At 47.3% G+C, this 56,922-nt stretch carries 49 protein-coding genes, 2 pseudogenes, 1 CRISPR repeat array and 1 riboswitch; of the genes and pseudogenes, 17 read left to right on the top strand and 34 right to left on the bottom strand.

Going from position 1 to position 56,922, the window contains the following annotated elements; genetic code table 11:
- Positions 1-60 precede the first annotated feature (60 nt).
- A CRISPR array of direct repeats spans positions 61-754; the repeat unit is 30 nt; unit sequence GTTTCAATTCCTCATAGGTAAAATACTAAC.
- A 210-nt stretch (positions 755-964) separates the two neighbouring features.
- The 14 genes and pseudogenes from IC21_RS13515 to IC21_RS13450 all read right to left on the bottom strand — a co-directional run bounded on the left by IC21_RS13515 (position 965) and on the right by IC21_RS13450 (position 15,894).
- Positions 965-2,269: an IS1380 family transposase gene (locus IC21_RS13515; RefSeq protein ID WP_029142579.1), complete on the bottom strand. Its 1,305-nt coding sequence runs from the start codon at positions 2,267-2,269 to the stop codon at positions 965-967.
- 430 nt (positions 2,270-2,699) lie between these two features.
- Positions 2,700-3,758 carry a phosphotransferase family protein gene (locus tag IC21_RS13510; protein ID WP_014096364.1) on the bottom strand — a complete coding sequence of 353 codons (1,059 nt, stop codon included), beginning with the start codon at positions 3,756-3,758 and terminating at the stop codon, positions 2,700-2,702.
- Positions 3,759-3,800: 42 nt separating this feature from the next.
- A complete protein-coding gene (locus IC21_RS13505) occupies positions 3,801-4,205 on the bottom strand; it encodes an acyl-CoA thioesterase (RefSeq protein ID WP_029142578.1) in 405 nt (134 codons plus the stop codon).
- Between the two features lie 215 nt (positions 4,206-4,420).
- On the bottom strand, positions 4,421-4,984 hold the full coding sequence (locus IC21_RS13500) for a TetR/AcrR family transcriptional regulator (protein WP_029142577.1): 564 nt from the start codon (positions 4,982-4,984) through the stop codon (positions 4,421-4,423).
- Positions 4,985-5,052: 68 nt separating this feature from the next.
- Positions 5,053-6,666, bottom strand: a pseudogene (locus IC21_RS13495) (long-chain-fatty-acid--CoA ligase).
- 70 nt (positions 6,667-6,736) lie between these two features.
- A complete protein-coding gene (locus IC21_RS13490) occupies positions 6,737-7,510 on the bottom strand; it encodes an SDR family oxidoreductase (RefSeq protein WP_029142576.1) in 774 nt (257 codons plus the stop codon).
- Complete coding sequence (locus IC21_RS13485; protein ID WP_029142575.1) at positions 7,488-8,732, bottom strand: acyl-CoA dehydrogenase; 1,245 nt, start codon at positions 8,730-8,732, stop codon at positions 7,488-7,490. Before IC21_RS13485 ends, IC21_RS13490 begins: the two co-directional genes overlap by 23 nt.
- Before the next feature lie 314 nt (positions 8,733-9,046).
- Positions 9,047-10,066 carry an STAS domain-containing protein gene (locus tag IC21_RS13480; RefSeq protein WP_029142574.1) on the bottom strand — a complete coding sequence of 340 codons (1,020 nt, stop codon included), beginning with the start codon at positions 10,064-10,066 and terminating at the stop codon, positions 9,047-9,049.
- Between the two features lie 182 nt (positions 10,067-10,248).
- On the bottom strand, positions 10,249-10,968 hold the full coding sequence (locus IC21_RS13475; RefSeq protein ID WP_029142573.1) for a YebC/PmpR family DNA-binding transcriptional regulator: 720 nt from the start codon (positions 10,966-10,968) through the stop codon (positions 10,249-10,251).
- A 107-nt stretch (positions 10,969-11,075) separates the two neighbouring features.
- Complete coding sequence (locus tag IC21_RS13470) at positions 11,076-11,666, bottom strand: DUF2238 domain-containing protein (RefSeq protein ID WP_029713849.1); 591 nt, start codon at positions 11,664-11,666, stop codon at positions 11,076-11,078.
- Positions 11,659-12,225, bottom strand: coding sequence for a DUF2238 domain-containing protein (locus IC21_RS13465; RefSeq protein WP_029142571.1), 567 nt, complete (start codon positions 12,223-12,225; stop codon positions 11,659-11,661). Before IC21_RS13465 ends, IC21_RS13470 begins: the two co-directional genes overlap by 8 nt.
- Before the next feature lie 493 nt (positions 12,226-12,718).
- Positions 12,719-13,756, bottom strand: a complete 1,038-nt coding sequence (locus tag IC21_RS13460; protein ID WP_029142570.1) for an NAD(P)/FAD-dependent oxidoreductase — start codon at positions 13,754-13,756, stop codon at positions 12,719-12,721.
- Between the two features lie 31 nt (positions 13,757-13,787).
- Entirely contained in the window at positions 13,788-14,603 is an 816-nt protein-coding gene (locus IC21_RS13455; protein ID WP_029142569.1) for an ABC transporter ATP-binding protein, read from the bottom strand.
- Positions 14,604-14,931: 328 nt separating this feature from the next.
- Positions 14,932-15,894 (bottom strand): ABC transporter substrate-binding protein, encoded by a 963-nt coding sequence (locus IC21_RS13450; RefSeq protein WP_029142568.1) that lies wholly within the window; start codon positions 15,892-15,894, stop codon positions 14,932-14,934.
- A 157-nt stretch (positions 15,895-16,051) separates the two neighbouring features.
- Here IC21_RS13450 and IC21_RS13445 point away from each other — a divergent pair, with 157 nt between their 5' ends.
- From IC21_RS13445 to IC21_RS13425, 5 genes are all read left to right on the top strand, one after another.
- Positions 16,052-17,098 carry a FecCD family ABC transporter permease gene (locus tag IC21_RS13445; RefSeq protein ID WP_029142567.1) on the top strand — a complete coding sequence of 349 codons (1,047 nt, stop codon included), beginning with the start codon at positions 16,052-16,054 and terminating at the stop codon, positions 17,096-17,098.
- A complete protein-coding gene (locus IC21_RS13440) occupies positions 17,098-18,120 on the top strand; it encodes a FecCD family ABC transporter permease (RefSeq protein ID WP_019720443.1) in 1,023 nt (340 codons plus the stop codon). Before IC21_RS13445 ends, IC21_RS13440 begins: the two co-directional genes overlap by 1 nt.
- Before the next feature lie 133 nt (positions 18,121-18,253).
- Positions 18,254-19,036, top strand: a complete 783-nt coding sequence (locus tag IC21_RS13435; RefSeq protein ID WP_017554321.1) for a TSUP family transporter — start codon at positions 18,254-18,256, stop codon at positions 19,034-19,036.
- 101 nt (positions 19,037-19,137) lie between these two features.
- On the top strand, positions 19,138-19,479 hold the full coding sequence (locus tag IC21_RS13430; protein WP_013858186.1) for a DMT family transporter: 342 nt from the start codon (positions 19,138-19,140) through the stop codon (positions 19,477-19,479).
- Positions 19,479-19,793 (top strand): DMT family transporter, encoded by a 315-nt coding sequence (locus tag IC21_RS13425; RefSeq protein ID WP_029142566.1) that lies wholly within the window; start codon positions 19,479-19,481, stop codon positions 19,791-19,793. Before IC21_RS13430 ends, IC21_RS13425 begins: the two co-directional genes overlap by 1 nt.
- Positions 19,794-19,848: 55 nt before the next feature.
- Here the strand turns inward: IC21_RS13425 and IC21_RS13420 are convergent, their stop codons facing one another.
- Both IC21_RS13420 and IC21_RS13415 read right to left on the bottom strand, forming a co-directional pair.
- The gene (locus tag IC21_RS13420; protein ID WP_029142565.1) at positions 19,849-20,346 is read right to left on the bottom strand and encodes a PaaI family thioesterase; all 498 of its coding nucleotides are present in this window, start codon (positions 20,344-20,346) and stop codon (positions 19,849-19,851) included.
- Between the two features lie 129 nt (positions 20,347-20,475).
- A pseudogene (locus tag IC21_RS13415) lies at positions 20,476-20,838 on the bottom strand (DUF4351 domain-containing protein); the annotation flags it as partial.
- 269 nt (positions 20,839-21,107) lie between these two features.
- On the opposite strand from IC21_RS13415, the gene IC21_RS13410 reads away from it, so the two are divergent.
- Both IC21_RS13410 and IC21_RS13405 read left to right on the top strand, forming a co-directional pair.
- Complete coding sequence (locus IC21_RS13410) at positions 21,108-22,193, top strand: glycosyltransferase family 2 protein (protein ID WP_029142231.1); 1,086 nt, start codon at positions 21,108-21,110, stop codon at positions 22,191-22,193.
- Positions 22,190-22,804: a glycerol-3-phosphate acyltransferase gene (locus tag IC21_RS13405; RefSeq protein ID WP_019721073.1), complete on the top strand. Its 615-nt coding sequence runs from the start codon at positions 22,190-22,192 to the stop codon at positions 22,802-22,804. The genes IC21_RS13410 and IC21_RS13405 overlap by 4 nt, the downstream gene beginning before the upstream one ends.
- A 173-nt stretch (positions 22,805-22,977) precedes the next feature.
- On the opposite strand, the gene IC21_RS13400 is transcribed toward IC21_RS13405, so the two are convergent.
- From IC21_RS13400 to IC21_RS13390, 3 genes are read right to left on the bottom strand one after another with little or no spacing between them, the layout of a single operon-like run.
- A complete protein-coding gene (locus IC21_RS13400; RefSeq protein ID WP_029142232.1) occupies positions 22,978-24,021 on the bottom strand; it encodes a ribonucleotide-diphosphate reductase subunit beta in 1,044 nt (347 codons plus the stop codon).
- A complete protein-coding gene (locus IC21_RS13395) occupies positions 23,966-24,448 on the bottom strand; it encodes a flavodoxin (RefSeq protein ID WP_019721070.1) in 483 nt (160 codons plus the stop codon). The genes IC21_RS13400 and IC21_RS13395 overlap by 56 nt, the downstream gene beginning before the upstream one ends.
- A complete protein-coding gene (locus IC21_RS13390) occupies positions 24,433-26,637 on the bottom strand; it encodes a ribonucleoside-diphosphate reductase subunit alpha (RefSeq protein WP_013858177.1) in 2,205 nt (734 codons plus the stop codon). The genes IC21_RS13395 and IC21_RS13390 overlap by 16 nt, the downstream gene beginning before the upstream one ends.
- Before the next feature lie 156 nt (positions 26,638-26,793).
- Positions 26,794-26,990: riboswitch (cobalamin riboswitch) on the bottom strand.
- 371 nt (positions 26,991-27,361) lie between these two features.
- On the opposite strand from IC21_RS13390, the gene IC21_RS13385 reads away from it, so the two are divergent.
- Positions 27,362-27,715, top strand: a complete 354-nt coding sequence (locus IC21_RS13385; protein ID WP_234969474.1) for a hypothetical protein — start codon at positions 27,362-27,364, stop codon at positions 27,713-27,715.
- Positions 27,716-27,877: 162 nt separating this feature from the next.
- Here IC21_RS13385 and IC21_RS13380 read toward each other — a convergent pair whose 3' ends face one another.
- From IC21_RS13380 to IC21_RS13355, 5 genes are all read right to left on the bottom strand, one after another.
- On the bottom strand, positions 27,878-28,099 hold the full coding sequence (locus IC21_RS13380) for a heavy-metal-associated domain-containing protein (RefSeq protein ID WP_017553182.1): 222 nt from the start codon (positions 28,097-28,099) through the stop codon (positions 27,878-27,880).
- A gap of 21 nt (positions 28,100-28,120) precedes the next feature.
- Positions 28,121-30,064, bottom strand: a complete 1,944-nt coding sequence (locus tag IC21_RS13375; protein WP_029142235.1) for a heavy metal translocating P-type ATPase — start codon at positions 30,062-30,064, stop codon at positions 28,121-28,123.
- Between the two features lie 203 nt (positions 30,065-30,267).
- Positions 30,268-31,020 (bottom strand): Crp/Fnr family transcriptional regulator, encoded by a 753-nt coding sequence (locus IC21_RS13365; RefSeq protein ID WP_029142236.1) that lies wholly within the window; start codon positions 31,018-31,020, stop codon positions 30,268-30,270.
- Positions 31,021-31,276: 256 nt separating this feature from the next.
- Positions 31,277-32,362 carry an excinuclease ABC subunit UvrC gene (gene uvrC, locus IC21_RS13360; protein ID WP_029713800.1) on the bottom strand — a complete coding sequence of 362 codons (1,086 nt, stop codon included), beginning with the start codon at positions 32,360-32,362 and terminating at the stop codon, positions 31,277-31,279.
- On the bottom strand, positions 32,359-32,820 hold the full coding sequence (locus IC21_RS13355) for a flavodoxin (protein ID WP_019721063.1): 462 nt from the start codon (positions 32,818-32,820) through the stop codon (positions 32,359-32,361). Before IC21_RS13355 ends, uvrC begins: the two co-directional genes overlap by 4 nt.
- 740 nt (positions 32,821-33,560) lie before the next feature.
- On the opposite strand from IC21_RS13355, the gene gnd reads away from it, so the two are divergent.
- The 4 genes from gnd (at position 33,561) to IC21_RS13330 (ending at position 38,684) form a co-directional block, all read left to right on the top strand.
- Positions 33,561-34,469, top strand: coding sequence for a phosphogluconate dehydrogenase (NAD(+)-dependent, decarboxylating) (gene gnd / locus IC21_RS13350; protein ID WP_013858169.1), 909 nt, complete (start codon positions 33,561-33,563; stop codon positions 34,467-34,469).
- Positions 34,470-34,529: 60 nt separating this feature from the next.
- Positions 34,530-35,222 (top strand): GntR family transcriptional regulator, encoded by a 693-nt coding sequence (locus IC21_RS13345; RefSeq protein ID WP_029142237.1) that lies wholly within the window; start codon positions 34,530-34,532, stop codon positions 35,220-35,222.
- Between the two features lie 151 nt (positions 35,223-35,373).
- Positions 35,374-36,930, top strand: coding sequence for a gluconokinase (gene gntK, locus IC21_RS13340; RefSeq protein ID WP_029142238.1), 1,557 nt, complete (start codon positions 35,374-35,376; stop codon positions 36,928-36,930).
- A gap of 425 nt (positions 36,931-37,355) precedes the next feature.
- Positions 37,356-38,684 carry a GntT/GntP/DsdX family permease gene (locus IC21_RS13330; protein ID WP_013858166.1) on the top strand — a complete coding sequence of 443 codons (1,329 nt, stop codon included), beginning with the start codon at positions 37,356-37,358 and terminating at the stop codon, positions 38,682-38,684.
- Positions 38,685-38,776: 92 nt separating this feature from the next.
- Here IC21_RS13330 and treR read toward each other — a convergent pair whose 3' ends face one another.
- From treR to IC21_RS13295, 7 genes are all read right to left on the bottom strand, one after another.
- Positions 38,777-39,496 carry a trehalose operon repressor gene (treR, locus tag IC21_RS13325; protein ID WP_013858165.1) on the bottom strand — a complete coding sequence of 240 codons (720 nt, stop codon included), beginning with the start codon at positions 39,494-39,496 and terminating at the stop codon, positions 38,777-38,779.
- Positions 39,493-41,214 (bottom strand): alpha,alpha-phosphotrehalase, encoded by a 1,722-nt coding sequence (gene treC, locus IC21_RS13320; protein ID WP_029142240.1) that lies wholly within the window; start codon positions 41,212-41,214, stop codon positions 39,493-39,495. Before treC ends, treR begins: the two co-directional genes overlap by 4 nt.
- 120 nt (positions 41,215-41,334) lie before the next feature.
- The gene (gene treP, locus IC21_RS13315; RefSeq protein ID WP_029142241.1) at positions 41,335-42,753 is read right to left on the bottom strand and encodes a PTS system trehalose-specific EIIBC component; all 1,419 of its coding nucleotides are present in this window, start codon (positions 42,751-42,753) and stop codon (positions 41,335-41,337) included.
- Positions 42,754-42,783: 30 nt separating this feature from the next.
- Positions 42,784-43,266, bottom strand: coding sequence for a PTS sugar transporter subunit IIA (locus IC21_RS13310; RefSeq protein WP_029142242.1), 483 nt, complete (start codon positions 43,264-43,266; stop codon positions 42,784-42,786).
- A 532-nt stretch (positions 43,267-43,798) separates the two neighbouring features.
- Complete coding sequence (opuFB, locus tag IC21_RS13305; protein ID WP_029142243.1) at positions 43,799-45,328, bottom strand: osmoprotectant update ABC transporter permease/substrate-binding subunit OpuFB; 1,530 nt, start codon at positions 45,326-45,328, stop codon at positions 43,799-43,801.
- Entirely contained in the window at positions 45,321-46,277 is a 957-nt protein-coding gene (gene opuFA / locus IC21_RS13300; RefSeq protein WP_029142244.1) for an osmoprotectant update ABC transporter ATP-binding subunit OpuFA, read from the bottom strand. The genes opuFB and opuFA overlap by 8 nt, the downstream gene beginning before the upstream one ends.
- Positions 46,278-46,844: 567 nt before the next feature.
- The gene (locus IC21_RS13295) at positions 46,845-47,822 is read right to left on the bottom strand and encodes a 2-hydroxyacid dehydrogenase (RefSeq protein WP_029142245.1); all 978 of its coding nucleotides are present in this window, start codon (positions 47,820-47,822) and stop codon (positions 46,845-46,847) included.
- Positions 47,823-48,036: 214 nt separating this feature from the next.
- Between IC21_RS13295 and IC21_RS13290 the strand changes: the two genes are divergently transcribed.
- Positions 48,037-48,444, top strand: a complete 408-nt coding sequence (locus IC21_RS13290) for a CBO0543 family protein (RefSeq protein WP_234969476.1) — start codon at positions 48,037-48,039, stop codon at positions 48,442-48,444.
- 131 nt (positions 48,445-48,575) lie between these two features.
- Entirely contained in the window at positions 48,576-48,914 is a 339-nt protein-coding gene (locus IC21_RS13285) for a DsrE family protein (protein WP_013858157.1), read from the top strand.
- 91 nt (positions 48,915-49,005) lie between these two features.
- On the opposite strand, the gene IC21_RS13280 is transcribed toward IC21_RS13285, so the two are convergent.
- Positions 49,006-50,184 carry an acetyl-CoA C-acetyltransferase gene (locus IC21_RS13280; protein ID WP_029142247.1) on the bottom strand — a complete coding sequence of 393 codons (1,179 nt, stop codon included), beginning with the start codon at positions 50,182-50,184 and terminating at the stop codon, positions 49,006-49,008.
- Positions 50,185-50,358: 174 nt separating this feature from the next.
- Between IC21_RS13280 and IC21_RS13275 the strand changes: the two genes are divergently transcribed.
- Entirely contained in the window at positions 50,359-51,531 is a 1,173-nt protein-coding gene (locus tag IC21_RS13275) for a hydroxymethylglutaryl-CoA synthase (RefSeq protein ID WP_029142248.1), read from the top strand.
- Positions 51,532-51,835: 304 nt separating this feature from the next.
- Here the strand turns inward: IC21_RS13275 and IC21_RS13270 are convergent, their stop codons facing one another.
- Positions 51,836-53,125 (bottom strand): hydroxymethylglutaryl-CoA reductase, degradative, encoded by a 1,290-nt coding sequence (locus tag IC21_RS13270; protein WP_029142249.1) that lies wholly within the window; start codon positions 53,123-53,125, stop codon positions 51,836-51,838.
- Positions 53,126-54,088: 963 nt separating this feature from the next.
- Entirely contained in the window at positions 54,089-54,481 is a 393-nt protein-coding gene (locus IC21_RS16405) for a CPBP family intramembrane glutamic endopeptidase (RefSeq protein WP_073193837.1), read from the bottom strand.
- Between the two features lie 356 nt (positions 54,482-54,837).
- Here IC21_RS16405 and IC21_RS15870 point away from each other — a divergent pair, with 356 nt between their 5' ends.
- Both IC21_RS15870 and IC21_RS13255 read left to right on the top strand, forming a co-directional pair.
- On the top strand, positions 54,838-55,287 hold the full coding sequence (locus tag IC21_RS15870) for a glycine-rich domain-containing protein (RefSeq protein ID WP_029143140.1): 450 nt from the start codon (positions 54,838-54,840) through the stop codon (positions 55,285-55,287).
- Positions 55,288-55,379: 92 nt separating this feature from the next.
- Positions 55,380-56,591 carry an MFS transporter gene (locus IC21_RS13255; RefSeq protein WP_029143141.1) on the top strand — a complete coding sequence of 404 codons (1,212 nt, stop codon included), beginning with the start codon at positions 55,380-55,382 and terminating at the stop codon, positions 56,589-56,591.
- Positions 56,592-56,922: the final 331 nt, after the last annotated feature.

Here is a 56,922-nt window from a genome sequence, read left to right as displayed (position 1 = left end):
AATTCCTCATAGGTAAAATACTAACATACTCGAGGAAAGGCCTAGCAATTTATACGCGGTGTTTCAATTCCTCATAGGTAAAATACTAACACAAATGCAGTTTGACTGGTACGTGGCTACCACTCCTGTTTCAATTCCTCATAGGTAAAATACTAACTTTATACCGTTTTACAACTAAATGTACAGTATCTGGGGTTTCAATTCCTCATAGGTAAAATACTAACGGCGAGGAGGCAAAGGATCTGATCGCGGCCGGATATGTTTCAATTCCTCATAGGTAAAATACTAACGCAAACGGTAATTTGCCCATACTGTGGCAAAAAAAGGTTTCAATTCCTCATAGGTAAAATACTAACGGTGCACATTTTTGATTTGGTATAAAAAGCTATAGGTAGTTTCAATTCCTCATAGGTAAAATACTAACTTAGCACCTACCCGTTTTAAAACCCAGTTTACACCCTGTTTCAATTCCTCATAGGTAAAATACTAACTAATACCGGACAGAGCTTTCTGAACGCCTGTCCATGGTTTCAATTCCTCATAGGTAAAATACTAACCTAAATGTTCCTTGCAACGGTGCATGGGTAAAAATGTTTCAATTCCTCATAGGTAAAATACTAACTAGGCAAGTGAAGACAGACCAATGGGTTATGCCAAAGTTTCAATTCCTCATAGGTAAAATACTAACCAGAGGCGATTGAGAGTTTAACTTTGGATCAAGCCTGTTTCAATTCCTCATAGGTAAAATACTAACTCCAAAAACTCACTGATATTATCCCAAATTAAGAAAGTGCAAAACTTTACTAGATTGATGCAGGTAATTGGAATCATATGGAAAATAAATGGATAATATTATCAAAAATGGAATCACAACTGCCTATTTTTGGGTTATTAAGGCCACAGTTGCCCCCTCCCCACATTTGCGGGCGTTTCAATTTCCAGTATTCTGTTTCAGCCTTCACACTCAGTCAATCAGCCGTACACTTTGAATCATTTGCCGGAATGCCTTTTTATGGGCGTATGTTTCACAAATATTTAAAATGACACTTCGGCTGTGATAGACCAGCACGCCAGCCGCGTAGATGAATTCCCTCCGGAATCGCCTGATCGTATAAGAGCGATACGCTGGCGGACAGTGTTCTTTTTTAAAGATCTCGAATAAATTGTATGCCAGCAGTTTAATCAGCAGATCCATTTGGTTGGCGTCAAATGAATGCGTTGAAATCTTGCCCATCGAGAATCCATATTTTGACTCTTTGATGTAGTTTTCCATGCAAGCCCTTTGATTATAGAATCTCCAAATATCAATGGGTTCCCAGTCCATGTTCGTCACAATCGCTTCATACTTCCATAAAAAATCACAAGCTTGAAGCTGACTTTCCTCATATTTGTCAGCTTTACGAATTACCGCAACTCTTCTTGGCTTCTTCCAGGAACTTGCCTGGTAATCAACGGCTTTTCCCTCTATCACGGTCAATTCGTCGTCAACATAGCGGATCCACGGTGAATCATCGTTTTCAACCCTTTTTTTAAGTCTCGAAGTCCACCTCAGTTTGCCGGTATAGCCAATCCCACCGTTTTCCCAGTAACTGTAGAAATCTTCTCCACCAAATCCTTTGTCAAAACGGGCATAACGAATAGGGTAATGGGGAGAAAGCAGCTGATAGGTCTCTTCTGCAAAACCGAGTACCCCTTGAGAAGAATGGGAATTTCCCTCCCTCAGCCTGGCGTTTAAACAAAGACGGGATTTCCCTTCAAATACAAGAAGAGGGTGATAACTTTTTCTTCCCGGCTTGTAGGGATTTACTCCGACCCCTGCTTTTTCCTGGCCCCCATAGACGGTTTCCACGGTTGAATCAAAATCCAGAATGAGCTCCTTGTCAAGCCAGGGTTCAATCAAATCCATCATGCGTTCTTTGAATTCAAGATCAGCGCCCTCCAACTTTTCCAGCCTTAGCAGGTCTTTATTTAAAAGGGTATAGTGCGGGCATTTCTCGCCCATAAATGCCAAGATTAAAGGATCATCCTGCAAAGTCCGGAAATGAGATAGCCGGGAACAATTGGACAGCCAGCCAATCACCAGGTATATAAAGATTTTGCTTAAAGGATATTTGGCATTGTATTTTTTCAAGCAGTCAAAATCCCGGAAGGTCTGTTCAATCTTCATTCTTTCCAGAAACTGCAAAATCGGGAGCAGCCCGCTAAAATTCGTACTCTTCTTTAAACGAAACGCATATTTGATTTTCGAGACAGAAGTGATATAATTCACCTTAAAGGTGCCCTCCTTTCTGGTTTGGTAGTTCTATACAAACCCAATTATACCAGAGATTCGGGGCACCTTTTTATTTTAAGCTTCTGCTTTACTCTCGTAATTCAGGATTATAACATTTCTCCATGACCGCTGGAATTTCCTGCTTGCGCAAAAAAATCTCTTCAACATCTAATGGAATCCAGGCAATACCAATAGTGTCAAAGACTTGCCCGTTTTAACAATTTGTCGTCGATCCCCCGGGTTTTCTACGCTAATGGAGGTCGACGACATTTTTGACGAGCATCTTATTTAGGGCTTACTGAACGAATCAGATTTTGGCTTGTATCCGATTTGCCAGTAAATGCTGTTTCAATATTATAGAAGAATCCATCTGCGAAAATGCTAGATTCGCCTTCTTTTACGTTAAATCAGCTATGGAGCGCTTGCGTTAAACCCTCTCCGCCACTTCCACCGCGTGCCGGATCAGGCTGCGGACGACGTTGCCGAAATGGGCGAAACGCCGGTCTTGTGTCTGGCCGCGCTTGTAACGGTAGTAGATTTGCTGGCAAATGCCGGCAAGCTTAAAGTAACCGAAAATCAAGTAGTAATCGATGTTCGAGACGTCGCGCCCGCTTTTTTTCGCATAAGCTTCGACAAACTCGCGGCGCGTCATGAAGCCGTCCAGCGTCGTGACGGACGGTTCGCCGAGCCCATTTTTGATCAAATCCGGGTCATCTTTTTCCGTCCAGTAGCTGAGAGCAGCGCCGAGATCTGCGAGCGGGTCGCCGATGGTTGCCATTTCCCAGTCGAACAGGCCGGTCATTTCCGAAAAATCTTCATTAAACATCGCGTTATTCAGCTTATAATCATAATGAATCACGGCTGCACCTTGTTGCGGCGGAATATGGTCACGCAAATAATGGATGAGCGGCTCCGCTTCCGGAATTTCATCCGTCTTCGCACGCAGATAGCGCTCAATCCAGCCGTTCACCTGGCGTTCGAGAAAACCGGCCGGCTTTGACATGGAAAGGAGCTCTGTCTCTTCATACGGGATCGCATGCAGCTCCACAAGCCTGTCAACCATGATACTGGAAATCCGCCGGCACGTTTCCTTTTTCGGCTCCACTCCCGGCGGAAAAGCGGTATCGAGCACAATGCCATGCTTTCTTTCCATAAGAAAAAACGGAGCGCCGATCACAAACGGGTCCTCTTCGAAAAGCAACACTTCCGGAGCCGGTGCGAAAAACGGCCGGAGCGCCTTCAGCACACGGAATTCACGCCCCATGTCATGCGCTTTCGGGGCAACCGGGCCAAGCGGCGGGCGCCGAAGCACCGCTTCCCACGAACTTGCTTTTAATTGATAGGTCAAATTCGAACGGCCTGCTGAAAATTGTGCAACTTCAAGCGGTGCATCCGGCATTTGCGGAAGCTTCTCGCGCAAATATTGCTGCAGTCTGGTTAAGTCCAGTTCTTCCCCTTTGCGGACCGGAATAGTGTCTGAATTCATTTTCCTCTCCCCCTTGTGTCCCGTAATAGGCAGGCCGTTTTTTCACATCACCGGCTGCAAATGCTTTTCCAGGATGCCCCTTATATCATCCGGAATCGGGCGTGATTGCTGCTTATCAAAGTCAAAAAAGACGACAACTGCTTTCCCCTTTGCGATCAAACGGCCGGTTTCTGCATCCAGCATTTCATGGGCCAGTTCACAGCTCGTATTGCCGAGCTTTGCCACGCCGGTCCGGATCGTGAGTTCTTCATTATAGAACGCCTGGCTGATAAAATCGCATTTTACTGAAGCTAGAATAATATTGAAATCTTTTATTTCCACGCTTGCACCGATGCTTTCAAAAAATTTCAACCGGGCGTCTTCCAGGTAGATGAAGTAACTGGTGTTGTTAATATGGCCGATTGCATCTGTTTCGCAAAAGCGTGTCCGCAATTTCAATTCATGCAAACAAATCCCTCCCTTTCGCTTGAACACCATTACCGCAGCTGTATGGTTTTGCACCTTGCAAGGCCCTGACCATGAATGATCCGCTGCTGCCACCCCTTCTTTTCACAAGGCTATTTCCTGACGCAGCCGCCGTAACGTATGCACTTTTCATGCAGCCCTGCTGCCACCCACCCGGCTTGATCTACAAACATCCCCATTTCGGCAGCCATATGGCTCTACGCTTTTTCAATCCCGTGCAGGACGATGTCCATGAACAGTTCTGCCACTTCTGCCGCTGATTTCCGGCCTTCCGGTTTAAACCACTGGTAGCTCCAGTTCACCATGCCGAGAATGGCAAAGGAAGTAAGATTCGCGTCCAGATGCCCCGCAAACTCGCCGATCTCAATGCCTTCCCGGATCAGCTTTTCAACCCCGAAGCGGAAAGCTTCGCGTTTTTGTAAAATCAGTTCGAGCTTTTCACCGCTTAAATTTTTGATCTCACGGAAAAAGATAAGGGCTTTTGCTTTTTCCGTTTTGATGCTTTCAAGTAGCATCAGGACAAGCGCATGCAGTTTTGCCTTGCACGATCCGTTTTCCGAAAGGATGGCCTTCTGCTTTTCCAAAAGTTTCGTAATATAGTCCATATGAATGTCCATCAAAAGTTGTTCTTTGCTGGAAAAATAATAGTAAAACGTGCCTTTTGTCGCGCCGATGCTGTCAACGATATCCTGAATGGATGTTTCCGTGAAGCCTTTTTGTTCAAACAAGCGTATGCTGTGTTCCGTAATCTTCGCTTTCATGTCGGTCCTCTCCATCTATTACTATATTAAGAAAATTATATCACATACCCGGCTTCACGTTCCTGCTTTTACTCGCGCACTTTCCTTTCTTCATCGCGCAGCTTGCGGCGCAAAATTTTCCCGACATTTGTTTTCGGCAACGCATCACGGAATTCTATGATCTTCGGGCGTTTATACGGGGCGAGATGGGCGCTTGCATATTCGATCAGTGCTTCTTCCGTCATTTTCTGCCCTTCTTTTAACACGACAAATGCCTTGACCGTCTCACCCCGGTATGGATCCGGCACACCGATTACCACTGCTTCCTGGACGGCGGGATGCGCATACAGCACCTCCTCGACATCGCGCGGATATACGTTATAGCCGCTTGCAATGATCATATCTTTTTTGCGGTCAACAATATAAGCGTACCCTTCCTCATCCATCGTCGCGATATCGCCGGTGTACAGCCAGCCGTCCCGGAGTGCTTCCGCCGTTTCTTCCGGCATGTTCCAGTACCCCTTCATTACTTGCGGACCTTTTACAATCAGCTCCCCCGTCTCGCCCGGCTTCAGTTCTTCCGTGCCGGTTGCAACATCGACGATTTTATAATCTGTTGATGGAATCGCGATCCCGATGCTGCCCGGCTTGCGTTTACCGAAAACCGGATTGCAGTGTGTCACCGGGGAAGCTTCCGAAAGGCCGTACCCCTCGACAATGACGCTCCCCGTTTTTTCTTCAAACTAACGCAAAAGCCCGAGCGGCATCGGTGCACTCCCGCTGTTGCAGGTCTTAATGGAATCCAGCCCGTACTCCATCGCTTTCGGGTGGTTCGTGATGGCGACATACATCGTCGGCACACCCGGAAAATAGGTCGGCTGCGTTTCCTTGATGGTCTTGAGTACTTCTTCAAGATCAAAACGCGGCACCATGACCGATTCCGAACCGGTGTAGATCGCATAATTCATGGCGCATGTCATGCCAAATACGTGAAAAAGCGGGATAACGGTCAAAATCCGTTCTTTTCCCGGCCCCATGACCGGTTTGAAAAATTCATATGTTTGCACCAGATTGGCAAGAAGGTTCCGGTGGGTCAGCATCGCCCCTTTTGACCGGCCGGTGGTACCGCCCGTGTACTGGAGCACGGCAATATCCTCCCGGGGGTCGAGCGCAGGAGGGTTGTAATCCGTTCCTGCCTGTAACAAGGCATCAAAGGGTTCGGCCTCATCCAAGGGGCCGGCCGCCGGTTTAAAACCGGCTATGACTACATTTTTCAGCGATGTTTCCGGGCGGACGGCCTGCACTTTCGGGTACAAATCATCCAGGACAATGATCGTTTCGGCGCCCGAGTCATTTAATATATGCCTGATTTCCGGTTCAACGAGCATCGGATTGATCTGGACAACCACCGCACCTGCCATAAGCGCACCGTAATAGCACACGACATACTGCGGGCAGTTCGGCAGCATGACCGCCACCCTGCTGCCTTTTTGCACGCCTCTTTACTGAAGGGAGGAGGCAAAGGCAAGCGATGCTTTGTAAAGTTCCGCATAGGCCGTCTTTCTGCCGTAAAAAGAGAGGGCAGTCCGGTCCGGGTACTTTTCGGCTGCAGTTGCAAGTATTTGATACAGCGGAATATCCAGCACTTCAATTTCTTTGGGAATCTCATCGGTATAGACAGCATGCCACACTTTGTTTTCCATTCCAAATCCCCCTTGTTTTTATTGCCAAATGGACTGCTTAACCATCATCCACCCGCCCGGCTTGCCGGTTTTAAAGCACGTGCATGCCGCCATCAACGAGCAGCACATCCCCCGTCACGTAGTCCGAGGCTGCCGATGCCAAAAAAACAGCTGCACCTTTTAAATCCTGGTCATTGCCGAACCGGCCGAGCGGCGTTGCTTCCAATATTGGGTTTTTGCCGCGTTCGATGATCACTTTGGCCATTTTTGTCGGGAAAAAGCCCGGCGCAATCGCGTTCACATGGATGCCGTATCTGCCCCATTTGGCAGCGAGATCTTTTGTAAACGTGATGACCGCCCCTTTGCTTGTGTTGTAACCGATCGTATCCATGATGCGCGGATCGACGCCGCCAAGCCCGGCAATGGAAGCAATATTGATAATCTTGCCGTGCCCCTGCTTGATCATGGCTTTTCCGGCTGCCTGGCTCATATGGAAAGTGCCGGTCACATTCGTGCTGATCACTTTTTCCCACGCCTCAACCGGCATATCCTCGGCAGGCGCCCCCCAGGTCGCGCCGGAATTATTGACGAGGATGTCGATTTTGCCAAACTGTTTTACGGTTTCCGCAACCACTTCATCAACCCGGGCGCGGTTTGTAATGTCACACTCCAATGCGAGCGCTTTCACGCCGAGCGATTCGATGCGTGCAGCCGCTTCTTCGCATGCCGCTTTTTTTCTGGAGCAGAGCACGACATCCGCCCCCGCTTCTGCAAAAGCCCGCGCAATTTGTTCACCGAGCCCCCTGCCGCCGCCTGTCACGATGGCGGTTTTTCCTTTTAAACTAAACAGTTCTAACACGTTCATCGGCTAATCCCCTTTCCTGGTACGGTTTCATCTCAAGCCTTGCAATCTGGTCGAGATGGACTTCATCTGGGCCGTCTGCAAGCCGCAATGTGCGCGCATTGGCCCACAGCCGGGCGAGCGGAAAATCGTCCGAAACGCCGGCTGCACCGAACGCTTGGATGGCGCGGTCGATCACATTGAGCGCCATCCGCGGGGCCACTGCTTTAATCATCGCAATTTCCTTTCTCGCCACTTTATTGCCAACCGTGTCCATCATAAACGCTGCTTTCAATGTCAGAAGCCGCGCCTGCTCGATTTCAATGCGCGACTCAGCCACCCACTGGCGGATGACGCCCTGTTCTGCGAGCGGCTTTCCAAACGGCACACGGTTTTGTATGCGCTTGCATAAAAGTTCAAGCGCACGCTCCGCAGCCCCAATCAGCCGCATACAGTGATGGATTCTGCCCGGCCCGAGCCGCCCTTGCGCAATCGCAAACCCTTTTCCTTCCCCCCAAATCATATTTTCAGCCGGCACCCGCACGTTTTCGTACGTAATTTCCGCATGGCCGTGCGGGGCATCATCATAACCGAAAACCGGGAGCATCCGCTCAATCTTCACACCGGGTGTATCGAGCGGTACGAGAATCATAGACTGCTGTTCGTGCCGCGGTGCATCCGGATTGGTTTTTCCCATGACAATCGCAATTTTGCACCTCGGATCGCCGGCGCCTGATGACCACCATTTCCGCCCGTTCACAATGTATTCATCGCCGTCGCGTACAATGCTGCATGAAATATTGGTTGCATCACTCGAAGCAGTATCCGGCTCCGTCATGGAAAAACACGAGCGGATATCGCCATTTAAAAGCGGTTTCAGCCATTTTTCCTTCTGCTCATCACTCCCGTACCGGGCAAGCACTTCCATATTCCCGGTATCGGGCGCGTTGCAGTTGAATACTTCGGGGGCAATAATGGACCTTCCCATGATTTCGCAAAGCGGCGCATACTCAAGGTTTGAAAGCCCTGCCCCGTATTCCCTGTCCGGCAAAAACAAATTCCAAAGCCCTTCCTGCTTTGCTTTTGCCTTCAATTCTTCCATAATCGGCGGAACGGCAGCCCACCGTGTTTCCTGTGTATTCAGTTGTTCCTCAAAGAGCTTTTCACCCGGATATACGTTTTCTTCCATAAAACGCTCAAGCTTTGAAATCAGTGCCTTCACTTTTGGTGAGTAATCAAAATCCATATGATCCATCCCCTCCCCGTTGACTAACCGGTTAGTATGTTAATTTAAGTATAAACAATCATTTGAAAATTTCAAGAAAAAAAATAAGCCGAATTTCGCCAGTATATGTAGAAATAACGGGAGTTGCCCTTTTTCCGGTATGAAAGAGGGTTGCTGAATAACAAAAAGGACGCTGATCACTCGCCGAACTTTATAAAACGTGCAAAGAAACAGAAGCCAAATGTAAACCAAAATTGTTCAACAAGCCCGAAAATACAAAAAGTGGGGAACCATTTCCCCGCTTTTTGAAACAGATGATTGGCGGTCCTTGCCAATCAGAGTATTTTCCTCCCCAATTGTCCGAGCGCATAGTGGATGCTGTGCTGCAACGTCTGGAAGCAGTCAAACTGGCTGAAATCAAGCCCGGAAGAAGAAATTGTCATGCTCATGGACGGCGATATACCGACAAGGATCGTCTGCGTGCCAATTAAGGAAGATGCCTTTCCGATATTTTCAATAAACTGGATGCTGTGCGGATCGTCTTCCACATCGAGCGCCGTTAAATCAAGCACCAAATACTTTGCTTTGTACTGCGGCAAATTTTTCAACGTTTTTTCTATCAGTTCTTCGGCACGTTCATCGTCATATTTCCCGATTAACGGCACGACGACAATGCCGTCCAAAATCGGAATAATCGGTGATGACAGCTGCTTGACGAGCTCCTTCAGTTCCCGCGTCTTATCTTCGACGAGCGCCTCCAGCTGAATGATCTGCTCGGCTTCCTTTTTCCGCGCCAGCTGGTGAATATTATGTGACACCGTGATATCCGATGGGAAATACTCAATGATCGTGGAGTCATGGCCTTCGATCTGATACCGGACGACTTTATACCATATATTTGTATGGAGCAACCCGGTAAAAACACCAGCATAGTGGGCAGGCAGAAAATTGCTGCCCGTTTTCTTCCCCTGGGCCGCATTGATTTTATGCTCCCAGCTGTCTTTCAGCTCAATCGTCAATGTCTTCTGATCAAAGTCCATGTCTTTAATCACGGCTCGTCCCCAGCCCGCTGATGCGTAAGTAGTGGTAATGCGTTCAGACGCCTTTTTCACATCGAAATCTTTAATTTTATTAAAATAATCGGCAACGAGCAATCCTTGGCGGAAACCCGCTGTCTCAAAGACAACATTGGATGCTTCTTCCCCGGATATTTCTTCAATTGTAGTAAACAGATTGCGCATCGCAGTCGGAATCCAGAAAAGGACTGCATCTTCCCCTTCAAAAATGAATCTGCCTTTATCCAATTCCCATTCAAATTGAAGACCGCCCACATGTATATTCGGATGTTCGCTCACAGAATATCCCCTCTATTATGTACAATGAATTGTATTATTATTATACCGGTTCAGTTTTCTTGCGTCTATTGATACGGGTTCTGTATGTGACAAAATTCACGTGTTTGCCGGAAAATGTGCTCAGCCTTGCTTTCAAAGAAATTGGCTTATACGAAAAAGGCGGGATTGCCCCGCCGTCCATCTTAATCGCCAAAATTGACATTATGGTAAACTTGCTGGACATCTTCCAAATCTTCCAGCACATCAATCAGTTTTTCGAATTTCTCCCGGTCCTCATCCGGCAATGTGACTTCGTTTTGCGGCAACATTGTCAATTCAGCAACGGTAAATTCCGTAATGCCGGCATTTTCAAAAGCTTCCTGAACCGCGTGAAACTGGTCCGGCTCCGCATAGACAATGACGGCGCCGTCTTCTTCAAAGACATCGCGGACGTCAATATCAGCCTCAAGCAAAAGCTCCAGCACTTCATCTGCTGTTTTTCCTTCAATGCCAAAAACTGCCGTTTTATCAAACATATACGCTACTGAACCGCTCACCCCCATATTGCCGCCGTTTTTCCCGAAAGCGGCGCGCACTTCGGATGCGGTCCGGTTGACATTGTTCGTCAACGTATCGACAATGATCATCGAGCCGCCCGGGCCGAAGCCTTCGTAACGCAGCTCGTCATAGTTTTCATCGGCGCCGCCTTTTGCTTTTTCAATCGCGCGGTCAATGATCGCTTTCGGCACGCTGTATGTTTTGGCGCGCTCGAGCACCATTTTTAATGCGCTGTTTGCCACCGGATCCGGCACACCCTGTTTCGCAGCAACATAGATTTCGCGGCCGAATTTCGCATAAATGCGGCTTGTATTAGCATCCCTTGCTGCTTTTTTATCTTTAATATTATTCCATTTGCGTCCCAAGGGGATCACTCACTTTCAACAAAGATTCGAATGCTTCCGTACTCGCCCATTGTTGAATTATACACCAAAAGCCTTCCGGTGGGGTAAAATTTTTTGGTTTTTGTTTCTTACTTCCTTTTCGTCCGTATCCCGGAACCCGTTGCCACAACCAGGCCGCCGAGCACATCTGCAATTAAATCGGTCATGGTATCCTTGTTCCCGCCGCCCTGCAAAGTGGTGCCAAAGAATTGATCGCCCGAGAATTCATAGATCTCCCACAGCACACCGCCAAGCGCGGCAAACCCAAGCACAAACAAAAATACAAACCAGGCGGAGACCCCCTTGCCCGCATCCCGGCGCACCAGCCGTTCATAAAGTGCGATAGCAGCAAATCCGAGAAGGACGCCGCTCACAAAATGCAAAAAGGTGTCCCACCAACCTAAGCCGTACCAGCCGCGGATCGATCCGAAATATTGGGAGCCGGTTAAAAAGAGAAAATAAGAAATAACAAGGGGCAGGTGGAACCGGAGGCGCGGAATCCACGAAAGGATAAGCGGAATTGCGCCGGAGATCACCCCGCCAAGCGCGACCGCAGCCTTCCAAGACGAGCCGGCCGTATATTGCATGGCGCACAAAACAGCCATCCACAGTACATAAACCAAGCTGATTCCAAACACAATTTTCCGGTCCATATTCACACTTCCCTTCTTCTTATACATTTTGTTTCCTGAATCCAGTATATATCGCGATCAGCATCCCGCCAAAAAATCCGGCCAATAAGTCCATCATTGTATCGGTATTGCCGCCGCGCTGCATCGTATGGGAGGCAATCATATCCCCGATAAATTCATACATTTCCCAAAGAACGCTTCCTGTTATCGCAAGCCCGAGGGGAAACAATGCGGGAATCAAGCGCGACATGCCCCGCCTTGCCGCCTCCGGAACCAGTATTTTATACAGCGTAACACCGATACAAGCTGTAAAAATGCCCTTATAAAAGTGAACGGACGTATCCCACCATGCAAAACGCCCGTAAAATCCGGCGAGTGAACCGAGGCAGATGGAGCAAATCACGAAAATATACCATCCAATAATCGAGGGCGTATTGATCCGGTTATGTTTTAAAAATAATAGGCCGAGCGGCAGCGCACTTAACACAATCCCGCCGGCCGCAATCCCCCAGCGCAACGTATCATGCTTAAAAATAAAATAGACCATAAGCCCGGCCAACAGCAATATCATGGCGGAACTGAGCAGTATAATAATGATGCGTTTCACCTTTCCACCCCGTTCTGTTTCTTTTCCAAAAATAGGATACCCTTTCTTTTTCCATTTCATCCTGAAATCAATAAAGACGTGCAGAAATTCGTCCATCAAAACATGGGGGCAGGGGAAAGGGGGGCAGGGGATAAAAACATCAACCCGTTTTCCTTCAGCGGCGTTGCCGGCGAAGAATCAATAAACGGCAAAAAGTTTTTGGGTGCCATTGGTTTAACAAAAGATGAATCTGCCGTGACCCCTTCGCTGCCTGTTTTTGAAGACCTGAAAAAACACAAAAAAGAGATACAATCTTACGCAACCCTTTTAGTCGTGCAGTGCAATTTAAAAAATAGATGGCGGGCCATATATCCGCCTTTCCAGTCCAGTTACCGCCATGTGCGGACAGAAAAGGTGGGCACGGGTTTTAAGCGCATGCACATTTTGCTTTTCAGTGCATACAAAAAAGACGTTGAAGCACAACCCAACGTCCTTATGATTTGTTTGGCCTTTTTCAGCGTGCCTGTGTTTCTTTTTCGCGGCCGTTTTCATCTGCAAAATCTTCGTGGTGCGTGGAATACATGGCCATCGGTTCTGCATCCGGGCACATATAGCGGACGGCGCTGTTTAAAGCAACCGGGCCTTCCGCAAACCCCCCGGCAATCAATTTTAATTTGTGCGGGTAAGTTGCCGCATCCCCTGCCGCGAAGATCCCGGGTATATTCGTTTCCATCGCGCCATTGACCTCGATCCGCTCGTCTTTCATTTTAAGGCCCCAGTTTAAAATGCCGCCATAATCGCCCTGAATGCCGTGGTTCACGACAACTTCATCGGCTTCAAGCCATATTTCTTCGCCCGTCCCGGCGTGTTTCACCGCAACGCGTTCGATCCTGTTGCCAGTCCCGTGCAGGGCTGAAATGCAGTAAGGGATAAAAAGGCGTGCATTTTTCACCATTTCGGACACATCGTATTCATGCCCGCTGAATGCTTCCCGCCTGTGGACGATCGTAATGCTTTCGGCGATCCCGGCCAGTTCGTTTGCCCAGTCAACTGCCGCATTTCCGCCGCCGGAAATCAGCACCCGCTTGTTGCGGAAGCGATTTAAGTCGTCGACGGCATAATGGAGATTGCCGGATTCATAGCGTTCTGCCCCCGGAATATCAAGCTTAATCGGTTTAAAAATGCCCGCCCCGACGGTGAGAATAACCGTTTTTGTCAGGTGAAGGCCGCCGTTTTCCGTGCTTAACATCAAGATGCCGTCCGGGCGCCGCTTTAAACCGGATACATGCTGATGAAAAAGGATCGTTGGCGAAAAAGTTTCCGCCTGCCGGATCAGTTCCTTCACAAGATCCCCGCCTGTTATTTTCCGGATCCCGCCAATATCCCGCAATGTTTTTTCCGGATAAAACATCGAGATTTTTCCGCCCAGCTGGCCGCTAGACTCCAGCACTTTCGTCTTTAATTTCCGCATGCCGCTGTAAAACGCCGTAAACAAGCCAATCGGCCCGCCGCCAATAATGGTTACATCGTAGATTTCATGGTCCAATGCCAAGATCCTCCAATCCCGCTCATAAAAAAAGTGGCTACGCCATTTGTGCGCGTACTTCTTTATACGGTTTAATCAAATCATAGGAAAGGCAAACCGGTTTTTTGCACCTCGGATCAAGCGCAATTTGGGCATCCAATCCGAAACATTCCCGCATCATTTCCGCTGTCACCACAGCTTCGGGGCTTCCCTCGTAAAGGATTTCGCCATCTTTCATGGCAACGATATGGTCCGCAAAACGGGCGGCCTGGTTTAAATCGTGCAGCACCATCACGATCGTGCGGTGCTCCATTCTGTTCAGCTCCTGCAAGAGTTCCAGCACTTCCAGCTGATGGGACAGGTCCAGATAGGTTGTCGGCTCATCCAGTAAAATCATTTCGGTATCCTGCGCAAGTGCGAGCGCAACCCAGACCCGCTGCCGTTGCCCGCCCGAAAGCGCATCCACAGGACGGTCTTTCAATTCTTCCGTCCCGGTCATTTCAAGGGCCCGGTGAATGGCTTTCCAATCTTCACGATTCAGCTTTCCAAGCCTTTTTTGGTGCGGGTACCTGCCATAAGATACAAGTTCCGAAACCGTCAGTCCTTCCGGCACACTCGGAGACTGGGGCAAAATCGCAAGCTTTTGCGCAATTTTCTTTGTTGATTGTCTTGCCAGTTCTTTTCCATCCAAATAAACGGACCCGTTTTTCGGAAAGAGAATGCGCGCCAATGCCTTCAGCAAAGTGGATTTGCCGCATCCGTTCGGGCCGATGATCGCCGTCATTTTTCCGGCTGGTATATTTAAATTTAAGTTTTTAATAATTTCATGATCTCCATAGGCAACTTTTAAATTTTCTGCACAAAGCTTTGGCATCTCAGTTCCTCCTATGAATCTGGTATTAAATGAAAATGATTCTTAATATCAATTTCATTCTATAAGGTTTTCAAATAGGTGTCAAATCGATTTTTCACCGGCAATCTCCAGGTTTTTCCGCAATTTAAGCATTTCCTGCTACCCTTCCTGTGCTTTTGAAATTTTGCAAATCTTTTCTGGAAGAAAGGCTCTCCTTTTTTGGGCCTTTCCAGTTGGAATAAGGGTGTTCTTCCCCCGTATCCGCATGATGCCGGGTTTGGAAACATCAATATGTTCTTTCCGCAGCCAAAGCCGTCCATGCAACATGGACGGCAGGCCGTGAAAATAATTATTTGATCGTTTTTAACACATCCTGGATCATCTCTTTGTTTGCAATCGCGCCGGAGTAAAGCCAGCCGGTATCAGCGGAAAACTCAGCCACATGGTGTTTCTTGACGGCAGGAATGCTTTTCCATAATGCATTGTCCAGCTCTGTTGCGCGGGTTTTATCGCTGTTAATCAGGAAAATATAGTCTGCATCCAGCTCGGTTAATTTTTCAAGCGAGATGGCATTCCAGTTACTGGTTGCTTTTGCAGAGATTTCATTTACAACAGCCGGCACCTTCAAGCCCAAATCATTGTACAGGACGTCCCCGCTTGATACATTTTTCGATACGATAAAAAATTTATTGTTCACAAGCCAGATTGCAGCGGCAGAAGGAGATTTTCCGTTTTTCGCCAGTTGTTCTTTTGCTTTCTTGGCTGTCTTTTCATAATCTGCGAGCACTTGTTTTGCCTTTGCTTCTTTGTTCAACACTTTCCCGACAGTAAGCAGTTCTTTTCTCCAGTCACTGTTTTGCTTTTTGCTCACGACAAAGGTTGGAGCGATTTTGCTGTATTGTTCATACTTCCCGCCTTCCACCATGCCGGCATCATCAATCAGGATTAAATCCGGCTTGAATTTTTGCACTTGTTCATAGGGCAGGTCGTAAGAAATCGCCGGCACCCCTTTCAGTAAATCGTCCTGCAAATATTCCTGAATGCCGTTGCTGACACTCCATTGTGCGACAGGCTTCACCCCGAGCGCAACAAGATGGTCTTCCAAATAAGTCGCAATGACGCGTTTCGGATGGGCCGGCACTTTTACTTGATGCCCCACTGCGTCTGTTACCGTCCGGGTTTTCGCCCCGCCGGCAGGCTTGTTTCCGTTCCCATTTCCGGCCTGGCCGTTCCCGCAGGCAGCAAGGGCAACGGACAGAAAGACAATCCCGCATATTTGGAAAATCTTTTTTAATTTTAGATTGTAAGACATTTTCATCCCCCTGGCATTATGATAAAATATTGTAGACAGATAAATGATAATGATTATCAACATCAATTAAAGCGAAAATTTTTCATTCTGTCAATCTTTTTTCTTTTTGAACAAAAAATTTTTTAACCGTATCGAAAGAGAAGGAAGGAAGTCTGGGATGGCAAAACCGCACACAAGTAAAGCGGCACACCGCGGGCAGGATCAACCGTATAAAAAACGACTGGCTTATTTTATCCTCGGCTTCGGGTGGATTTTTATCATTCTTGCCGTCGCAGGTTCCATTCAATTGGGTGCATCGAATATCAACTATACAACGGTATGGAAAAGTTTGTTTTTTTATGATGCAAACAACCCGGCCCATGTCATTATCCATGAATTGCGGCTGCCGCGTACCATTGCCGCTCTGTGCGTCGGTGCCGGGCTGGCTGTTTCCGGTTCGGTCATGCAGGGAATGACGCGAAATCCGCTCGCATCCCCGTCTATTTTGGGGGTAACCTCGGGATCCCTTTTTCTCATGGCGGTTGCCTATGCTTTTTTTCCGGGCATTTCTTACCGGAGCCTGGTTTTCGTATCTTTTGCCGGAGCCGGTTTGGGGGCGGCACTCGTTTTTTCAATCACAGCTTTATCCAGGGGCGGGAACACCACTGTGAAGCTGGCGCTTGCCGGATCGGCTGTTGCTTCTCTGCTTAGCGCCTTATCTACGGCGATCGGGCTTCGTTTCAACATATCAAAAGATTTGAGCTACTGGTATGCAGGCGGCGTGAGCGGTGTGCAATCCAGCCAGCTCAAGTATGTCATTCCGGCCATCATTGCTGGCATTATCATCGCCGTTGCCATCTCGCGCGCCGTCACCATTTTAAGCCTCGGGGAGGAAATCGCAAAAGGGCTCGGCCAGAACACGGTATTTGTTTATATAGCAGGCATTGTGGCAGTTCTTTTGCTGACAGGGGCGGCCGTATCCATTGCCGGGATGATCGGGTTTGTCGGATTGGTCATCCCGCACATTACCCGCTTCCTTGTCGGGTCGGATTACAGCTTGATCATCCCTTGTTCGGCGATTCTCGGCGCCCTTTTGTTGATCATTGCCGATGATGCCGCAAAAATGATCAACGCCCCTTTTGAAACACCGGTAGGCGCAGTGACCGCAATCATCGGCGTCCCGTTCTTTCTCTATTTGGCACGAAAAGAAGGGGGCGGATTATAGTGGGAAACCTTTCAACCGGCAAACGGAAATTCAGCATGCTTTGCGCCGTCCTGCTTGTTTTGCTGGCCGTCCTCTTTTTTGCCAGCATCCGGACAGGCACAATGAACATTCCGTTCCCGCAAATATGGTCTGCCTTTTTCGGCAGTGATGTTGGCAACCAGCGGATGACCCTGTTTGAATTCCGTCTGCCCCGGATCGTGCTCGCGATGCTAATTGGCGCCGGAATTGCCGTATCAGGCGGCATTCTCCAGAGCATTTCCAGAAACCCGCTTGCAGATCCCGGCATAATCGGCGTGAATGCAGGGGCAAGCTTTTCCGTAGTATTATATACATTCTTTTTTAAAGGCACGGCCTTTCTTGCCGGCGTAGTTTCTGTTTTTGTCATGCCGTTTTTTGCATTAACCGGCGCTTTTCTTTCGGCGATCCTCGTCTATTTGTTTGCCAAAAAAGGCGGAAGCGTGGCGCCCGCTCGTCTTGTCCTGACAGGTATTGGTTTAAATGCGGCTTTTAATGCGGCAACAACAGTCCTGCAAATGAAAATGGACCCCCAGGATTTCACAAAAACGCTGACCTGGATATCTGGAAGCATTTGGGCGACAAACTGGGATTATGTCCTTGTCACTTTGGCCTGGATGGTTGTTCTGCTTCCATTTGCGATATACAAAGCCCGTTACTTGAATATTATGCGCCTGGATGAGCCGGTAATCACAGGGCTCGGGGTGCCGCTTGAAAAAGAAAGGCTGAAACTTCTCGGGACCGCGGTCGGGCTGGCCGGATGCTGTGTAGCGGTCGGGGGCGGCATTACGTTTCTCGGCCTGATCGCGCCCCACATTGCCCGCGGGATCATGGGGACAAAGCATGAATTTTCTCTGCCTTTAACGGCGCTGATTGGCGCAAACATTTTGCTGCTGGCCGATACAGTCGGGAGAGTCGTGATGCCTTCTTTGGAACTGCCGGTCGGGATTGTCATTTCAATCCTCGGCGCACCGTATTTTATTTTTCTGTTGATGCGGACAGCATAATCGTGAGGCAACATGGAAGCCCCCTTATTCCATCCATTGGCAAAATTTGCACATGCCCGGGGTGGAAAGATATTTACAATTTTTAAATTTTTCGCTACGATAACAACAGTGATAAAAAAGGAAGGCTGATTTAATGATATTCGGGCTTGATCCATCCATGTTGGCACTGTTGGTCGGTTTTGGGTTTTGTGCAGCTTTTATTGATTCTGTTGTCGGCGGGGGCGGCCTGATTGCCCTGCCTGCCCTGTTGTTTACCGGGCTTTCGCCGTCTGCAGCGGTTGCCACCAACAAACTTGCGGGAACAATGGGATCATTTACAAGCACATTTGTATTTTATCGTTCCGGAAAACTGGATCTATCTTCCATTTATAAAATGTTTCCGCTCACGTTTTTCGGTTCGATGCTCGGCGCGTACACCGTCCATCTGATTGATCCGGATGTATTAAAACCATTGATGCTGATCATGCTTGCCGCAGTCGGCATCTATACGGTGACGAAGAAAGACTGGGGAAAAATCATGGCGTATAAAAAGTTATCCGCCAGCCGGCTGATTTTGTTTACAGCGCTCATTTTTCTGATCGGTTTTTACGACGGATTTCTCGGCCCGGGCACCGGTTCCTTTTTAATGTTTGCCTACCTCATGATCGGGTTTGACTTTTTAAAAGCAGCCGGGAACGCGAAGTTTTTAAATTTTGGCAGCAATATTTCGGCCCTCCTTATGTTTATCTTTTTAGGGCAGGTCCATTATGCCTATGGGATTCCGATGGGCCTCGGGCAAATCGCCGGTTCCATCATCGGCTCGCGGTTTGCGATTAAAAAGGGGAGCAGCTATGTGCGCGCCCTGTTCATTGCCGTCACATTTTTGCTGCTGGCGAAAAATACATATGATTATGTACATGCGTTTCTTTTCGGCTGACAAAGATGAAGGATCACGTTTTTGCCATGGTACAGAGGGATCAAAACCCGGGGGATGCTTTTTGCGCAGCTCGCCGGGATTTTTTATGGGAGGTGTTTGAAATGAACAAATCCTGGCTCATTGTGCTCGTTGGGGCTTTTTTCGAAGTCTTTTGGGTCATCGGGTTGAAACATGCAGATAACTTGCTGGAATGGATGGGTACGCTGATTGCCATTACCGCCAGCTTTTACGCACTCATTGCGGCAAGCAAGAATTTGCCGGTCGGAACGGTGTATGCCGTTTTTGTCGGGCTTGGCACAGCCGGAACGGTTTTCTCCGGAATCGTATTTTTCGGCGAACCGTTTAGTTTGATAAAAATCATTTTGATTCTCATTCTGCTGGCGGGCATTGTTGGCTTGAGGATGGTGGAAAATGAAAAAAGCAGCGGGGAGGCGGATTCTTGATGGCTTGGGCTTCTTTACTCATTGCAGGGTTATGCGAAATGCTCGGCGTAGCCGCCATGAATATGGTAAACCGCCGCCGCAATCTGCAGTCTATGCTGCTCATGGTGCTTGCTTTCGGCGGGAGTTTTTTGTTTATGTCATTTGCGATGCGGACGCTGCCGATGGGCACGGCCTACGCCGTCTGGACAGGCATCGGCGCAGCAGGGGGCGCAATTGTCGGTATGTTATTTTTCGGGGAATCGAGAGACTGGCGGAGAATTGTTTTTATTACGATGATTTTAGGCGCAGCGGTCGGCTTGAAGCTGGCATCATGACCGCCGCGCGGTGTCATGTATGGGTATCTTTCCTGGGCCGATGCCGCGCCAGGCTTTACTTTTGTTTTACTGTCTCCCTGAATTTTTCCGGCATCATGACCATGATGACTTCCCCTATTACGACCACTTTATCTTCCGCAAATACTTCTGTATCGATCCGGTACTTTTTCGGATGAATTTCGGTAACGGTTCCGATTGCCTTAAGCGGCACACCGAGCGGGGTTGGGTGCTTATATTCCACTTTTAATGTGCCGGTTACAAACCGCGGCGGCTCTGTTCCGTCGCCAAGTTCGTTGCCGTTTTTCCGGAGCACATACAGGGAGGCGGAGCCCGCGCTATGGCAGTCAATCAGCGATGCTACGATCCCGCCGTAGGCAAACCCCGGGATTCCCCCCATATATTCAGGAAGCGGCGTATAAATCGTGATGGTTTTGTCCCCCTGCCAGCCTGTGCGGAAATGATGGCCTTTTTCATTCAGCCGCCCGCAGCCGTAACAAGTAGCAAATGAATCGGGATAGTAATCCTGAACTGCCTTTGTAACTCTTTCCTCCATTTTCTCACCCCTTTTTATTCTATTTAAAATTATAATACATTTTGCACAAAATTTTAACGGCTGTATTTTTAGAAAGTTTTGCGTTATAAAAAGCACCGGCAACCAGATGTCCGGTGAAAATTTTTTTTCTTATAAATTTTTCAGCTGCTGTTTTGTTTTTTCCACTTCTGTCCGGCTCAAGCCGGTTTTTTCCACAATGAATTGAAGATCCATACCCTCCTGCAACATTTTGATGGCTGATGGAATCGTTTGTAACAATTCTTTTCTTTCTTCTTTTCTTCCTTCTTCTCTTCCTTCCTCTTTTCCCTTCCTATACCCGCGGTCAAAGTAGGAATTCGGCAGCTTCAATACTTGCTCTGCTTCGTCCGGGTCCAGCATTTTAATGTTTTCCATTACTTCCGCCTCCTCTTTTTCATTCAGTTTTAAATAAAAATCAAAGAAACCATATAACAGCCTCATTTTTGCAGGGTCGAGCTCCATCCGGGCCAGCACCCAGTCTTTTCTTATTTTTCAGTTTTATTTTAAAGGACAAACGCTCGTGGCAGCCACACCAATTTTTTTGCCAAATGCCATCCGCTTGTTCCCCCGGGACGGGAGGGGCAGATGCAAAACCATCATCTCTGCAGTCCGGCAATGCTAACTTTTTCCTTCCGGGACACCCTGATGTAAAATAGAAGTACAAAATTGATCTTAACTGTTTTGCCATACAACTTAACCAAAATGGAGTTCAAATCTATACAGCAGAACAGGAAGTGGTGAAAATGCCTGCCATTTTATACGGGTTTATGTTATGCGGCCTGCTGGCGGGATTCGTCCTTTTCCGCAAGCGCCCTTTACCGCATGCAACCGGCACAGCCGGGCGGGAAAAGATATCCGTTATTATTCCGGCAAGAAATGAAGAAAACACCCTGCCTGCCCTGTTGCATTCTTTAAACAGGCAAACAACCAAACCCGTTGAAATCATTGTGGTGGATGACCACTCCGAGGACAGGACAAAAGAAACAGCAGAAAAATTCGGCGTCACCGTCGTTTCTGCGCCTGATCTTCCGGATGGCTGGACCGGAAAAACGTGGGCCGTCTGGAACGGTTACGTGAAATCCACAGGGGATCTGCTTATCTTTCTCGATGCCGACACCCGCCTTGCTAAACATGCCATCAGCTCCCTCGTCACAGCACACAAACAGCAGGGGGGCGCCATCTCTGTCATTCCATACCACCATACTGAAAAATTTTATGAGAAACTGGCAATGGTTCTGAACCTGCTCGGGATTTTCTCATTCACCTCGCCGTTTGAACGCTTCAACCGGCAAAAAGGGCTTTACGGTGCCTGTATTTGTGTATCAAAAGAAGATTATGACAAAATTGGCGGGCATGGGAATATCCGCGCTGAAATGCTGGACGATCTGAACTTAGGCGCCCGTTTTCAACAGGCCGGCATTCCGGTCACCAATTTTACCGGAAGCGGGCTCTTCTTCTTCCGCATGTATCCCGGCGGTTTCAGGCAGGAGTTGCAAGGATTTGCAAAAGGGGCGGTGTTAAGCACATCAGCCATCCATCCTTTTACAATTGCGGCTGTCGTTTTCTGGATTCTTGGCCTGCTCATATCCGAGCTCGGCTGCTTTTCCGGCATCCCTTACTTTGTGGCAGGCTATTTGCTGTATGCCGCCCAAATCTATTATTTTAACCGGCATGCGGGAAACTTTGGCATCCTGCAACCTTTGTTTCACTTTTTATCCATGATTTTTTTCCTGACCATCATCCTGTATTCCCTTTATCAGTCCCATTTTCGTAAAAAAGTGCTTTGGAAAGGCAGATACATTGATGTGGGAAGGGGGCAAAACAAATGACTTTTTTATTGTCAGCACTTTGTTTTCTTTCGGGTTCGCTGATGTTTTCTTACTGGATCGGCCTGTTATTGAACATCAATATTCGCGAAACTGAAGATGGAAATCCCGGTGCAGCTAACCTTTGGAAAAAAGCCGGTTACAAATACGGGTTGCTTGGCATTGCGGGTGACTTCGGCAAAGGGTTTCTTCCGGTTTGGCTGATCATAAAATCCGGGGCGGCCCCATCGCATAAGGCATTGATTCCCATTGCCCTGGCGCCGATTGCCGGGCATGCCTTTTCCCCTTTTTTAAAAGGAAACGGCGGAAAAGGCCTTGCCGTAAGCTTCGGCGTATGGAGCGCATTGACCAAATTTCGCATATCCCTCACTTATGCAGTTATTCTTGCATGCTTTTATGTCCTGGCGAAGGTGGTGAAAAAAGGCAAAAAAACAACCAGCAGTGAAGACAGCCTGCAAACGGCAACCGGATTCCTGCTGCTGTCCCTCTTTCTTATTTTTCGAAGATTCCCTTCTTTTCTCTTATGGATCTGGCTGGGCAACTTTGTCATCCTGCTGTGGAAAAATAAAAAAGCGCTCATGCGTTTGAAAAAGGAAAGGGATTTCACCATGTAATGGCATACAAAAAAGCGGGAATCACTCCCGCTTTTTTGCCAGGGCCATCAGGTCTGTTTTTGCCGTTTTCTTTCCAAAATTGGTTTTCACCGTGCTGCAAATGATGTTCTATCCCGAAAATATACGCCGGCTCTGGTGCCGCGTTCACTGCAGCATGGGCGTCTAAAGGCAGATTACAGCTCGTCAAATCCGTTCAAATCGCTCACTTTCGTATAAGAACGGGACTTTTGTTCAAAGAAATCCGTTTTCGTTGCGTCGAAATTATCTGCATAGGCGCGGATCCATTTCATCGGATTTTCAACATGTTCCGGGTACAGCTCGCTTAATCCGATCATGCGCAGCATTTTATTGGCACGGTATTTGATAAAACCGGCCATTTCCTCAAGATCGATCCCTTCCACGCCCCGGAGCACGTATTCCGACCACTCGGTTTCCAAGTCAACGGACTCGCGGAACCGGGCATATACCCAATCGGAAAAGGCCGGCGTGTTCAATTCCGGATGTTCGGAAAGCACCGCGCGGATCAGTTCCGAAATAAAGCGCCCGTGCTCCAGCTCATCGCGGTTAATATAACTGATCATCGTCGATGTGCCGACCATTTTGTTCTGCCGCGCCAGATTATAAAAGAAAGCAAAACCGGAATAAAAGAACAACCCTTCCAGCAATGTCGAATACACGAGCGTTTTTACAATGTCTTCCACATCCGGCTGCCGGGCAAACGCATTGTATTGCTCCATCAGCTTTTCATTCCGCTTTAGTAGTACCGGATCTTTCCGCCCGATTTCAAATGCTTCATTTTGTTTATCAAGGGACACGACGGACGATAAAATATAAGAATAACTCTCATTGTGGACAGCTTCCTGCTGGGCAATCACCGCCAAAATCGATTGGACGGACGGATCAGTCGCATACAGCGAAGCAAGCAAAATCGTCCTCGTTTGTGACGAATCGAGCGTTGCCAGCAGGCTGATGATTTTCAAAAACGTTTCCTGCTCTTTTTCCGATAACAGCGGGAATTGTTTCACATCTGTCGACATATTCACTTCATCCGACTGCCAGTAATTCCCCAACAACCGTTTATACGTTTTGTACCAGTGCGGATAAGCAAGATCATTCCAGTTTAAAATCCCGCTTGACTTCCCTCCGAATAAGGCAGTCGCTTTATTCGGGTGAACCGGATCCAACGTTTTCGCTTTTTCCAGCAAAGCGTTTGACATCTTCCAGCACTCCTTCTATCCATTTTTCCACTTCTTTTTCCTGGCTTCCCCTCGGAGACTGTTCAATTTTCAACGGTTCCCACGGACTGTTGTAAAATTTTGCAAGTTTGCGGGCGGCTAGGCAGAATAAATCATCACCGCCAAACTGCGTATCCCCCGTTCCGAACACAGCGACATTGGGAGGTTTCCAGCCAATTTCCAGCACAAAATCCTTCACTTCTTCAGGCGTGGCTCCCCGTTCCCATGTGAATGTCCCGACCAGGATCAAATCATAGTCGTGCGGCGAAAACGGCGGGGAAATGCCAATGGCGTGCATGTCCACCGCAATCCCGCGCGCCCTGCACCAGAATGCCAGCAGCTCCGCCGTTTCTTTTGTATTGCCGCTGTAGGACAAGTATGCAATCAGCACTTTCAACTTTGGCACCACTCGCATTCTTCCACTTCACTGGAGGTCGAGCGCACATAATAGGTCGTTTTCAAGCCGGACTTCCAAGCCTGCAAATGGAGATCAAGCAATACTTGCGCGCGGATATTATACGGCACATAGAAATTGAAAGAGATGCTCTGGTCAATATGTTTTTGCCTTGCCGCATTCTGCCGGACGGACCATCTTTGGTCAAGTTTATAAGCCGAACGGCGGTAAATATTGTACGTCCGATGGTTTAAATCAGGCGCTGTCACCGGAAATTTGTAATCCTTTTTTTCTTCCATATAATAAGGCTGGAAAACCGGGTCGATGCTTGCTGTCGAGCCGGCAATAATCGAAGTGGTCGCATTCGGCGCAACCGCCATTAAATACCCGTTCCGCAAGCCGTATTGTTTCACTTCTTCAGCAAGCGCTAACCAGCGTTCGCTCGTGTAGCCTTTGCCGGTAAAATAAGCGCCGGTGCTCCACTTGCTGCCTGGAAATGCCGGATAGCTGCCCTTTTCCCTGGCTAATTCCATGCTGCTTTTAATCGCATAGTAGGCAATGTTTTCATACAGTTTATCCGCATATTCGACGGCTGCTTCCGTTTCCCATTCAATTCCTTCAAGTGCCAGCAAATGATGCCAGCCAAACGTGCCAAGCCCGACCGCACGGTACTTCTTATTCGTAATTTGCACTTGTTTAATAGGTAACGTATTGACATCTATCACATGGTCGAGCATGCGGACCTGAATGCGGATAAGCCGTTCGAGCACCCCGTCCGGGACGGCTTTCCCAAGATTGATGGAACTCAAGTTGCAAACGACATAATCCCCGGAACGGTATTTCTTTACGATCATATTTTCTTCTTCGATCCATTCTTCAATCAGCTCAGTCGGGGACTGGTTCTGGGCAATTTCTGTGCATAAATTGGAACAGTAAATGATCCCTTTGTGGCTGTTCGGGTTTTGCCGGTTCACTTCATCGCGGTAAAACATAAACGGCGCTCCTGTTTCAAGCTGCGATCTCATGATGCGCTTCATAATCTCGATTGCCGGTACTTTCCTTTTTGAGCGGAGACCGGCATGAATGCACGCCTCATATTTTTCACGCCAGCTCCCTTTTCCCTTCTCTTCATCGTAAAAATCTTCAAGGGCAAACCCCATGACTTCTTTTACTTCATGCGGATCAAACAAATACCAGTCCCCGCGGTTTTCCACCTGTTCCATAAAATAATCCGGGATGCACACGCCCGTATAAATATCGCGCGCACGGAGCCGGTCATCGCCGTTATTTAACTTCAAATCGAGAAAATCTTCGATGTCGCGGTGCCAAACATCGAGGTAGACGGTAATGGCGCCTTTTCTTGTCCCGAGCTGGTCCACGCTCACTGCCGTATTGTTCAGTTGTTTGATCCACGGCACCACGCCGCTCGACATGCCCGGGAAACCTTTAATCGCGCTTCCCCGCCCACGGATTTTTCCCATATACACGCCGATCCCGCCGCCGTTTTTCGAAAGCTGGGCGATGTCGGTATTGCTGTCATAGATTGATTGCAGGCTGTCACTTACTGTATCAATGAAACAGCTCGACAGCTGGCCGTGCGTTTTGCCCGCATTCGCAAGCGTCGGGGTTGCGACCGTCATGTACAGATTGCTGAGCGCCCAGTACGCTTCCTTCACATGCTCCATGCGGGTTTCCTGCTGCTCATCCTGCATCAGGTACATCGCAATCACCATCCAGCGCTCCTGCGGCAGTTCATAGACATGCTTGTCAAAATCGCTTGCCAGATAACGGGTTACGAGCGTATAGAGGCCGGGATACGTAAAAAGCAAATCCTTCTCCGGGTCGATTATGCGGCCGAGCGTTTCGATTTCCTGCTTTGTATATTTGTCAAGCAGTTTTGGAGAATAAATGCCCTTTTCTGCCAGCTGCCTGAGCAAATCATAGAAAGGCCCGTACTTGAGGGCTGGATCATAATGCCGGTTTTTGGCGGCTTCGGCATAAAGCTTATGTAAGTAAATTCTTGCTGCAAAGAATGTCCATGCCGCACCTGCTTCATCGATATTTTCAAGGGCATGTTTAATAAGCAGATCTGTTTTTTCCGCCAAAGTGGCGTCCGGGTCCCATAATTTTAAAATCTTTTCCTTATAAGCGCCGGTCTCAATGTCCAGGCCTGCGGACATTTGATCAATGAGCTGCAAAATCATTTCTTTTGATTCCAGTTGAATAGATATCACGTTTTCCCCTCCCTTTTTTGAACGCAAAAAAGCCGTTCATTTCAGGGGGATGAACGGCAAAAACGGCAGAAAAACAGCATCCGTGATCATCTGTTCCGCCGTTTCCCGTTCCCGCACCCCGAAGAATAGAAACTTCAAGTATTGGCAGGTCTCCTGGCTTGTGTTTCATTCTAATGAAGCCCTTCCCATACCGCCGCCAAAAAAAAGCAGCCGGTACAGTGGTTCGCTCTTTCGTCCACACTGACAGTTGCGGGGGCAGCTCCGGTTTCCCACCGGATTCCCTTTTCAGGCATTTCAAAGCCACCAATACTCGCATACTATATTTAGTATTTTTTTGTTTAAGAATTTCTATATGTTGTTATCCTACCATATTCGACAAAAGATATCAATCCTCAGTTTCGTTGAATATGTGCCAAGTTTGTCCGTAAAAAGATGCCGGATACGGGCCAGCCTTCTTCGCCTTTTTTCTGAGCCATAGAATAGATGGCCCCCCGATATTTTCACAGTCCGTTATCCATTTTAGACGATTAAGGTGGCAGGTACAATACATCGGTTTGAATTTATCAGCTATCCCGGCAAACTTTGAATATCCCCCATAAATGGCAGTGGCTATAGGGGCTTGCACTAACAACTCAGCAGCCAATAAAACCAGCAAACATCCAAAAAAAGTACACATGGACGGGACTTTTTCAATATGGATAACTCTGAAGAAACTGTTGGAGACGCTGATTATGTATTTTTAGCACGTGTTGATGAGAAAACCGGGACTGAGTACAAAAATACAACACAAATTGAAACAGAAGATGGTACAAAAGAAATCTCCACACCCTATACCAATTACAAAGTGACAGTATTAGAAAATATGAAAGGAGAATTGGAGACTAACACATCTATTCCCGTTCAAAAAGCCGGCGGAATCTCAGAAGACGGAAGTTCTATTGTAACATTTGATGAAGATAATCTGCCTGCAGCCGGCCAATCTTATGTATTCTTAGCAATGCACAAGAAGATGGTTCTTTACTTGTTTCAGGCCCGAATTCAAACATAAAGGTTATACGTCCTGAATGGCGAAGAAAACTATATCCTGAAAGACATTGCAAAAAATGCCGGTGTGGTTCAATCACAGTTATTACCAGGATTTCAAGTTGCAGCAGATAAGCTTTTTTCATAAAAAGGTTGGGGCCAGCAACCGGCCTCAACCTTTTCACCTTTAATTCGTCTTTACTGCTTGAACTTGATAGCCTGTTTTTTCAACGATTTCTTTCAACTCATCTGTTGAAACCTTTGCCTCGTCGAAATCTACTTTTGCCTTGCTGGCGTTGAAAAGTACTTTCACATTTTCCACGCCTTCCACTTTGTCCAGCGCGCCTTCTATTTTTTTCATACAAGACGGACAGGTTAACGTTTCTAATTGCATCACGGCTTTTTTCATTCCGTTTCCCTCCTTTTGTTTTTATTTTACATGCCGCACCGGTTTCCGTAATTGATCTCCATCAAGTTCGCCCATTTTGCTGATCTTGAACTTCTGCCGTCCGCCTTTTGGTGCAAACCCGATCAACCGCATCGCATTGAGAATAACAGCTAAAACGCTGCCTTCATGGACAAACATGCCGGCTGCAAGGTCTACCTGCCCCCGGAGAACCCCAACAAGCAAAAATACGACGACCGCCAATGCCACTGCTATATTCTGTTTCATATTCCGCATTGTTTTTTTCGAAAGGGCAAAGGCATGGGCATATTGGGAAAGCTTGTCTGCCATCAAAACGATATCAGCCGTTTCGATAGAGATATCCGTTCCGCCTTTCCCCATGGCAAGCCCGATATCTGCAGTTGCAATCGCAGGGGCATCATTCATGCCGTCTCCTGCCATCGCCACAACCGCTCCTCCCTCTTTCAGTTTCTTCACATACTCCACTTTTTCATCCGGAAGCAGCTCTGCATAAAAGGCATCAATGCCCAATTGGCTGGCGACGGCCCGGGCGGTATGGCGGTTATCGCCCGTTAACATGACGATCCTTTTGATCCCGGCAGCACGCATATCCTCCAAGGCAGCCCGGGCATCTTCACGGATTTGGTCGGCGATGGACAGAATGGCTTCTAACTTTCCATTGGCTGCAATAAAAATAGCCGTATTCCCCATTTTTTCACGAACGGTTGCGTAACTGCCCGCTGATGGAGAAATAGCGATGCCTTGTGCGTCCATCCATTTGCGGTTCCCCGCTGTAACGGCGATGCCGTCAATGGTTGCCGCAATTCCTTTCCCTTTTATCGCTTCGCCTTCCTGCAAGTGGTACCGGTTAAACGGGATGCCTCTTGCTTCAGCTTCTTTCACAATCGTTTGGCTGAGCGGGTGTTCAGAGACGGTTTCCGCCTTGGCTACAAGCCCGAGCACTTCCTCTTCGCGCCTTTTGCCAAACAGGTGCACATCCGTGACTTCCGGCTTTCCTTTTGTCAGCGTGCCGGTTTTATCAAATACGAGCGTATCCACTTTTGCGAGTTTTTCCATCACATCGCCGCCTTTGATCAGCACACCGTGTTTCGCGCCGTTTCCAATCCCCGCTACATTTGACACGGGAGCGCCAATCACAAGCGCACCCGGGCAGGCAATGACCAGGAAGGTAATCGCTTTGTGAAAATCACGGGTAAAAACAAACACAGCAAGTGCAAGGATGACAATCGCCGGTGTGTAATAGTTGGCAAACCGGTCGAGAAAACGTTCGGTTTTTGATTTTGCATCCTGGGCTTCTTCCACCAGTTCAATCATCTTTGCAAACGTTGTGTCATCCCCGACTTTTTCAGCGATCATTTCGATATAGCCGGTATCCAAAATCGAGCCGCTAAAAACAGGATCGTTTTCTTTTTTCATGACGGGGGCCGGTTCCCCGGTAACCGCTGATTCATTCACGAATGCCCGGCCCTTTGCAATGGTCCCGTCAACCGGTATTTTGCCGCCCGGGAGGACTACCAGCTTGTTTCCTGCCCGGACGCGATCTGCAGCCGTTTTTTTGCGGGTTCCGTCTTCTTGAAGCAAGATCGCTTCCTGCGGGGCCATATCCGCCAATTGCTTTAAAGATGAACGGGTTTTTTTTAATGTCCTGGCTTCTAAATAATCGCCGAACAGAAACAGGAAAGTGACAGCTGCGGATTCCATATATTCGTGGATCAGGAAGGCGCCTGCAACCGCCACCGTAACGAGCAACTCAATACTGAACGTTTTCATCCTGGCCGCTTGCCAGGCTTTGATGGCGATGGGAAGGGCAGCAGCAACGGTTGCCGCCATCAAAAAACCATCCCTCCAGGCGTAAAAGCCCAACCATTTCATCAATAAACCAAGAACGATCAAAACGCCGGCGATCCATGCCAGATGATACTTATGTTGATGGATTTGTTCTAACATTGGGACTCCCCCTCACCTGTTATACGATTATTTTAAAAGAGCCCCTTGCTTTCATCATTGACCCTTGTCAAGATTTTGGATTTAAATATACTCTGCAGGCCGGGCCATTGAAAAAGTTTGCAGACAAAATGTCGGGCGCACAAAAAGCGGCGGGCCGCCATTATAGTGGTTTCCCGCCGCTTGTTTATTTTTTTCAGTGCTTTTTAATGGTGCCCGCCGGCTGATGTTGCTTCATCAGCATACAATAACAGCTCGTCCAAATCAGGAATTTTGATTTTCTTATTTGGCAGCTGCTCTATTAATCCCTGTTTTTCCAGGTTTGTAAACTTTCGGCTGATGGTTTCGGGGGTTGTTCCCAGGTAAGAAGCCAAATCTTTTTTAGACATTGGTAAGGCAATCACTGTATCATCCGCGCCGCTTCGTTCCACACAACTGGCTAAGAAGGAGATGATTCTGGATTCCACGTTTTCGACCGCTACCCGGGCCGTTTGTTTTTCCGATTCTTCCAAACGCTTCGTGATTTCCGTTAAAATTTTTAAAGCGATTTGGGGATATGCCAGCAAATAGGCTTGAAGATCCTTCTGTTTCATCCTGCAGATGGTCGAATCCTGCAGGGCCTCTGCATAATTTTCATGAATTTCCCCCGGTTGAAAAACAGCCAGCTCGCCGGTAAAATCACCCGGGTTTAATATGCGGACAAGCTGCTCCTTTCCCGAATCAGCCAACCGGTAAATCCTCACTTTTCCGGTATGGATAATATACAGCGTATCATCTCTTTCCCCTGCCCGGAAAAGCATTTCCCCTTTTTGTAATGCCAGCGTTTCAACAGACGCCCCGATTTTCGCCATCTGTTCTTCTTCCAGATGGTTGAAAATCGGCACAAGCCGTATGCATCCCGCATGGCTGTTACAACCATGACCGGGATGGGAACCATGGATATGATGACGGCACTCCATATGACGAGCCCCCCTAAAAAAGGATTTGATTTTGCCCAAGCGCTATGTTCATTGGATGATGGCTTAGCTTCTCATGCCATTTTACCCGGAAAACGCTTTACAGACAAATTGCCCCGGCTGCGGTATAGATGATGTGTGGCGATCACAAAACAGCTCGTGGAACTGCACGGGGCTCTATCAATGTCAAAAGCGAACCTGGCAAAGGCACTGTGGTACGCATTCTTTTGCCGGTATTGCTATGAAATTATGCGGCAGCCTACACCGTTTCAAGTTCCATTAACGAGACCTTTTCTTCCAGCGCAATGCGCGCATTTTTAGTTGCCAGCTGCACCATTTCTTTTTTCTGCCCGCGTTTCGGCTGCACGATACGGGCGGAAATGCACATTTCGGCCGCTTCCTTCCCAACTGCTGCCGGAAGGAGCATTTCCTTTGGAAACGCATTGCCCCCATTGCCATAAAAATGCTGTAAAAAGCCAAGAAATGCCCTTCCCGGCTCCTTGCTTCCGATCGGCCTGAACATAACCTCCCTCTCCATAATCCTGCCATCACGCATATAAAAAACATGGACGCACATCAAGCCTCCTTGCACAGCAAAGCCGAATATATCCCGGCTTATCGGGTCGTTTAGCACGATATTTTGATGTACCATGGTCACTTCAATTTGCATAATTTGTTCCTTCAGTTGTTCCGCTTTTTCAAAATCAAGCTGAGTTGCTGCCTGGTTCATTTCTTTTTTCATGTCTTTTAAAACTTCCCGGTAACCGCCGTGGAAAAAACGGACAATTTTGCGGATTTGTTCCTTGTATTCTTCTTCACCCACTTCCCTTGCACAGGTGCCAATGCACAGCCCAAGCTGGTAATACAGGCAGGGGCGGGTGCTTGATTCCGGACAGCGCCTAAGCGGATAAAGCCTGTCCAGTACTTTTTTTGTCTCCGCTGCCGCCCGGGCATTCGGAAACGGGCCGAAATATTTCCCTTTATCACGCCCTGCCTCGCGCGTTAAAATGAGCTGGGGGTGCTGTTCATCCGTAATTTTGATAAAGGGGTAGCTTTTATCATCTTTTAGCATCATGTTGTATTTCGGCCGGTACTGCTTAATCAGATTCATTTCCAGCACCAAAGCCTCCTTGTTGGTCGCTGTGACGATCCACTCCAGATCAGAAATCTCTCCGGCAAGCTGCGTTGTTTTCACATTATGGGAACCGGTAAAATAAGAGCGTACCCGGTTTTTCAGCTTTTTTGCCTTTCCAACATAAATGATTTCCCTTTCCCGGCTTTTCATCAAATAGCATCCCGGCTCTTCCGGCAAAAGGGAAAGCTTGTGCAGGATAACGGTGTTCATTGCTGCACCAGCCCCAGCTCGCGGCAGCGCAAATCAAGTTTCCGGGCAAAATCTTTACAGGCGGTTTCGATTTCTTCATCCGGGACGACATCTACTTTTAACCCGTCCAACAGTAGCTCGCACCCCTGCTTTTTCAATGCTTCCTCCATCGTATCCACTGCGGTGGCGAAATGCTCGTAAAACGAGTCGCCGGCGCCAAACACCGCCCCTTTTTTGCCGGTTAAATCAACTTCCGGAAGCTCCTCATAAAAATCGATCATCTCATCCCACAGATCGCCCTCATCCCAAGTATTTGCACCGATCAAAATCAGATCATAACCGGCAAGCTCGCGCGGGGATGTATTGGTGGACTCTGCTATATCAACGGCATAACCCGCTTCTGTCAGGGCTGCCGCAATTTGTTCTGCCATAAATTCCGTTGTACCTGTCATGGTTGAATACACAATGATCGTTTTCATCTTTTTTCACTCCGATCCGTTAATATCCTCTCTCCTTATTCTATATCAATCGTGAAAATGTGCATTTGATCTGCATCAAGTTTTAGTTACGGCCCAGTCTAAAAATTCCCATGCCGGCTCGGCGGCACTTCTCTCTTGGACAATGAAAGATTTGAAAGCAAAAACATTTTACTTTTCTGCAAAAAAAGGGCATTTTTAAAGGGATTTTTTATTGTTTGCATAATAAATATGGATGAACCGGTGAAAATGCGATGAAAAAGATGGACGGGCGAATGTGTGGATCAGTAAAAAGTGTTCATAATAAGGGGACTGAACCATGAAAAGAAGCACAAAAATTACTTTATTTTCAATTATAGGAATAATACTATTCCTCTGGGTTATTGGCATATTAAGCTTCTACTTAAGATGAGAACAGATAAGAAAGAATCAAAGAATAGAAGCTTCAAACAGCTTAAAAACCTTCCTTTTTACCTCTAAGCCGTTTGAGGCTTCTTCCTGGTATACCCTCTTTGGATATCTGATCCGGTTTAGATACCGCCCATGCCGGATCGGCGTGCACATCTATGCAGATAAGTGGAAAAAATAGGAATATATTCTCTTCCTTGACAACAAATGCTCGTTGGACTATCATGGGCTTGAAAACGAAAACACTTTACTTTTTCACAAAAAAGAAAGCGCTCACGATTATACTTGTCGACAAGTATACTAATCTTACAATCTTATGAAGAGGAGGATCTCTTATGGAAATCGGGATCGTTGGACTTGGAAAAATGGGTATGAATTTATCACTCAACATGCTGGATCACCAAGTGGATGTAAAGGCGTATGACACGTCCAGAGATGCAACCGCACAGTTGTCATCCCTTGATTCACGGGCAAAATGCTTTCCTTCATTGGAAGCGCTGGTCCAAAATCTTGAAGCCCCTAGAAAAATTTGGGTGATGGTGCCGTCCGGGGAACCGACAAACGAAACCATTAACAAGCTCAGCAACTTGCTCAGCGCCGGCGATATTGTCATTGACGGCGGCAACTCTCATTATACCGATTCATGCAGGCATTATACTTTGCTTCAAAACAAAGGCATCCATTTTCTTGATGTCGGCACGTCCGGCGGAATCAGCGGAGCCCGGCATGGCGCCTGCCTGATGATCGGGGGAGACAAGCCGGTATTTGATCAGTTGGAGCCCCTTTTTGAAAAAATTTCGGAAAAAGATGGATATTTATACACCGGAAAACCGGGAAGCGGCCATTTCCTCAAAATGGTGCATAACGGCATTGAATACGGCATGATGGAAGCATTGGCTGAAGGGTTTGAAATTCTTGAAAAAAGCCCGTATGACTACGACAACCAGGCTGTTGCAAAGGTATGGAACCACGGATCCGTCATTCGCAGCTGGCTTGTTGAACTATTGGAAGATGCATTTTCGAAGGACGCCCATCTCGACGAAATCAGCGGGGTCATGGCATCGTCCGGTGAAGGCAAATGGACGGTTGAAACCGCACTTGATTTACAAGCATCCATACCGGTTATTGCCTTATCCTTAATGAACCGGTACCGTTCCCTTGAAAAAGATACTTTTACCGGCAAAGTGGTTGCCGCACTCCGGAATGAATTTGGCGGGCATGCAGTGACCCGGTCCGGCCAGTAAGCTACCTGAAATGGAGACAGGCTTTTCGGAATCAAATTTACACGAACGGGAGTTTTGAATATGCTACAGTTCCCTGAACAATGGATGAAAAATGCATCTCTTGGCGAGCAGATCGCAAATGAATTGCGCCTGCTGATCCTTACAAATGAAATCAAACCCGGCGACATCATTTCCGAAAACCAGATTGCCCGGAAATACGGAACGAGCCGTTCGCCGGTCCGTGATGCATTGAAAGCTCTTGCCAACGACGGCCTTATTCAATTGGAAAGAATGGGCGCCCGCGTATTGGGAATGGGGCTGGCAGATATTCATGAACTGTACGATGTACGTGAAATGATTGAGATTTTTGCGCAGCAAAGAGTGTCTGCTGCTCCACAGGAACAGTTGATCCAGTTCCTGAACGAGACGATCGATAAAATGAAGATTGCAGCAAAATACGAGAACCACAGCGATTTCGCCTATTACGATTTTTCTTTCCATGACAGGATCATCCGCCATGCTGGCCATAAACGGATCTTGAATCTTTGGAATGGCATGAAGTCCCTGATCATGGCCGTACTCCTCGTGACAACGGAAGATGTTTTTGCCCACGGCCCCGGCCATCTGGCATGGGTCATTGAAAAACACCGAAAAATCGTAAACAGCCTTTTAACCGGAAACGAAGAAAACGTGGAACAATCTGTTTCTGCCTATTTTAAAGACTCGAAAAGAACACTCGATAAATCTTTTCCGGAAGAGGGAAAAACGGAGTAGGCGTAGCCTGCCTGGCACAGGGTTTTATATTCCAATCTCTTTTCGGCAATCTGGCCCGGAAAGCATCGCTTTTTATTGCATTCAAGTTGTCGACAAGTATTCAATGAATTTGCTACGTTCGCTTTAACATACTAAAAAGGAGGCTTTTATGATGCATGACGCCTGTATGATAGGGGTTGATATCGGTACAACCAGCACCAAAGCCGTGCTTTACAGAACTGACGGGACCATTTTGGCAAATGCCAATCAAGGTTACCCGTTGTATACGCCGGATGCATTTACTGCAGAACAAGATCCGGACCAGATTTTTCAAGCTGTCCTTCATGCCATTCAGGCCGTTACAGCGAAGAGCGGCCAAAGCCCCGAAACAATCCGGTTTGTCAGCTTCAGCTGCGCCATGCACAGTGTCATCCCTGTAGACCGGGAAGGCAAACCGCTTATGCGTTGCATCACATGGGCAGATAACCGGAGCATGGGCTGGTGCCGCAAACTGAAAGAAGAATTGGGCGGCCACGAAATCTATATGCGGACGGGGACGCCGATCCATCCGATGTCCCCTTTGCCAAAACTGATGTGGCTGCGCCATGAAAGGTCTGAAATCTTTCAAAAAGCAGCAAAATTTATTTCGATTAAAGAATATGTTTTTTACCGTTTGTTCCATCAATACGTGGTTGATTATTCCATTGCCTCCTGCACCGGCCTGATGAGAATGGATAACTTGTCCTGGGATGAAGAAGCATTAAAACTGGCCGGATTAACGGCGGACCGGTTATCCGAACCCGTTCCGACAACACATATAATGAGCGGGCTTGATCCCCGGTATGCAGACCAAATGGGGCTGGGCAAAGATACGCCATTTGTGCTCGGCGCAAGCGACGGTGTGCTTTCAAACCTCGGCGTGGACGCGATTGATCCGGGGGTGGTTGCGGTCACCATCGGCACAAGCGGCGCGATCCGGACCGTGCTGGACCATCCTTCTGCTGACCCAAAAGGCAGGCTTTTCTGCTATGAATTGACGGAGGATAAATGGGTGGTAGGCGGGCCTGTCAATAACGGAGGCGGCATCTTGAGATGGGCAAGGGATGAATTTGCAGCTTCCGAGGTTGAAACGGCGAAACGGCTCGGCATCAGCCCTTATGATGTGCTGACAAGAATGGCATCGCGTGTGAAACCGGGTGCGGATGGGTTAATTTTTCAGCCGTATTTCAGCGGGGAACGCGCACCTTTGTGGAACCCGAATGCCCGGGGCGCCTTCTTCGGCTTAACTTTGCATCATGAAAAACAACATATGATCCGGGCCGTACTGGAGGGCATCATTTACAACCTTTACAGTGTCATGCTGGCCATGAAGGAAAGAACCGGAGAACCGGCACGGATCCAGGCAACCGGGGGATTTGCCCGTTCACCGCTTTGGCGCCAGATGATGGCAGATATTTTCAATCAGCCGGTCAATGTTCCGGAAAGTTTTGAAAGTTCCTGTCTGGGGGCGGCTGTGCTTGGCTTGTATGCGACCGGGGAAGCGGACAGCCTGGATGTCGTTTCCACAATGGTTGGTTCTTTACATAGCCACCAGCCGGTCCCGGAAAACGTGGCGGTTTATGAGCAGCTATTCCCGATCTTCATCCGCCTTTCGCGCAAACTGAACGATGAATGGAACGATATTGCTGCTTTTCAACAATCGCAATTTGGAACAGACGCGGAAACATGAACGATATAAGCTGAATTTGAGTTTTTATATCAAACCCGAGCACCCATGCATGATGCCTATTTTTACAGCAGGCAACAGTACTGCGATATTTTTGTGCCTTTTATACAGGATTGACCGCGGCCTGAATAACCGTTCTGCCTTTGCAAAACGAATGCGAGGCAAGCAGTAGCCGCGTTTTAAAGCATACATTGCCCGACGCCGGCCGCGTTTTAAAGCTGCAGATGAATGCCGGCTTTAGCCGGACATTTTCTCCGTTTGAACCGGGAATGTTTTTCAGCCGGCTCCGGAAACAAGCCAGCCCTATTTATACATCGGCGGTGTTGCGGACGGGGGAAAGGCCCCCTGTTTTGCATCCAACTGATAGAGGCCATTCGCTTCATCAGCAGCTGATGCCCTTAAAATTATAAAAGAAAGCAGTGATTTTCATGAGCAGTGCTTATCTCATCACGATAACCATCCTTGCCATTGCACTCGTCATTGTCGGGGTCACATGGTTAAAATGGCATGCATTCATCAGTCTGTCGGTTGCTAGTTTGGCTCTTGGCCTTACAGCCGGCCTGCCAATCACGAAAATTGTGACGGACTACGAACAAGGTGTCGGGGGCATTCTCAGTTCATTGCTGGGGATTCTCGCGCTGGGCACCATTCTTGGGAAAATGATGTCCGAATCAGGCGCCGGTATACAGATTTCAAATTACTTCACCCGGGCATTCGGTGACCGGAATCTTCCATGGGCCACTTTCTTTGCCGGCTTGATTATCAGTATTCCGGTATTTTTTGAAGTCGGCCTTGTCATTTTGCTGCCGCTTGTGATTGCAATCCAAAAAACAACGAAGAAAAATCTTTTGCTGATTGCGATCCCGATGATTTCTGCATTATCCATTTCACACGGCATTGTCCCGCCCCATCCGGGAGCAATGGCAGCGATCGGCATTTTTCATGCCGATGTGGGGCAAGTTTTGCTTTATTCATTGATTGTCGCTTTGCCGGCCGGTATCATAGGCGGCCCGTTATTTGCTTATTACATCAGTAAAAGGGTAAAGCCGGAGACAGAACCGAAAGTAGTGGCGGCAAATGTTTCGGCAACCTCTTATCCGTCTGTCGGGGTTTCCTTTTTTACGATTTTACTGCCGATTATCTTAATGATCGGAACGGTGATTGTCCCGTTCGTCCGGATGCCTGCCCAATTGGCCCATTTTTTAAATTTTATCGGAAACCCGCTGATTGCATTATTGATTTCAGTGTTCGTCGCCTATTATTTGCTTGGGACCAGACAGGGCATCGGACGGAATTTGATCAATAAACTGACCGGGGAATCCCTCGCTCCTCTCGCCTCGATCATGATGATCATCGCAGCAGGCGGGGCATTTAAACAAGTGCTGATTTCCTCCGGTGTCGGCGATGCGATTGCCCAGGTTGCCACGCAATGGCAGCTTTCACCGCTTGTCATGGCCTTTGTTGTAGCCGGCCTGATCCGGATCGCAACCGGTTCTGCAACGGTCGCGCTGACCACAGCAGCAGGCATCGTCGATCCGATTGTCGTCCATATGACAGGGATCAATCTTCCGCTTTTGGTTATTGCAACCGGCGCCGGATCGCTCATGTTCTCCCATGTCAACGATGCCGGTTTCTGGCTTGTTAAAGAATATCTCGGGCTGTCTGTCAAACAGACATTTAAAACCTGGACCGTATTGGAAACCTTGTTGTCGTTTGCAGCATTCTTCATCGTCCTGATTATCAATCTGTTTGTATAATCAGGCAAAACATGGGAGGGTCCTCCGAGCACAAAAATACCCTGGCGAACACTGCCAGGGTATTTTTTGCACTTGGCTTTAAACAAATCCGCTTACCGGTGCTCCCGCCTCGCGAAATCGACAAACCGGAATTTGTCCAGCCGGTGGCGCGATTCGGTATATTGCAAAAGGCTTGCATCATCCAAATAAACATGGTTCCGGACAACGACGACATGATTGTACTCGCCCATGTCCAGATACTTGTAGTCTTCCTCTGTTGCTTTTTCAACCGTGATTTCTTTTTTCGCAAAGCTGATCACAAGGCCGAGCGTTTTTTCAAAATACTGGTAAAGCGAGATTTCACAAATATCTCTTGTAATCGACGGGACAAACTTTTTCCGGATGTAATCCTTATCCAAAATGATGTTCTCATGGTCAATTTCCCGCGACCGGACCACCTGCCATACTTCTTCTTTTCCGGATATCTTCAGCTGCCGGGCCAAGGCATCGTCAGGTCTGATGAGGACAAGTTCATGGACATTCGTGCGCCATGGCTTCCCCGAGCTTTCCGCAATTTCACGGAAGCTGACAAGTCCTGAAACCGGAAAATCAAACTTTTTTACGTCCAGTACAACAGAGCCTTTCCCCCGGATTTTTTGAATATAGCCATTCTGGGATAACAGATTGAGGGCTTTCCGGATCGTCTCCCTTGAAGCCCCGAATTGTTCCGCCAAAATATGCTCGGATGGCAGGAGGCTACCTGCTTCCATTTCGCCGTTTTCGATTTTTTCAGCAAGCTGATGGTAAATTGTGTAATACTTGTTTTCTTTCATTTGGGATCACCATTTGTATTGTACCATGGCAAAACCGGCATTACGATTCTGTCAAAAAAGTACACAACAGATTCATACGGACGCAGGGTGAAAGAATGAAAATCCAGAGAAGAATCGGGATAGTTGGAAAGCAATATTTGAGCTGCTCCGTCCAGTGTACCCGGTAGCTCAAACTGCACCGGTTCTCCGTAAAAATTATTCACGACCAGCAGCTTGCCGTCTTCACTTGTCCGCAAATAAGCAAAGATTTGCGGATGATCCGGAAGCAATAGCTGAAAGTCTCCATCTGTGATGACCTCATACGTTTTTCTTAACTGAATGAGTTTTTGATAATGGTAAAAAACGGAGTTTGGATCTTTCAGCGCTTTTTCTACGTTAATATCAGGGTAGTTGGAAGCGACCGCAATCCATGGCGTGCCTTCAGTAAACCCGCTGTTTTTCGTACTGTCCCATTGCATCGGTGTGCGCGAATTGTCCCTTGATTTCCGCATTAAGATTTCCATGATTTCCGCGTGGCTTTTTCCACGGCTTTGTAAAATGTTGTACATATTGAGGGACTCGACATCCCGGTACTGTTCAATCCGGTCAAAATGCGGGTTGGTCATGCCGATTTCTTCCCCCTGGTAAATATAAGGCGTTCCCTGCATCATATGGATCGCCGTTGCCAGCATTTTCGCCGATTCCACCCGGTACTTGCCGTCATCGCCGTATCTTGATACGATTCTCGGCTGGTCGTGATTGCACCAGAATAAGGCGTTCCAGCCGCCGCCTTTATGCATGCGCGTCTGCCATGTGGACAGAATCTTTTTCAGTGCTAGAAAATCAAAATCGGCAGATGTCCACTTGTCGCCGTTTTCGTAATCGACTTTCAAATGATGGAACTGAAACACCATGTCCAGCTCACGGGAAGCCGGGTTCGTATAGCGGATGCTGTTTTCAATCGTGGTTGAAGACATTTCTCCGACAGTCATCGCATTGTATTTGGAAAACACTTTTTCATTCATTTCATGCAAAAATGCATGGATGCGCGGGCCGTCCGTATAAAATTTGCGCCCGTCGCCCGGCGGGACTGTTCCGTCATCATCGGGGAAATCCTGATTTTTGGAGATCAAATTGATGACATCGAGGCGGAAGCCGTCAACCCCTTTTTCAAACCAAAATTTCATCATGGTGTAGACTTCTTCCCGGACTTTTTCGTTTTCCCAGTTCAAATCGGCCTGTGTTACATCAAACAGGTGCAGGTAGTATTGCCCGGTTTTTTCATCGTATTGCCATGCCGGCCCCCCGAACTTGGAAACCCAGTTGTTCGGTTCTTTCCCGTCTTTCGGGTCCCGCCAAATATAGTAATCCCTGTACGGGTTGTCTTTCGATGATGCGCTTTCGATAAACCATCTGTGCGCGGTTGAAGTATGGTTGACAACGATGTCCATCATGATTTTTATATTCCGTGCATGCGCTTCTACAAGCAGCTGGTCAAATATTTCCATCGTACCGTAAGTCTCATCAATGGCATAGTAGTCGCTGATGTCATACCCGTTATCGCGCTGCGGGGACGGATAAACCGGCGTCAGCCAGATGACGTCGATGCCAAGCTTTTTCAAATAATCCAGTTTCTCAATAACCCCTTCAAGGTCGCCAATGCCATCCCCGTTTGTATCTTTAAAGCTTTTAGGATAAATTTGATAGACAACTGCTTTTTTCCACCAAGGTTGTTCCATTTTTTCCACTCCCGAATTGCTATCGTCGTAATGCCATGAAGGCTTGAAATATGATTTGGACGTTAAAGCGAACTATAGCCGGAAAGCGGCCTGCCATTGTACAGTCCGCTTCCCTGTCCTTTATGCTTTTTGTCTTTTTAATTTGCCGAACAAGAAGGTCAGCACGAACGGCACGACAATGACGATCACCATACCGGTAAAGAACGTTCCCCACGAATGCGGGAAGATGGATAAGAATCCTGGGATCCCACCAACACCGATTGCCGGGGCTTTCACATGTCCGGTTGCCAGTACAATCCCTGCAATGGCTGAGCCGATTAGTGCGCAAACAAACGGATATTTGAAGCGGAGATTGACACCGAACATCGCCGGTTCCGTAATGCCGAGATAAGCAGAAACGGAAGATGTGCCGGCCATCCCTTTATCCACTTTGTTCTTTGCCAAAAACATCATGGCAAGCGCGGCCGAACCTTGTGCAATATTGGACATGCAGAGAATCGGCCACAAATACGTGCCGCCGGCGCTTGAGATCAACTGGAAGTCGACCGCAAGGAAAGCCTGGTGCATCCCTGTAATGACAAGGAGCGCATAGCAGCCGCCGTAAAGCAGGCCGCCGATTGCCGGCACATGGTTGAATACATATACGACAAGGCCGGTGATCCAGTTCCCGATGCCGAAAGTCAACGGCCCGACTGCAACGAATGTCACAAATCCGGTTACAAGTAAAGCAATGGGGGCGACAAGCAGCAACTGAATGGCATCCGGGATCCGTTTTTTCAGCCATAATTCAAGTTTCGCCAGAATAAAGGATGATACGAGGACCGGCAGCACCTGCCCCTGATAGCCAATTTTATTGACATGCCAGCCGAACAGATTCCATACCGGGATCGAGTGGCTTTTCAGTGCTTCACCGTATGAGTAAGCATTCAATAAGTCCGGATGGATCATCATTGCGCCGAGCACAATCCCGAGAAGCGGATTGCCGCCGAACCGTTTCACAGCCGACCAGCCGATTAGGATTGGCAGGAACGTGAATGCGGTATTGGCAATGATGTTAATCATGTCCGCAAGCCCGGCCCAGCTTTCGTGAACCTGGATAAAAGACTTATGGGCGTAAAAAATGCCCCGGCCTGTCAAAAGATTGTTTAACCCCATTAACAAACCAGCTGTCACGATGGCCGGCAAAATCGGGATGAAAATATCGGAAAGCATTTTGACAAACCGTTGAAGCGGATTCATTTTCTTTGCGGCTTCGTTTTTCACATCTTCTTTTGAAGCGTGCCCGATGCCCGTCAGCTCAACCATTTTGTCATATACTTTGTCCACTGTCCCCTGGCCAATCACAACCTGGTACTGCCCGTTTGCTGAAAAAGAACCTTTGACAAGTTCGATTTCCCCGAGCTTTTCTTTGTCTACTTTTCCTTCATCTTTTAATGCAAATCGCAGCCGTGTCACACAGTGCGTTGCCGCGGCAATATTGTCTTTTCCGCCTACTGCTTCAACAATTTGTTTTACAGATTCATTGCTGATTTTCGCCATGTTGTCGTTCCTCCTGTCTTATTGGCGATCTTACAATTGGGCCGTCATGACCACCGTTTCTCCCGGCACGGCATCCAAACTTGTTTTTTTGTCAAGATGAACCGCCTCGCCATTTGTCACCACGATGGATGTGATCGAATCCGCCGCTTTTTCTTGAATCCATTCCAGGTCAAAAGTGATGAGCGTATCGCCTTTTTTCACCTTATCTCCATCTTTTACAGCGGTTTCAAATCCTTCCCTGTTTAATGTAACCGTTTCCAACCCGATATGAATTAAAAGTTCCAGCCCGGATGCGCCGCGCAGCCCGATGGCATGCTTCGTCGGGAAGACTTGCACCACTTCCCCGTCAAATGGCGCCACAAGGAGGCCTTCGGTTGGTTTTACCGCAATGCCGTCCCCCATCATTTTTTCGGAAAAAGTTGGGTCCGGCACTTCTTCAATGGCAACAACCTGCCCTCTTACCGGAGCAAAAATACGTTCTTCCTTTGGCTTCTTTTGAAATAATTTAAACATGATTGCCACCTCACTTTATTTCACAAAACCGTTTTCATTTACTCGTAATCTTGTATATACATCTTACATTCTCATCATATCCTGTATATACAAGTTTGTCAATAGCGCTTTCTTTTTCCCAGAAATAAAATGCTGCCGGTGTTTCATGGGGTGGGAAAATACGATTCAGGCATTGATTGAAGAGGCAAGGGGCAGACTACTAGATATGCTGATGCTAGGGCAGGGAATTGAAAAATTGTGGCAGGATCGTGGAATAACCTAACATGTCGATGGACGAGGGCAAAAATAAACTTAAGCTTTTACCATAAGCTCAAGCACCCATTTGCATGATAACTCCATTTTACAGCAGGCAACAGGCTGCAATATTTTGTGCATTTTATATCGCAGACAAATTTCGTGCCGGGCAATTTCCACCCGATACGGGGCGAAATTCCCGGCACAGATTAAAACTTTGGACTACCTTTGCAACAACAGGTTCACGCATTCAACGATGCACCGTAACGTTTCCGCGGCACGCCCCGGCATAATCCGGTCACTTTTTCAGGAGCCCTTCTTTTACTAAAAAGGCTCTTGCCACATCTTCTGCTTTCTTGCCTTTGACACTGACTTCATAATTCATTTTCTGCATTTGGGTGTTTGTAATCTTCCCGGCCAGCTTGTTTAATGCCGGCACAATTTCCGGATATTTGTCAACCGTTTCCTGCCGCAATAAAGGCGAACCCTGGTATGGCGGGAAGAAATGCTTGTCATCTTCAAGAACGACCAGATGATACCTTTGCAGTTCGCCATCTGTGGAATAGGCGTTCATCAGATTCACTTTGCCTTGTTGGATGGCATGATACCGTACAGACGGATCCATTGTCACCACATGAAAATGCAATCCGTATTTTTTTGACAAACCGGGATACCCGTCTTTGATATCGGCAAATTCGGGGCTGAACCCGGCTTTTACGTACTGCTCGACATTTACAAGGTCCGATATCTTTTTCAAATGGTATTTCTTTGCAAAACTTTGCGGAACCGCAATCGCATAAGTATCATTAAATTTCATCGGGTGTAACAATGCCATGTTGTATTTTTTGGCCATACCTTCTTTGGCTTGTGCATACACTTCCCTGCTGTCTGTGCTAACAGGGTTCTCTTTCAGCAGGTTGACGATGGCTGTCCCGGAAAATTCCGGATAAAGATCGATATCCTTTGACTGCAACGCATTGAAAACAAAGGTTGTATCGCCCAACCCTGTTTTTAACTTCACTTTTAAATCTGTGTTCTCTTCAATCAGCAACTTGTACATATTGTCCAGAATTTCCGGTTCCGACCCCAGCTTGCCGGCAATCACAATCGTTTTTTGCCCGTCTTTATGAAGCAAGTTTGGCGCAACCAGTGAACCAACGATCAACACGATCATCAAGATAAAAATGCCGGATGCCACCATCATCTTCTTAAAAGAAACTTTTTCAAGCTGCCGGAGCAAAACATCGAAAAGAATGGCCAACAGGGCCGCAGGAATGGCGCCGAGGATGACAAGGGCATAATCATTCCGGTCGATGCCAAGCAGGATAATGTCGCCCAATCCGCCGGCTCCGATCAGCGCCGCAATCGTCGCTGTTCCGATAATCAAAATGGCAGCCGTCCGGATCCCCGCCATGATCACCGGCATGGCCAGAGGGAGCTCCACTTTGATCAGCCGTTTTCTTCTGTTCATTCCCATCGCCCTTGCTGCTTCCAATAACGAAGGATCGATTTCTTTAATGCCGGTATAGGTGTTGCGCAAAAGCGGAAGCAGGGCATAAGCGACGAGCGCAATCACGGCCGGGACGGTCCCTATGCCAAAAAGCGGGATTAACAGGCCAAGCAAAGCCAAAGAAGGAATGGTTTGCAGCACGCCGGTTATGCCAATGATGGTTTCCGCGATTTTTTGTTTACGTGTTAAATAAATGCCGAGCGGGATCGCGATCAATAACGAGAAAAAAAGCGCAATTAATGAAATTTCTATATGTTGTAAAAGGGCGTCCAAAAGCTGGGATCTCCGGTCTGAAAAGGTGTTGATAAAACTACTCATGCATCCGGCCTCCATCCCTTAAGTATTGTGACATGGCTTTCATGGCGTGCGGCCGGTTGATCACCCCGACCGTTTTTCCGCCATCCATAACGGCAATCTGTTCAAACGAGGCCAGCTGTTCGAATACCTCTGCCAATGGAGCCTGTAAAGAAACGGTTTTCGTATGGGGCAATAATGCCTGTTCGTCTGTAACCGGGACCATGAGTTCCTCCACGCGGACCGGCACCTGTTTATTCCCGACAAATTCGCGCACAAAATCGTTCACGGGGTTGGTTAAAAATTCATGCGGCGTCCCAACCTGAACGATTTCCCCGTCTTTCATGAGGCAAATCCGGTCCCCGAGCTTTAATGCTTCCCGCATATCATGAGTGACAAAAACGATTGTCTTTTTCAGCCTCTGTTGAATTTCAAGCACATCATCCTGCAATTTTTCCCGGCTGAACGGATCGAGCGCGCTGAATGGCTCATCCATCAAAATGATTTCCGGGTCGGCAGCCAAAGCCCTTAGAACGCCCACTCTTTGCTGCTGTCCCCCTGAAAGTTCATGAGGTTTCCGGTTCCGGTATTCTTCCGGATCCAGGCCCACCATTTCCAGCAGTTCATCGACACGGGCATGGATCTTTTTTTTGTCCCAGTTTTTCAGTTCCGGCACAGTCGAAATATTTTCCGCAATGGTCATATGCGGGAAAAGCGCAATTTGTTGGAGCACGTATCCGATATCCCAGCGAAGTTCATGAATGTCATAATCGCTGATTATCTTTCCGTTGATTCGGACCCAGCCTTTTGACAATTCGATAAGGCGGTTGATCATTTTTAATGTTGTCGTCTTCCCGGAGCCGCTCGGGCCGATCAGAACGAAAAATTCCCCTTTTTCTATTTCCAAATCCAAAGACTTTACAGCAAGGGTCCCGTTCGGAAACTGTTTCGATACATGTTCAAACCGGATCATTTTATCTCTCCTTTATCATGGATTCCTGATTATCCGGCACTTGGTCTTCACCGGGTTTTCGGAATAGAATGTTTCTGCATTCAGCGGGTTCGTGGGCTGGGGCGGCGTTTTTTGGCAAAATGCCTGCCCGCTCCTTCATTTATAGCCTGCCTGTGTTTATTTTTAACCAAAATTTTGCGGGCTCTCATTACTTAGAACGGTTCCATTCCGGGCCGGCATAGGATATTTTTACAAAATAAATCCGTCCGAAAAGAACAATTGTTCCTCATTATATTACATAGACTGATGGTTTGTCTACATCCCCGCTTACTCATTGATATACCCCTTTGGAAAATAAAAAAAGCGGATGGCCCCGCCGTGAAACCGTGGCGTTCCCCGGCAAGCAACCCGGCCGGGGGACGCCCATTGAAATTATTTTTGTCAGAACCGTTCCCATTGCCATCAGGGTCCTTCACCCGTGTCATTACTTGACAACAGGCTTTCCCTGCATCATACCAAAACAAAACAGCGCTTACCGGACGAATCGGGATCACCCCTCAATTGGAATCGTTCAGCAAGCATTCGCGATTACGCCCGGCCGCGAAAAACTTCCCGGTTAATCAAATTGGGCGGGCATTCTCCAAGCAGCCCCTTCGTGAGATTTTCAACCGCAAGTTTTGCCATTGCATATCGTGTTTCATGGGTAGCAGAGCCGATATGCGGAAGGGTGACGACATTGTCCATTTTTAAAAGCGGGTTATCCGGCGAAACGGGTTCCTGTTCATACACATCAAGGCCGGCCGCATAAATTATTTTTTCCTGAAGGGCTTTGACAAGCGCCGCTTCGTCTACTGTCGTGCCCCTTGAACCATTGACAAAAACGGCCGTTTTCTTCATCAATTTGAATTCCCGTTCCCCGATTAACCGGTGCGTTTCCGGGGTAAGCGGCACCATCAGGCAAATGAAATCCGATTTTTCCAGCAGTTCATCAAGCTCACAGTATACCGCATCATACAGCTGCTCGGCTTCCGGGTCGCGGGAACGGTTATGGTATAAAATGTCCATATCAAAACCGAAATGGGCCCGTTTCGCAATTTTGCTTCCGATTCTGCCCATACCGATAATGCCAAGCGTTTTATGGTGGATATCAATACCGTAATGTTCAGTAGAAACAGGCGCTTTCCAATTGCCGTTTTTGACAAGCCGGTCCAGTTCCGTAAATCGCCGCGCCGCTGCAAGCATCAAGCCAAAGATGGTATCCGCTGTTGTTTCATCGAGCACACCCGGCGTATTGGTTGCCATAATCCCCCGCTCTGTTAGCAACGGGATATCGAGATTGTCATATCCGACCGTTATATTGCTAATGATTTTCAAGGCCGGTGCGTGGTCCAGCAATTCTTTTCCCGCCTGGAGCCAGGAACCGAGCAGCCCGTCCGCTTCCGTTAAGTCAGGCAGAAGATCGGAAATATCCTTTCCCCCCGGTATGTAGCGTACTTCAAATATTTCCTTCAGCTTTTCAATCAAATCCCCAGGCAGTTCGCTGTATACCAATACTTTTTTCGCCAAATGAGCCATCCCCCTTTGTTTACGTTATTCTTGTAAAATTATAACAAAGAATAAGGCGAGCGTCCTTTAACCGGGTTTCCGGAATGTGCGATTTTTTGTAATCTCCCGGCCAAAATAGGAGAGGGTAAGAAAAAGCCAATCCTGGAATCGGGGTGTTGAAGCATGGTATTCCTTATCGTTTTTGATGATCGTTCTGAATCTGTTTGCTTTTCTCATGCCAAAAAAATTTAGCGGCATTGAAATGCTGTGCACCACCCTGTTTGCCATGTGCCTTGAATTAATCGTCAATTTATTTCTGGATCTCAAGTATGATCTTTTTGGATACTTTACAAAAGGAGTCGACTGGAAAGCCCTTTGTTATTTGTTTGGGATTTATCCGGCCATCAATATTACCTTTATCAACTTTTTTCCAAACAGGTTCCGCACCCGGTTCCTCTATATTGCAGGATGGACGATCGTGGCGATGGTTTTTGAGTTTTTGTTCATCATGACGGGTACGTTTTACTACAATGGCTGGAAACCTGTGTATTCTGCTATTGCGTATCCTATCCTCTTTTGCATCCTAGCGTTATTCTATCAGCTTGTTCACCTGCTTTTGCTCAAATATACCCCAAACCGCTAGGCACCCAAATAAATGGTTAAAGAAACCGCGGCACTGAACGCCCCCCGGGCTTGTGGCAGCCGCCGTATCTGGCACGGGAAAAGTCTGGCAGGATTTGCTAAAATAGAAAGAAAGTCATTGAGGTGGAGACATTGAAAAACAAAGTTATTTTGCTTGCATCGGATCAGCTTGGAAAAGGCGAACAAGAATTGGGAGAAGGATTGTTGGAAACCTTCTTTACCATCCTGAAACAAAAGGAAGAACTGCCGGCCGCTGTGTTTTGCGTAAACCGCGGTGTGTTTACGTTAACAGAAGACTCGCTCGTTTCCCTTCAATTGAAAGAATTGGAGGAAAAAGGCGTGGACGTTCTTGCTTGTAAAACCTGTGTGGACTTTTATGGGCTAAACGAAAAACTTGCAGCTGGAAAAATCAGCAGCATGGCACAATTTGCAGAATTAGCATCCAAATATGAAGTCCTTACGTTATCCTGACCAGGTGGAAAAATCCTATCCGGAACAAAAAATAGAGAAAAAGCCCTGCATCAGGCAGGGCTTTTCCTGTTCTTGCCAAATCCCAGCGATGTCACGTGCGCCCGACCAACATCGAAATGCCAAGGCCGCCACCGACACAAAGCGAGGCGAGGCCGGTGCGCACATTTCTTTTTTCCATTTCATATAAAAGTGAAACGAGAATTCTTGCGCCGGATGCCCCGATCGGATGCCCCAGTGCAATCGCGCCCCCGTTAACATTGACTTTTTCCGGATCAAGCCCCAAATCCCTGATAACGGCAAGGCTTTGGGAGGCAAAAGCTTCGTTCAGCTCGATTAAATCCACTTCTTCCAGGGATACACCGGTCTTTTCAAGCAGCTTTTGAATTGCGTAATAAGGGGCATACCCCATGATGGAAGGGTCCGTTCCTGCTTCTGCATACCCTTTGATGACCCCGAGATAAGGAATCTTTTTTTCATCCGCAAGTGATTTTTCCATTAAAACTACAGCAGCTGCGCCGTCATTGATCCCCGAAGCATTCCCTGCTGTGACAGTGCCATCTTCGAGAAAAGCGGGTTTCAGCTTCGCGAGCCCATCAAGCGTCGTTTCGGGGCGGACATGCTCATCCTCGGTAAACAGCATCTCGCTTCTTCTCTGTTTTATTTTTACCGGCACAATTTCGTCTTTGAAACGGCCGGCCTTTTGCGCCTGCGCGGCTTTTTGCTGGGATTGAAGCGCAAAACGGTCCTGTTCTTCGCGGGAAATGCCGAATTTTGCCGCCACATTTTCCGCCGTCAAACCCATATGAATGCCTTCAAATGCATCCGTCAGGCCGTCGCGCAGCATGCTGTCTGCCATCGCCATATTGCCAAGCTTATGGCCCCAGCGTGCCTGCTCTGCAAGATAAGGCGCACGCGACATGTTTTCCGCCCCGCCAGCAACCGTTATTTTCGCCTCGCCAAGCTGAATCATCTGGGCAGCAAGCAGCACAGCTTTCAATCCGGAGCCGCACACTTCATTCACGGTGACGGCAGGCACTTCATACGGAATGCCGGCTCTGACTGCCATTTGCCGGGCCGGGTTTTGGCCGAGGCCAGCCGAAAGAACATTGCCAAAAACGGCATAATGGACCTCCCGTGCAGAAACGCCGGCGCGCCGGATCGCTTCTTCTGCGGCAATCGCGCCCAGTTCCACAGCAGATATATCTTTTAAACTGCCGCCGAATTTCCCGATCGGGGTCCGGACGGCGCTGATAATCGCAACTTCATGCATATACGTTTACTCCCTCTCTGTCATTTCCCATCCACAATCTTTGCAACTTGTACTATAATGGGAAGGTGTCAGTGTGTCGTGATAAGTTGTATTTCGACACCGTTTATATTAAATTATTTAGTACAGTTTCTCAAATTTCAATAACAATTCCTGTAAAAAAGGTGTGAATAGCTGTTGCAAATCGGAATAGACAAGATCGGGTTTTATACCCCGCATTTATATGTTGACATGGAAAAATTGGCACTTGCCCGGAATGAGGACCCTGGAAAATTTTTAATCGGAATCGGCCAGGAAAAAATGGCCGTCGCCCCGGTGACCCAGGATGCGGTGACGCTCGCAGCCAATGCGGCGCTCGAAATTTTAACAGACGAAGATAAAGAAAAGATCGATTTTGTTATTTTCGGCACGGAATCCGGCGTCGACCACTCGAAGGCAGCCGCAATTTATGTGCACCGCCTGCTCGGTTTAAAACCGGAAGTGCGGGCCGTTGAAGTGAAAGAAGCATGCTTCGGTGCTACGGCAGGGCTGCAAATGGCAAGAGGGCATATCGCCCTGCATCCGGAAAGCAAAGTGCTCGTGCTCGGGTCGGATATTTCAAGATACGGATTGAATACTTCAGGAGAGGTTACCCAAGGGGCCGGCGCCGTCGCCATGGTCGTAAGCGCCCATCCGAAAATTCTTGCGATCGAAGAACCGAGCGTGTATCATACGGAAGACATCATGGACTTTTGGCGGCCGGTCTATTCGGATTCCGCTTATGTGGACGGCAAGTTTTCCAATGAAAAGTACATCGGTTTCTTCCAGACCGTCTGGCAGCAGTACAGAGAAAAAACCGGCTTTACGTTAAGTGACTTCGAAGCCATTTGTTTCCATATGCCATATACAAAAATGGGCTTAAAAGCGCTGAGAACGGTGCTGGATGAAACAGATGAAGACGGGCGCGAAAGGCTTCTTGCCCATTATGAAACAAGCAAAAGTTATAACAAAATCGTCGGGAACATTTATACCGGCGCTTTGTATTTGAGCTTGCTTTCCCTGCTTGAACAAAATACAAAGATAGAAGCAGGTGCGAGGATCGGCCTGTACAGCTACGGGTCCGGCGCAGTCGGGGAATTTTTTGCCGGGATCCTGCAGCCGGGCTATCGTGAAGCCTTGCAGCCGGCCCGCCATCAGCAAATGCTCGATGCGCGGAAAGAAATTAGCGTTGCCGAATACGAAGCCATTTTTACAACATCGCTTCCAAACGACGGATCGGCCGTTACCTTGCCGGTAAACGAGGATCCGGCCACCGTTTGCCTTGCCGGAATCGAAGGGCACAAGCGGCAATACATCAATAAAAATATGTAAAAACCAGTGGCATGCTTTATAAGCGTGCCTCTGGTTTTTACAGAGGGAAATGACCGCCCCCCTTTAAGGCGACTTTCTTTTCAAAAACGGGGAGTTGCGCCGTAAGCCCGGCCCCCAGGGGTTTCATCCTGCTTTAAAGGAAAAAACCTGCCTGGCCAAATGAAAACAAAAAAACGGCGGGACATTACCATAATCGTGTCTCACCGTTTTTTTCTATATTTTGTTCAGTGCCGCGGTATTCTTGGCGCCGTTTTTCATACCCGCGTGTTTTTTTTCTTCCTATTTCTGTTCAGTGCCCCGCCTGTCATCCTCTGATTTCTTTTAAAATTTTCTTTGCCGTAGCAAGATCAATTGTCCCGCTTTGTTTTAGTTTTTCTGCAACCCGGTCAATTTCGCTTCCGGAGGCGCCTGCACTGATGGCCAGCGATTTGGCGTGCAGGGCCATATGCCCTTTTTGAATGCCGTCTGTGACAAGGGCTTTGATGGCGGAAAAGTTCTGGCCAAGCCCAGCGGAGACAATGATCGATTCCAGTTCTTTCGCATTTTGGTAACCCAGCAACCGCTTGCTGAAACCGGCAGCAGGGTGGATGCTGATCTGGCCGCCGACTGTCCCGACCGGAAGCGGAAGGGTGAGGCTGCCAAGCAGGTCTCCGTTTTCTGCTTTGCTCCAAGTAGAAAGGGAACGATACTTGCCGGACCTTGCTGCATAGGCATGGGCGCCCGCTTCAATCGCGCGCCAGTCGTTCCCAGTTGCGATCACAACGGCATCAACGCCGTTCATAATGCCTTTGTTATGCGTCGCAGCCCGGTAAGGATCCGCGTATGCAAATTGGGCGGCTTCAATGATCCGGTCGCGGACTTCTTCACCGGGCATGCCGTTTTTTTCAAGCAATGGCACGGGTATCCGGCACTCGGCCGTTGCCAGGCACTCAGTGGCATAATTGGAAAGAATGCCCATTAACGCCCGTCCCCCTGTCCACTCTTCCAAATGCGGTTTGATCGCCTCCGCCATGGTGTCGATGATATTCGCACCCATTGCTTCCCGCGTATCAATATGGAGATGGACAACAAAAAAAGCAGGCGTGCCGGCTTTTTCATCAGCCGGGATCAGGCGGACTTCCAGTTTCCGGGCTCCGCCGCCCCGCTTCACAATCGAAGGCTTGGCCTCATTCGCCGTTTGCAAAATATCTTCCGCATGGGCCATCACCACCGTTTTCGCACGGATCGGATCCGGAACGTCCATTAACGCCACCTGCCCGATCATCATACGGCTGCTCACTGTCGTCCGGAAACCGCCTGCCTTGTTGATGATTTTTGCCGCCGAACTTGCCGCCGCCACAACAGAAGGCTCCTCAATCGCCATCGGGACGACATACTCTTTTCCGTCAATCAGAAAGTTCAATGCCGTACCATATGGCAATTCATATTTGGTAATCTGGTTTTCAATCATATGGTCCGCCGTTTCATCCGGCAGCACAAGCCCTTTTTCAAGCAGCGCAGCATCTTCGGCTGAAATGGCCTTCGCCTGTTCCAGTGCCTTGATTCTTTCAAGTCGATTTTTTTCGTAAAATTTATGCAAAGGTTGCTTGTCCATGTTTCCCTCCTCTGTGCGCGATAAAGTACCATACATTTATTTTAACGCATTTCAGGGGGAAAACCAGCCATACATTTTTCCAGCTTGCCATCTTCCTGCGTGCATTTCTTATCTTAACAGCCACGCAGATAATTTTTCCATAATTTAGTTTACTCAGAAGAAACGGGGTGCTCTCCGCTTCATAGTTGAATTATAAAAAATTTTGCCTTTTTCTCGGTATCTCCGAAAAAAGCCGGAGATTTTCGTTAAAAGATATAAGAAAATTGTTATTTTCTATGGCGGTTTTATCATACATTCGTATAATTAATCTTAGAAAGGGAGTAGGAAAAGCGATGCTGGATCACTTCATCGATGCATAAATACCAGCGGAGATTAACGCTACACGGTTGTATCAAACCCTTCCGCCAAACCGAAAAGAGGTGGAGAGGATTGTCTTCTTCCTCTCTAAAACGATATCTTAGCATCGCACAAACGCTATGAAAAAAATACTGTTGATTTTCTTCTGGGCAGCTGTTGCATTGTATCTTTATTTCGGAGACAGATTTAATCAAACACTTCATCTTGTTTCCGGAGCTGTTTTATCCGTAATCGGTACAGTCGTTGTTGTATGGTATTTCGTAAAATTATTTAAGCGCAGGGAATCATCTGGCAAATAAAAAGTTCGAACAGGCCTTTTATAATAAAAAATGGGAAAACAAAAACAGAGAGCACAGGCGCTATTTACCCCTACGCTCCTCCGGCCGTTCTTTCATTCGGAACATGGCAACAGAGGAAGATCTGAATGAACTTGAGCAACTGATCAAGGAAAAAAGAAGCATTCTTAAAGATTGTTAGCGGCACAGGGGCTGTCCCAAAAGTCGATCAATGGCTGATGGGAGTCCCTTATTTATTTAACCGGCTGCTGATTCACTATATGGGACCAGCAGACAGATAAAGCGAGGAGTATGCCTCATCATTTGCAGGTTATGCCTCTGCAGCTGTACGCCTTCTGCCTCCAATTAACAGTAGAAATGCAATAACAATATAAACCACTGCCCCCGTAAGGCATCCTCTTAATGTGAGATGGGCATCCACTTCCGGCCCGCTACTGATAAAACTAATAAAATCGATTGCTGCATGAAGCATGATCGGGAGTATTAAACTTCCCGAGCGAAGATATAAGGCACATAAAACCAGGCCTAAACAAGTAACCTGGATGACCTGCAACGTTGTAATATAAAATGATTGATGAAAAAGGTTAATAAAATGAAATCCGCCAAAAATCAACCCGGAATACAGGCAAGCTTTTATTCTCCCTGCATAAGCCGCTTTTCCTTCGTTTAAATAGGACCTGTTGAATAAGCATAAATTACAGATTAAAGAAGGATTTCGGCTACTTTTCGCGAATATAATGTGTAAGGAAAGCTGTCGGCAAATAGTTTCAATATGTAAAATGGGACACGGAGACCATTGGAATTATTTGGTACAAAAATTTCTCCGTTACTTTTGAGCAGATAAGTATCTCCCTTTAAGGCAAGTCCTATAAGGTTGACATTTATTTGATGAACATACATATAAATTTCGGTAAGCCCTCATAGTTATAGTGATGTAGGAAATAAAATATGGGAGATAAAGTATATGAGCAAACATTTTCCAAATGTGAGCGTGGACTTAATCGAGTCGGCTAGGAGGAGTGATGGGGTTTTAAGTAGGTTATCAAAAGAGGAACTTACATGTTAAAAAACAGATACTTGAAATTCCTATATTTAGTGAAAAAATATCCTTACACCTCAATCTGCCCTACGTATGATATTGACGAAATGTGGCACCTTCATATTCTTCATCCACAGAAATATTATAATGATTGCATGGATTACTTTGGTTGTATTTTAGATCATAATCCTGGTTATGGCAAAGAAGAATCTGAGCTTCCTCATTTAATGAATATATATAGGGAGTCTTTGAAAAAATGGTCCGTTGAATTTAAAGAAGACTATAATATACCGTTATCAGATAAAGTTAAAGAACTAGCCAAAAATGGCACGAATGCTGAAGTAAAGACTTGCTATAATGAACCATTGAAAGCTGCAACCTGCTATAATGAACCGTTGAAAGGTGAACAAGAAAAAAAGACTTGCTTAAACGAACCATTAAAAACTGAACAAGCCAAGGTTCAGATTTAAGGTGAAAAGTCAGCAAACGATTGTTTATAAGGCAAGCCTATTTTAATTTAGGCTTGCCTTTGGCCATAAAAGCATTTTTTGGGGGTGCCAATATGTTAAACAACGCAGTAAACAGATTAATACTTGTTGATACCATTAATACGCTAGGTACCGCAATAACATGGACCGGTCTTCCCATTTTTGCCCTCAATCTAACAGGCTCATTCCTTTATGCTGGAAGTTTGTACCTTACAGAAACGATTGCGGGAATAATATCTACCATTGTAAGCGGACATTTTATAGACAAAGTATCTTCTAAAAAGATGATATTTACTTCCTTTTTTCTTAATTGCTTTGTTATGATAACATTATTTTCATTACTATCATTTAAACATTTTATTATTTTTTTATTCCCTTTGATGATCTTATCCCAATCACTTGGGCATTTTGCTAATCTGTGTCTTGAAGTATGGTTTAGAGATTTGACAATTAAAGATCCAAACATAGGATTAGCAAGGGCAATAAGCAAGAAAAACACGTTTACTACAACTTGTAAGACTGTAGGTTTTACTATCGGGCCGCTCATTTTTGGTATTTTAAGTTCGTACGCCATTCTCATAGACTCTGCTTCTTTTCTCGTGTGCGCGTTTTTAATCATGAGGTTTGATGAAAAAATTCAAATCGAACACTCGCATGATACTACATGGTTTTCCTTAGCATATTTGAAAAGAACTTTAAAAGATAAAATACTGCGAATTTACTTTTTCTCACATTTACTAGGTGGCATGATTGGACCAGTAATGACGAGCCTTTCAGTATATATTTTGGAAGGACATTTTAAAGTAGCTGACTTTGAAATATCTATTTTTTGGCTCGTTGGTGGTGTTTTTGTGGTTTTATCCAACATGATATTATCAAAATCCAGGATTTTATCCGCTTCAAAGGTATTTTTGTATTTTCTAACTGTCTTTTTGGTATGTGGGGGCATTGTTATAATGGGGGCCTCCTTAAGCTGGATATTCTTTATAGTTGGATTTGCCATTATGACAATGGGAAACCCCGTAATAAATAATTTGCTCTCCGCTGAAACCTTTAAAGCAATCCCCCCATATGAAAAAGGGAAAGTAATGGGCGTGATGGAGGCATCAGCAGATCTAGGCACCCTTTCTTTTATGATCATTTCTTGGGGATTAATAGAAACCTTTGGGATATTTATAACTTGTATGATAATCGCCGTTATGGCCATCTTACGGATTACCTTGTTTTATTCTTCATTTAAGATAAAATCAGATATCCCGATAGAGAATATAACAAAAAACCTTTAGGAGAATATGTCAAACTCTTTGGAGAAAACCACCAAAAACGCTGCCGGTAACATGGTTATCGGCAGAAAACACCAAAATGACCATATATTTTACGAATCGTTGCCATCCCCCTTATTACTCTAAAGAGGATCCAGGGTTAATTTTGGGCAGAGTTTCTTTTTTCTTGACTATATTCCGCAACTTCATTTTTTCAAAAACTACAAAATCGGGGGAAGCCGACTAAAATTTGTACTCTTCTTTAAATGAGGTAATTGCGATGTTACAGACTCCTTGTAGCCCAAGGGTTTGAAAAAAGGATAAAAAAATTTTCCCCCTAAAAAGAGGGGGAAAC

The sequence above is a fragment of the Heyndrickxia coagulans DSM 1 = ATCC 7050 genome, assembly GCF_000290615.1.
GTDB classification, from domain to species: domain Bacteria; phylum Bacillota; class Bacilli; order Bacillales; family Bacillaceae_C; genus Weizmannia; species Weizmannia coagulans.
Note: the sequence above shows the minus strand (reverse complement) of the source record. Positions and strands in the feature narration are given on the sequence as shown.

Coding starts and splice junctions, on each gene's coding strand:
- IC21_RS13510 (WP_014096364.1), bottom strand. CDS start 3,758: ATGAATTCAGACACTATTCCGGTCCGCAAAGGGGAAGAACTGGACTTA.
- IC21_RS13500 (WP_029142577.1), bottom strand. CDS start 4,984: ATGAAAGCGAAGATTACGGAACACAGCATACGCTTGTTTGAACAAAAA.
- IC21_RS13490 (WP_029142576.1), bottom strand. CDS start 7,510: ATGAACGTGTTAGAACTGTTTAGTTTAAAAGGAAAAACCGCCATCGTG.
- IC21_RS13485 (WP_029142575.1), bottom strand. CDS start 8,732: ATGGATTTTGATTACTCACCAAAAGTGAAGGCACTGATTTCAAAGCTT.
- IC21_RS13470 (WP_029713849.1), bottom strand. CDS start 11,666: ATGTATAAGAAGAAGGGAAGTGTGAATATGGACCGGAAAATTGTGTTT.
- IC21_RS13455 (WP_029142569.1), bottom strand. CDS start 14,603: ATGCCAAAGCTTTGTGCAGAAAATTTAAAAGTTGCCTATGGAGATCAT.
- IC21_RS13450 (WP_029142568.1), bottom strand. CDS start 15,894: ATGTCTTACAATCTAAAATTAAAAAAGATTTTCCAAATATGCGGGATT.
- IC21_RS13445 (WP_029142567.1), top strand. CDS start 16,052: ATGGCAAAACCGCACACAAGTAAAGCGGCACACCGCGGGCAGGATCAA.
- IC21_RS13435 (WP_017554321.1), top strand. CDS start 18,254: ATGATATTCGGGCTTGATCCATCCATGTTGGCACTGTTGGTCGGTTTT.
- IC21_RS13430 (WP_013858186.1), top strand. CDS start 19,138: ATGAACAAATCCTGGCTCATTGTGCTCGTTGGGGCTTTTTTCGAAGTC.
- IC21_RS13425 (WP_029142566.1), top strand. CDS start 19,479: ATGGCTTGGGCTTCTTTACTCATTGCAGGGTTATGCGAAATGCTCGGC.
- IC21_RS13420 (WP_029142565.1), bottom strand. CDS start 20,346: ATGGAGGAAAGAGTTACAAAGGCAGTTCAGGATTACTATCCCGATTCA.
- IC21_RS13410 (WP_029142231.1), top strand. CDS start 21,108: ATGCCTGCCATTTTATACGGGTTTATGTTATGCGGCCTGCTGGCGGGA.
- IC21_RS13405 (WP_019721073.1), top strand. CDS start 22,190: ATGACTTTTTTATTGTCAGCACTTTGTTTTCTTTCGGGTTCGCTGATG.
- IC21_RS13400 (WP_029142232.1), bottom strand. CDS start 24,021: ATGTCAAACGCTTTGCTGGAAAAAGCGAAAACGTTGGATCCGGTTCAC.
- IC21_RS13390 (WP_013858177.1), bottom strand. CDS start 26,637: ATGATTTTGCAGCTCATTGATCAAATGTCCGCAGGCCTGGACATTGAG.
- IC21_RS13385 (WP_234969474.1), top strand. CDS start 27,362: ATGGATAACTCTGAAGAAACTGTTGGAGACGCTGATTATGTATTTTTA.
- IC21_RS13380 (WP_017553182.1), bottom strand. CDS start 28,099: ATGAAAAAAGCCGTGATGCAATTAGAAACGTTAACCTGTCCGTCTTGT.
- IC21_RS13375 (WP_029142235.1), bottom strand. CDS start 30,064: ATGTTAGAACAAATCCATCAACATAAGTATCATCTGGCATGGATCGCC.
- IC21_RS13365 (WP_029142236.1), bottom strand. CDS start 31,020: ATGGAGTGCCGTCATCATATCCATGGTTCCCATCCCGGTCATGGTTGT.
- uvrC (WP_029713800.1), bottom strand. CDS start 32,362: ATGAACACCGTTATCCTGCACAAGCTTTCCCTTTTGCCGGAAGAGCCG.
- IC21_RS13355 (WP_019721063.1), bottom strand. CDS start 32,820: ATGAAAACGATCATTGTGTATTCAACCATGACAGGTACAACGGAATTT.
- gnd (WP_013858169.1), top strand. CDS start 33,561: ATGGAAATCGGGATCGTTGGACTTGGAAAAATGGGTATGAATTTATCA.
- IC21_RS13345 (WP_029142237.1), top strand. CDS start 34,530: ATGCTACAGTTCCCTGAACAATGGATGAAAAATGCATCTCTTGGCGAG.
- gntK (WP_029142238.1), top strand. CDS start 35,374: ATGCATGACGCCTGTATGATAGGGGTTGATATCGGTACAACCAGCACC.
- IC21_RS13330 (WP_013858166.1), top strand. CDS start 37,356: ATGAGCAGTGCTTATCTCATCACGATAACCATCCTTGCCATTGCACTC.
- treR (WP_013858165.1), bottom strand. CDS start 39,496: ATGAAAGAAAACAAGTATTACACAATTTACCATCAGCTTGCTGAAAAA.
- treC (WP_029142240.1), bottom strand. CDS start 41,214: ATGGAACAACCTTGGTGGAAAAAAGCAGTTGTCTATCAAATTTATCCT.
- treP (WP_029142241.1), bottom strand. CDS start 42,753: ATGGCGAAAATCAGCAATGAATCTGTAAAACAAATTGTTGAAGCAGTA.
- IC21_RS13310 (WP_029142242.1), bottom strand. CDS start 43,266: ATGTTTAAATTATTTCAAAAGAAGCCAAAGGAAGAACGTATTTTTGCT.
- opuFB (WP_029142243.1), bottom strand. CDS start 45,328: ATGAGTAGTTTTATCAACACCTTTTCAGACCGGAGATCCCAGCTTTTG.
- opuFA (WP_029142244.1), bottom strand. CDS start 46,277: ATGATCCGGTTTGAACATGTATCGAAACAGTTTCCGAACGGGACCCTT.
- IC21_RS13290 (WP_234969476.1), top strand. CDS start 48,037: ATGCCAAAAAAATTTAGCGGCATTGAAATGCTGTGCACCACCCTGTTT.
- IC21_RS13280 (WP_029142247.1), bottom strand. CDS start 50,184: ATGCATGAAGTTGCGATTATCAGCGCCGTCCGGACCCCGATCGGGAAA.
- IC21_RS13270 (WP_029142249.1), bottom strand. CDS start 53,125: ATGGACAAGCAACCTTTGCATAAATTTTACGAAAAAAATCGACTTGAA.
- IC21_RS15870 (WP_029143140.1), top strand. CDS start 54,838: ATGTTAAAAAACAGATACTTGAAATTCCTATATTTAGTGAAAAAATAT.
- IC21_RS13255 (WP_029143141.1), top strand. CDS start 55,380: ATGTTAAACAACGCAGTAAACAGATTAATACTTGTTGATACCATTAAT.